The 57,671-nt window shown below is 45.7% G+C and carries 53 protein-coding genes and 1 tRNA gene (3 of these 54 running past the window's edge); 34 read left to right on the plus strand and 20 right to left on the minus strand.

Translation table 11 applies throughout. The annotated features are described in order from the left end of the window. Both L3Q72_RS15710 and L3Q72_RS15715 read left to right on the plus strand, forming a co-directional pair. Positions 1–600 carry the 3' portion of a LysR family transcriptional regulator gene (locus L3Q72_RS15710; protein WP_275133106.1) on the plus strand. It extends 348 nt beyond the left edge of the window, so only the last 600 of its 948 coding nucleotides appear in the window; the start codon falls outside the window, past its left edge; the stop codon is at positions 598–600. Between the two features lie 228 nt (positions 601–828). Next, the gene (locus tag L3Q72_RS15715; RefSeq protein ID WP_275133107.1) at positions 829–2,877 is read left to right on the plus strand and encodes an EAL domain-containing protein; all 2,049 of its coding nucleotides are present in this window, start codon (positions 829–831) and stop codon (positions 2,875–2,877) included. Positions 2,878–2,917: 40 nt separating this feature from the next. On the opposite strand, the gene pyrC is transcribed toward L3Q72_RS15715, so the two are convergent. Continuing rightward, positions 2,918–3,946, minus strand: coding sequence for a dihydroorotase (gene pyrC / locus L3Q72_RS15720; protein WP_275133108.1), 1,029 nt, complete (start codon positions 3,944–3,946; stop codon positions 2,918–2,920). A 335-nt stretch (positions 3,947–4,281) separates the two neighbouring features. On the opposite strand from pyrC, the gene L3Q72_RS15725 reads away from it, so the two are divergent. Beyond that, positions 4,282–6,099, plus strand: coding sequence for a hybrid-cluster NAD(P)-dependent oxidoreductase (locus L3Q72_RS15725; protein WP_275133109.1), 1,818 nt, complete (start codon positions 4,282–4,284; stop codon positions 6,097–6,099). A 7-nt stretch (positions 6,100–6,106) separates the two neighbouring features. Here the strand turns inward: L3Q72_RS15725 and L3Q72_RS15730 are convergent, their stop codons facing one another. Both L3Q72_RS15730 and nadE read right to left on the minus strand, forming a co-directional pair. Next, a complete protein-coding gene (locus L3Q72_RS15730; protein WP_275133110.1) occupies positions 6,107–6,445 on the minus strand; it encodes a hypothetical protein in 339 nt (112 codons plus the stop codon). 79 nt (positions 6,446–6,524) lie between these two features. Continuing rightward, positions 6,525–7,355 (minus strand): ammonia-dependent NAD(+) synthetase, encoded by an 831-nt coding sequence (gene nadE / locus L3Q72_RS15735; protein ID WP_275133111.1) that lies wholly within the window; start codon positions 7,353–7,355, stop codon positions 6,525–6,527. 86 nt (positions 7,356–7,441) lie between these two features. Between nadE and L3Q72_RS15740 the strand changes: the two genes are divergently transcribed. Both L3Q72_RS15740 and L3Q72_RS15745 read left to right on the plus strand, forming a co-directional pair. Next, on the plus strand, positions 7,442–7,978 hold the full coding sequence (locus tag L3Q72_RS15740) for a nicotinate-nicotinamide nucleotide adenylyltransferase (protein ID WP_275133112.1): 537 nt from the start codon (positions 7,442–7,444) through the stop codon (positions 7,976–7,978). A 23-nt stretch (positions 7,979–8,001) separates the two neighbouring features. Then, on the plus strand, positions 8,002–8,487 hold the full coding sequence (locus L3Q72_RS15745) for a hypothetical protein (RefSeq protein WP_275133113.1): 486 nt from the start codon (positions 8,002–8,004) through the stop codon (positions 8,485–8,487). Positions 8,488–8,489: 2 nt separating this feature from the next. On the opposite strand, the gene L3Q72_RS15750 is transcribed toward L3Q72_RS15745, so the two are convergent. Continuing rightward, positions 8,490–9,098: an AraC family transcriptional regulator gene (locus L3Q72_RS15750; protein ID WP_275133114.1), complete on the minus strand. Its 609-nt coding sequence runs from the start codon at positions 9,096–9,098 to the stop codon at positions 8,490–8,492. A gap of 164 nt (positions 9,099–9,262) precedes the next feature. On the opposite strand from L3Q72_RS15750, the gene L3Q72_RS15755 reads away from it, so the two are divergent. After that, entirely contained in the window at positions 9,263–10,381 is a 1,119-nt protein-coding gene (locus L3Q72_RS15755; RefSeq protein WP_275133115.1) for a 1-acyl-sn-glycerol-3-phosphate acyltransferase, read from the plus strand. Between the two features lie 120 nt (positions 10,382–10,501). Here the strand turns inward: L3Q72_RS15755 and L3Q72_RS15760 are convergent, their stop codons facing one another. The 3 genes from L3Q72_RS15760 to L3Q72_RS15770 all read right to left on the minus strand — a co-directional run bounded on the left by L3Q72_RS15760 (position 10,502) and on the right by L3Q72_RS15770 (position 12,243). Beyond that, complete coding sequence (locus L3Q72_RS15760; RefSeq protein WP_275133116.1) at positions 10,502–11,065, minus strand: peroxidase-related enzyme; 564 nt, start codon at positions 11,063–11,065, stop codon at positions 10,502–10,504. 160 nt (positions 11,066–11,225) lie between these two features. Continuing rightward, positions 11,226–11,825 carry a hypothetical protein gene (locus tag L3Q72_RS15765; protein WP_275133117.1) on the minus strand — a complete coding sequence of 200 codons (600 nt, stop codon included), beginning with the start codon at positions 11,823–11,825 and terminating at the stop codon, positions 11,226–11,228. Positions 11,826–11,931: 106 nt separating this feature from the next. Beyond that, positions 11,932–12,243 carry a DUF406 family protein gene (locus L3Q72_RS15770; RefSeq protein WP_275133118.1) on the minus strand — a complete coding sequence of 104 codons (312 nt, stop codon included), beginning with the start codon at positions 12,241–12,243 and terminating at the stop codon, positions 11,932–11,934. A 407-nt stretch (positions 12,244–12,650) separates the two neighbouring features. Here L3Q72_RS15770 and L3Q72_RS15775 point away from each other — a divergent pair, with 407 nt between their 5' ends. After that, positions 12,651–13,118, plus strand: coding sequence for a TetR family transcriptional regulator (locus L3Q72_RS15775; protein WP_275133119.1), 468 nt, complete (start codon positions 12,651–12,653; stop codon positions 13,116–13,118). Between the two features lie 165 nt (positions 13,119–13,283). On the opposite strand, the gene L3Q72_RS15780 is transcribed toward L3Q72_RS15775, so the two are convergent. The 4 genes from L3Q72_RS15780 to L3Q72_RS15795 all read right to left on the minus strand — a co-directional run bounded on the left by L3Q72_RS15780 (position 13,284) and on the right by L3Q72_RS15795 (position 18,044). Continuing rightward, complete coding sequence (locus L3Q72_RS15780) at positions 13,284–13,535, minus strand: YgjV family protein (RefSeq protein WP_275133120.1); 252 nt, start codon at positions 13,533–13,535, stop codon at positions 13,284–13,286. 321 nt (positions 13,536–13,856) lie between these two features. Further along, positions 13,857–14,018: a hypothetical protein gene (locus tag L3Q72_RS15785; RefSeq protein WP_275133785.1), complete on the minus strand. Its 162-nt coding sequence runs from the start codon at positions 14,016–14,018 to the stop codon at positions 13,857–13,859. A 108-nt stretch (positions 14,019–14,126) separates the two neighbouring features. Further along, positions 14,127–16,481 carry a fatty acid cis/trans isomerase gene (locus tag L3Q72_RS15790; protein WP_275133121.1) on the minus strand — a complete coding sequence of 785 codons (2,355 nt, stop codon included), beginning with the start codon at positions 16,479–16,481 and terminating at the stop codon, positions 14,127–14,129. Positions 16,482–16,601: 120 nt separating this feature from the next. Beyond that, positions 16,602–18,044: a methyl-accepting chemotaxis protein gene (locus L3Q72_RS15795; RefSeq protein ID WP_275133122.1), complete on the minus strand. Its 1,443-nt coding sequence runs from the start codon at positions 18,042–18,044 to the stop codon at positions 16,602–16,604. 559 nt (positions 18,045–18,603) lie between these two features. On the opposite strand from L3Q72_RS15795, the gene L3Q72_RS15800 reads away from it, so the two are divergent. Together L3Q72_RS15800 and L3Q72_RS15805 are read left to right on the plus strand one after the other, a co-directional pair. Then, a complete protein-coding gene (locus L3Q72_RS15800; protein ID WP_275133123.1) occupies positions 18,604–19,188 on the plus strand; it encodes an ACP phosphodiesterase in 585 nt (194 codons plus the stop codon). 57 nt (positions 19,189–19,245) lie between these two features. Beyond that, positions 19,246–20,514 (plus strand): DEAD/DEAH box helicase, encoded by a 1,269-nt coding sequence (locus L3Q72_RS15805; protein ID WP_275133124.1) that lies wholly within the window; start codon positions 19,246–19,248, stop codon positions 20,512–20,514. Here L3Q72_RS15805 and L3Q72_RS15810 read toward each other — a convergent pair. Continuing rightward, positions 20,511–21,251: a TetR/AcrR family transcriptional regulator gene (locus tag L3Q72_RS15810; protein WP_275133125.1), complete on the minus strand. Its 741-nt coding sequence runs from the start codon at positions 21,249–21,251 to the stop codon at positions 20,511–20,513. The two genes, L3Q72_RS15805 and L3Q72_RS15810, sit on opposite strands and share 4 nt — an antisense overlap. A gap of 171 nt (positions 21,252–21,422) precedes the next feature. On the opposite strand from L3Q72_RS15810, the gene L3Q72_RS15815 reads away from it, so the two are divergent. From L3Q72_RS15815 to L3Q72_RS15825, 3 genes are read left to right on the plus strand one after another with little or no spacing between them, the layout of a single operon-like run. Continuing rightward, on the plus strand, positions 21,423–22,490 hold the full coding sequence (locus L3Q72_RS15815) for an efflux RND transporter periplasmic adaptor subunit (RefSeq protein WP_275133126.1): 1,068 nt from the start codon (positions 21,423–21,425) through the stop codon (positions 22,488–22,490). After that, the gene (locus L3Q72_RS15820) at positions 22,490–23,557 is read left to right on the plus strand and encodes an efflux RND transporter periplasmic adaptor subunit (RefSeq protein WP_275133127.1); all 1,068 of its coding nucleotides are present in this window, start codon (positions 22,490–22,492) and stop codon (positions 23,555–23,557) included. Before L3Q72_RS15815 ends, L3Q72_RS15820 begins: the two co-directional genes overlap by 1 nt. A 2-nt stretch (positions 23,558–23,559) precedes the next feature. Continuing rightward, positions 23,560–26,622: an efflux RND transporter permease subunit gene (locus L3Q72_RS15825; RefSeq protein WP_275133128.1), complete on the plus strand. Its 3,063-nt coding sequence runs from the start codon at positions 23,560–23,562 to the stop codon at positions 26,620–26,622. A gap of 149 nt (positions 26,623–26,771) precedes the next feature. On the opposite strand, the gene L3Q72_RS15830 is transcribed toward L3Q72_RS15825, so the two are convergent. Then, positions 26,772–27,290 (minus strand): NUDIX hydrolase, encoded by a 519-nt coding sequence (locus tag L3Q72_RS15830; protein ID WP_275133745.1) that lies wholly within the window; start codon positions 27,288–27,290, stop codon positions 26,772–26,774. Positions 27,291–27,463: 173 nt separating this feature from the next. On the opposite strand from L3Q72_RS15830, the gene L3Q72_RS15835 reads away from it, so the two are divergent. The 4 genes from L3Q72_RS15835 to L3Q72_RS15850 all read left to right on the plus strand — a co-directional run bounded on the left by L3Q72_RS15835 (position 27,464) and on the right by L3Q72_RS15850 (position 31,902). Next, positions 27,464–29,128 (plus strand): ATPase RavA domain-containing protein, encoded by a 1,665-nt coding sequence (locus tag L3Q72_RS15835; RefSeq protein WP_275133129.1) that lies wholly within the window; start codon positions 27,464–27,466, stop codon positions 29,126–29,128. A 12-nt stretch (positions 29,129–29,140) separates the two neighbouring features. Beyond that, positions 29,141–30,589 (plus strand): ATPase RavA stimulator ViaA, encoded by a 1,449-nt coding sequence (gene viaA / locus L3Q72_RS15840; RefSeq protein WP_275133130.1) that lies wholly within the window; start codon positions 29,141–29,143, stop codon positions 30,587–30,589. Between the two features lie 185 nt (positions 30,590–30,774). Then, positions 30,775–30,848, plus strand: a tRNA-Cys gene (locus tag L3Q72_RS15845). Positions 30,849–31,218: 370 nt separating this feature from the next. Next, entirely contained in the window at positions 31,219–31,902 is a 684-nt protein-coding gene (locus tag L3Q72_RS15850; protein ID WP_275133131.1) for a MaoC family dehydratase, read from the plus strand. 193 nt (positions 31,903–32,095) lie between these two features. On the opposite strand, the gene L3Q72_RS15855 is transcribed toward L3Q72_RS15850, so the two are convergent. Further along, complete coding sequence (locus L3Q72_RS15855) at positions 32,096–32,911, minus strand: phosphate ABC transporter substrate-binding protein (RefSeq protein ID WP_275133132.1); 816 nt, start codon at positions 32,909–32,911, stop codon at positions 32,096–32,098. Positions 32,912–33,081: 170 nt separating this feature from the next. Here L3Q72_RS15855 and L3Q72_RS15860 point away from each other — a divergent pair, with 170 nt between their 5' ends. After that, the gene (locus tag L3Q72_RS15860; protein ID WP_275133133.1) at positions 33,082–33,432 is read left to right on the plus strand and encodes a DUF3024 domain-containing protein; all 351 of its coding nucleotides are present in this window, start codon (positions 33,082–33,084) and stop codon (positions 33,430–33,432) included. Between the two features lie 5 nt (positions 33,433–33,437). On the opposite strand, the gene L3Q72_RS15865 is transcribed toward L3Q72_RS15860, so the two are convergent. Both L3Q72_RS15865 and rnb read right to left on the minus strand, forming a co-directional pair. Next, positions 33,438–34,238 (minus strand): AraC family transcriptional regulator, encoded by an 801-nt coding sequence (locus L3Q72_RS15865; protein WP_275133134.1) that lies wholly within the window; start codon positions 34,236–34,238, stop codon positions 33,438–33,440. Between the two features lie 59 nt (positions 34,239–34,297). Beyond that, positions 34,298–36,301: an exoribonuclease II gene (rnb, locus tag L3Q72_RS15870; protein WP_275133135.1), complete on the minus strand. Its 2,004-nt coding sequence runs from the start codon at positions 36,299–36,301 to the stop codon at positions 34,298–34,300. A 1,016-nt stretch (positions 36,302–37,317) separates the two neighbouring features. On the opposite strand from rnb, the gene L3Q72_RS15875 reads away from it, so the two are divergent. The 11 genes from L3Q72_RS15875 to modC all read left to right on the plus strand — a co-directional run bounded on the left by L3Q72_RS15875 (position 37,318) and on the right by modC (position 49,268). Next, positions 37,318–39,198 carry a DEAD/DEAH box helicase gene (locus tag L3Q72_RS15875; protein WP_275133136.1) on the plus strand — a complete coding sequence of 627 codons (1,881 nt, stop codon included), beginning with the start codon at positions 37,318–37,320 and terminating at the stop codon, positions 39,196–39,198. 258 nt (positions 39,199–39,456) lie between these two features. Beyond that, complete coding sequence (locus tag L3Q72_RS15880) at positions 39,457–40,650, plus strand: acetate/propionate family kinase (RefSeq protein ID WP_275133137.1); 1,194 nt, start codon at positions 39,457–39,459, stop codon at positions 40,648–40,650. A 110-nt stretch (positions 40,651–40,760) separates the two neighbouring features. Further along, positions 40,761–41,723, plus strand: coding sequence for an AAA family ATPase (locus tag L3Q72_RS15885; RefSeq protein WP_275133138.1), 963 nt, complete (start codon positions 40,761–40,763; stop codon positions 41,721–41,723). Continuing rightward, the gene (locus L3Q72_RS15890; protein ID WP_275133139.1) at positions 41,707–42,345 is read left to right on the plus strand and encodes a TIGR02646 family protein; all 639 of its coding nucleotides are present in this window, start codon (positions 41,707–41,709) and stop codon (positions 42,343–42,345) included. The genes L3Q72_RS15885 and L3Q72_RS15890 overlap by 17 nt, the downstream gene beginning before the upstream one ends. 125 nt (positions 42,346–42,470) lie before the next feature. Continuing rightward, positions 42,471–43,643: a 4Fe-4S dicluster domain-containing protein gene (locus L3Q72_RS15895; protein ID WP_275133140.1), complete on the plus strand. Its 1,173-nt coding sequence runs from the start codon at positions 42,471–42,473 to the stop codon at positions 43,641–43,643. After that, on the plus strand, positions 43,640–44,458 hold the full coding sequence (locus L3Q72_RS15900; protein WP_275133141.1) for an FAD/NAD(P)-binding protein: 819 nt from the start codon (positions 43,640–43,642) through the stop codon (positions 44,456–44,458). Before L3Q72_RS15895 ends, L3Q72_RS15900 begins: the two co-directional genes overlap by 4 nt. Continuing rightward, positions 44,458–45,267, plus strand: a complete 810-nt coding sequence (locus L3Q72_RS15905; RefSeq protein ID WP_275133142.1) for a hypothetical protein — start codon at positions 44,458–44,460, stop codon at positions 45,265–45,267. The genes L3Q72_RS15900 and L3Q72_RS15905 overlap by 1 nt, the downstream gene beginning before the upstream one ends. After that, positions 45,248–46,549 (plus strand): nickel-dependent hydrogenase large subunit, encoded by a 1,302-nt coding sequence (locus L3Q72_RS15910; RefSeq protein WP_275133143.1) that lies wholly within the window; start codon positions 45,248–45,250, stop codon positions 46,547–46,549. The genes L3Q72_RS15905 and L3Q72_RS15910 overlap by 20 nt, the downstream gene beginning before the upstream one ends. A 149-nt stretch (positions 46,550–46,698) precedes the next feature. Beyond that, positions 46,699–47,457, plus strand: coding sequence for a molybdate ABC transporter substrate-binding protein (gene modA / locus L3Q72_RS15915; protein WP_275133144.1), 759 nt, complete (start codon positions 46,699–46,701; stop codon positions 47,455–47,457). A 3-nt stretch (positions 47,458–47,460) separates the two neighbouring features. Then, on the plus strand, positions 47,461–48,159 hold the full coding sequence (gene modB / locus L3Q72_RS15920; RefSeq protein ID WP_275133145.1) for a molybdate ABC transporter permease subunit: 699 nt from the start codon (positions 47,461–47,463) through the stop codon (positions 48,157–48,159). Beyond that, a complete protein-coding gene (gene modC, locus L3Q72_RS15925; protein WP_275133146.1) occupies positions 48,156–49,268 on the plus strand; it encodes a molybdenum ABC transporter ATP-binding protein ModC in 1,113 nt (370 codons plus the stop codon). Before modB ends, modC begins: the two co-directional genes overlap by 4 nt. 85 nt (positions 49,269–49,353) lie before the next feature. On the opposite strand, the gene L3Q72_RS15930 is transcribed toward modC, so the two are convergent. From L3Q72_RS15930 to L3Q72_RS15945, 4 genes are all read right to left on the minus strand, one after another. Beyond that, positions 49,354–49,521, minus strand: a complete 168-nt coding sequence (locus tag L3Q72_RS15930; RefSeq protein WP_275133147.1) for a hypothetical protein — start codon at positions 49,519–49,521, stop codon at positions 49,354–49,356. Between the two features lie 115 nt (positions 49,522–49,636). Then, entirely contained in the window at positions 49,637–50,074 is a 438-nt protein-coding gene (locus L3Q72_RS15935; protein ID WP_275133148.1) for a DUF3069 domain-containing protein, read from the minus strand. 122 nt (positions 50,075–50,196) lie between these two features. After that, positions 50,197–50,409, minus strand: a complete 213-nt coding sequence (locus L3Q72_RS15940) for a cold-shock protein (RefSeq protein ID WP_275133149.1) — start codon at positions 50,407–50,409, stop codon at positions 50,197–50,199. 150 nt (positions 50,410–50,559) lie between these two features. Continuing rightward, a complete protein-coding gene (locus L3Q72_RS15945) occupies positions 50,560–51,792 on the minus strand; it encodes a GGDEF domain-containing protein (protein ID WP_275133150.1) in 1,233 nt (410 codons plus the stop codon). A gap of 231 nt (positions 51,793–52,023) precedes the next feature. On the opposite strand from L3Q72_RS15945, the gene L3Q72_RS15950 reads away from it, so the two are divergent. Continuing rightward, a complete protein-coding gene (locus L3Q72_RS15950; RefSeq protein WP_275133151.1) occupies positions 52,024–52,395 on the plus strand; it encodes a late competence development ComFB family protein in 372 nt (123 codons plus the stop codon). Between the two features lie 29 nt (positions 52,396–52,424). After that, a complete protein-coding gene (locus L3Q72_RS15955; RefSeq protein ID WP_275133152.1) occupies positions 52,425–52,703 on the plus strand; it encodes an HlyU family transcriptional regulator in 279 nt (92 codons plus the stop codon). Positions 52,704–53,057: 354 nt separating this feature from the next. Next, positions 53,058–54,593: a Re/Si-specific NAD(P)(+) transhydrogenase subunit alpha gene (gene pntA, locus L3Q72_RS15960; protein ID WP_275133153.1), complete on the plus strand. Its 1,536-nt coding sequence runs from the start codon at positions 53,058–53,060 to the stop codon at positions 54,591–54,593. A 10-nt stretch (positions 54,594–54,603) separates the two neighbouring features. Beyond that, positions 54,604–55,998 carry a Re/Si-specific NAD(P)(+) transhydrogenase subunit beta gene (gene pntB, locus L3Q72_RS15965; protein ID WP_275133154.1) on the plus strand — a complete coding sequence of 465 codons (1,395 nt, stop codon included), beginning with the start codon at positions 54,604–54,606 and terminating at the stop codon, positions 55,996–55,998. Positions 55,999–56,270: 272 nt separating this feature from the next. Beyond that, positions 56,271–57,671, plus strand: the 5' portion of a protein-coding gene (gene vxrA / locus L3Q72_RS15970) for a sensor histidine kinase VxrA (RefSeq protein WP_275133155.1). Its footprint extends 6 nt past the window's final position; 1,401 of the gene's 1,407 nt are visible here — the first part of the coding sequence; it begins with the start codon at positions 56,271–56,273; its stop codon lies beyond the right edge, outside the window. Further along, a protein-coding gene (gene vxrB, locus L3Q72_RS15975) for a response regulator transcription factor VxrB (protein ID WP_275133156.1) crosses the window boundary here: on the plus strand, positions 57,652–57,671 show its start. It continues 643 nt past the right edge of the window; only the first 20 of its 663 coding nucleotides appear in the window; the start codon lies at positions 57,652–57,654; its stop codon lies beyond the right edge, outside the window. The genes vxrA and vxrB overlap by 26 nt, the downstream gene beginning before the upstream one ends.

Below are 57,671 nucleotides of genomic sequence, written 5' to 3' on the forward strand. Positions count from 1 at the left end.
AAGTATCCCAAGGTGCAGATCAGCTTATCTCTGGATGACAGAAGAACGGACATCATCACGGACCACTTCGATATCGCCTTTCGGATTGGTAAGCTGGAAGACTCCAACCTTATCGCAAGGAAGCTGGCAGACACCAACTTTGCTTTAGTGGCTTCGGAAGGGTTTGTTCAGGAGTACGGTATGCCACAGACACCGGAAGCGCTGATGGAACTGCCAAGTGTGATTTATAGCAACAGAGATTCAACTATTGATGTTGTTGAGCTTGGTGAAGAGCCGCACAGTAAAACACTAAAAAGCTATAAAATGAAAGGCAACTACAGGGCAAGTGATGTCAGGTCTATGCTTGAAGCTGTGAAAGACGGGCTTGGATATACGATCATTGATCTTTTTTGCCTTGAGCGCCCGATCGATGAACTTAAGCTGGTTCCTTTGCTCACCAACTATCACTTATCTACGATGGATACCGGAATTTACGCTGTATATCCACACCGGAAGCAGACTAAACTGGTTACAGAATTTATCAGCGCATTTCAGGAGCATATCGGCACTCCTCCTTTCTGGGAGCGCCATATTCCGGGTTACAAAGAGATGTATAAATAGCCGGCCCAATTTATCCGGCATAGAGATTAAATTGATCCCGTCGGCGTCCCGAATATCAGAATGAAACTCTCATACATTTAATTACCTGAATCTGTGACGTTTAAAACATTAATTACTTCATACTATTTACAAGCTAATAAGAACCAAGCAAGTTTCTGGGTGTATAGCAGATATTATTCTAGGCTTATGGAAGGAGCCTGAAGATGGTATAGCTGGCTGGGAGCAAAGATGTTCGATAATAATAAAATTTTACCACCTGAAATTGATGCATACAGGTGTTTGTTTAGTGAAACTAAAGTACCAATGCTGGTGATATCTGCAGGCACTGGTGAGATTGTTGATGCTAATCAGGCAGCTTGTGTATTTTATGGTTATGAAGAAGAGCATCTGAAAACTCTGAACATAAACCAGATAAACCAGTTAACACCTTCTCAGATAAGTACAGAGATCAACAAAGCCAGAACCTACAAGTGTAACCATTTCAAATTTCCTCATAAGCTGGCAAGCGGCGACATAAAGAGTGTGGAGGTTTATTCCCATCCTATTTCCCTGCGCGGTGAAACCTTTCTGTTTAGCATCATTCACGATATAACATCCAGAGTAAAAGCTGAGGAGCAGCTTAAACTGGCTGCGGCGGTTTATGATTCGACCTCTGAAGGGATCCTGATCTCAAATGAGAAGGGACAGATAATAGATGCAAACAGGGCATTTACCGAATTAACCGGCCACAATAAAGAAACCATATTGCATTGCCCCTGTGACTCTTTTTTGCTTGGCGACCAGGCTGAGAGTTACCGGAATCATGTGGAAACGGTGAATAACCTGGGGTACTGGCGGGGGGAAATGGAGCTTTTGTCAAAGGAGTCCAAGCTTGTTCCAACTGCGGTAACCATCAACCGGGTCTTCAATGAAAGAGAGCAGGTTCGTAAGTATGTCCATTTAATTACAGATATCAGCTCATACAAAGAGCTTTCGGAGGAACTTTCCTATCTGGCGCACCATGATCTGCTGACTCAGTTACCCAATCGCCTGATGTTATTTGAAAAACTGGATGAGTATATAAGCCGGGCAAGCCGCAATAGCGGTCTGGTCTATGTGATTTTTATCGATCTCGATGGTTTTAAGGCCATTAACGACACCCTTGGCCACCCGGTTGGGGATGCATTGCTGGTTGCTGTTGCTAAAAAACTCAAAGAGGTGATTCGCTCCACCGACACTGTTGCCCGTTTTAGCGGTGATGAATTTGTGGTTGTGATCGAAGCGAATGACCAGCCTCATGAAATATCACAAACTTTAGGGCGGTTAACCGAAGCATTTCAGCAGCCGTTTTGTGCCCTTGGCCATCTGGTGGATGTTACAGCAAGTATCGGGGTCAGCAAGTTCCCGGATGATTCCACAGACGCCAACCAACTGATTAGCTATGCCGATATGGCGATGTATGATGCAAAGAAGCGGGGCAGAAATCAGTATTGCCTGTTTAACGCCGACAGTGAAAGAGAAATTCAGCACAGAACCATGGTTGAATCTGCTCTGAAAGAGGCGCTGATCCGTGATGAGTTTTCTCTGCTTTTCCAGCCCCAGGTAGATATTCAGGCAGGGGAGTGTGTGGGCTTTGAAGTCCTGCTTCGGTGGCGAAATTCAGAGCTGGACGCCGTTCCTCCCAACATATTTATTTTAATGGCTGAGCAGTTGGGAATAATGGAAGATCTGGGGGAGTGGGTGATTGTTCAGGCGTGCCGCCAGGCGGCAAAATGGACAAGTGAAGGCCATGAGTTCCATAAGCTGGCCGTGAACCTGTCAGGCGCTCAGCTAAAGAGTCGCAGAGTTTGTGACAAAATCCGCCGTGCGCTGAAGGATAGCGGGCTGGATGCTGCAGCATTAGAGCTGGAAGTCACCGAAAGCTTTATTATGGGTTGCAGTGAGGAGACGCTGAATATATTGGATGACTTGCGGGCTATTGGTGTAAGCCTGGCCGTTGATGATTTCGGTACCAGTTTTTCGTCCCTGAGTCATTTGAAACGCTTGCCGGTGGATAAGATTAAAATAGACCGGGAGATAATTAACAATATCGACCGGGATGAGGATGGTAAGGTTATCGCGCAGTCGATTATTGCCATGGGGCAGGCAATGGGATTAACCGTTGTTGCTGAGGGTGTGGAAACAGAAACACAGGCCGCATTTCTTAGTGAGAATAATTGTCGTGTTGCTCAGGGTTATCTGTATAAGAAACCTATGGCACCAGAGCAGGTTGTGGACTGCCTTACACAGAATCAATAACCCTTACCCGCTCTGTTTACGGGTAAGGGAAACTTTCCGATTATTTAACTTTCCAAAGAACGGATTCACCACCACGGATAGGAACCACAGTTTCGTTACCAAAAGGCATTTCCTGCTCCACCTGCCACTCTTCTTTCACTAAGGTGACACTTTCAGAGTTACGTGGTAACCCATAAAAATCTGCGCCGTTAAAGCTGGCGAAGGCTTCAAGGTTTTCCAGCTTTCCTGCATTTTCAAAAACTTCGGCATAAAGCTCTAATGCTGCATGAGCGGTATAAGAACCGGCACATCCGCAAGATGTCTCTTTTTTACCTTTTGCATGTGGCGCTGAGTCTGTACCCAGGAAGAACTTTTTATCACCACTTGTCGCGGCTGCAACAAGCGCATCCTGGTGAATGTTTCTTTTCAGAATTGGCAGACAGTAAAAATGAGGCTTGATCCCGCCAACCAGCATATGGTTGCGGTTAAACAGCAGGTGGTGCGCGGTAATGGTTGCTGCCACATTATCACCGGCATTTTTTACAAACTCTACCGCGTCAGCAGTGGTGATATGCTCGGAGACAATTTTTAGTTTGCTGAATTTCTTTACGATAGGTGCAAGCACTTCTTCAAGGAACACTTTTTCACGGTCAAAGATGTCCACATCGTGTGTGGTCACTTCACCGTGGATCAGTAAAAGCATGCCCACTTCTTCCATGGCTTCGAAAACCGGGTACATATCAGGAATGGAAGTAACACCTGAGTCTGAGTTGGTTGTTGCACCGGCAGGATACAGCTTGGCTGCGAATACTTTGCCACTGGCTTTCGCTTTACGGATTTCATCTGGAGTGGTGTTGTCGGTGAGGTAAAGCGTCATTAGCGGCTGGAATTGCGCAGAAGGCTTTTCTGCCATAATCCGGTCGTAATATTCCAGTGCAAGTTCAGTGGTGGTAATTGGTGGGACAGTATTTGGCATCACGATCGCACGGCCATTGTATCTGCTGATATCGCGTACCGTATCTTTTAAAACTTCACCGTCACGCAGATGGACGTGCCAGTCATCAGGACGAGTAATCGTAAGTGTAGTCATTTTTTGCTCCCACATTGTAAAATCCATTGGAGCCTGCAAACTATTTTGCGGTTACGCAAACGTTTTCGCTTAGGCGACAGGATGATAGTAGAAAATCGGTGTTCTTGCATCTGATTTATGTGAGTATCTATCAATAAACTTAGTGGTAGATGATTTATGCTTGTAGAAAGTCTGATACCAAGTGGGCAGCAGCAGGCAGGTATCGCTAAACAGACACGCATAAATACATCCATGTAGCTCTACTTTGCCATCCATGGCAAAGAAGGTCTGTTTATCGATACCTACCTGCTGCTACCTTGATACTCCGGAAATTAATTAAAAAACAAGGAATTGCAATGTCAAAAGCAACCCTATCTCAGATAAATGTGTATCCGATAAAATCCGTTCAGGGTTTGTCGCTTTCCAGCAGTTGGGTGGAGAAGCAGGGGTTGTCCTTTGACCGCAGGTTTATGCTGGCAAAAGGCAACGGCGCTATGGTGACGGCCAGAACTCATCCACAATTGGTTAGGGTTAGCGCAAGCCTGCTGACCAATGCCATGGTGGTTTCTTTTCCGGGTAAAGAATCGCTGCGGATTAACTATAGCGAGTTTGAGCAGAAAGAGCAGAATGCCACTGTCTGGAAAGACAGCTTTACCGCTTACAGTACCACAGAAGAAGCAAATAACTGGTTCAGCGAGGTGCTTGGTGAGCCTGTTCAGCTTCTGTATAGCGGCGAGCAGTCAAACCGTCACAGGGAAAAGCTGGGCCATAGCGTCAGTTTCGCCGATGGTTATCCGCTGCTTATTGTCAGCAGACAGTCGCTTGAAGAGCTGAACAGGCGCTGTCCGGAAGAGCAGAGTATGTCTCAGTTCCGTCCCAATCTGGTGGTGGATGGCAGTGAACCTTTTGTGGAAGACAGGTGGAAGAGAATTAAAATTGGTGAAGTTGAGTTTGAAATACGTAAGCCATGTGAGCGTTGCGTATTAACCACTGTGGACCCTGAGACAGGCAAGTTCTGTGATTCAAAAGAGCCGTTGGCAACCCTGGCTACCTTCCGTGCAAATGAGGTGGGCGGGACTTTCTTTGGCCAGAATATCGTTGCATTAAATGAAGGCATGATCCGGGAGGGCGATACGGTTGAGGTTCTGGAAACCAAGCCGAAAGAGCAGTATCTGGATAAGTCTGACGACAAGCTAAAACTGACTTGTGTCTGCGTTGAAGAAGTGGCGCAGAACTTTGTTACTTACTGGCTGGAGCCGCTTCATGGTGAGCTTCCGCCATATCTGCCGGGGCAGCATCTGCCGATTTCTATTAAGGACGGCAATGAAACCTACACCAGAAAGTATACACTTTCCTCCAGCCCGTCCAGACCGGGGCGCTACGCTATTTCAGTGAAACGGATCAATGGCGGAAAGGTTTCCAACTGGATTGCTGATAACTTTAAAGTTGGCGGCGTTCTGACTGCCGACTCACCTCAGGGATCGTTTCACTTAGATACCAGCCCGGTGCACCCTTTGCTGCTTATTTCTGCTGGAAGCGGTGTGACTCCTATGATTTCTATGCTTCGCTATCTGGCGGATCAGGATTTAATGCAGGATGTGGTGTTTTACCATCAGTGCAGTACGGTTCAGGATATTCCCTTTAAAGAGGAACTGGATGAACTGAACCACAAATTTGAAGGGTTGAAGGTTATTGTGTCGCTTAGCCAGGCCGATGAGGACTGGGATGGCCTGAAGGGGCGCATTGAACTGACTCATCTGAAACCGATTCCTGAGCTGGGCAGACGTCAGGCGTTTGTTTGTGGCCCGGTTGGCTTTATGCAAAAAGCCAAGAAGCTGCTGTTAAATCTTGGCCTGGATGAGTCTCGCTATCATCAGGAGATGTTTGGCATTGAGCTGGAAACCGATGGTGAAGAGGTGGCTCTGTCACTGACAATTGACGGACAGCAGATCAGAGGTGAAAACAAGACGCCACTTCTTCTTCAGGCAGAAAGCGCCGGTCTGAATATCATAAACAGCTGCCGGGCAGGATTTTGTGGAGCCTGTAAAATGACCCTGAAGTCTGGGGAGGTTGTGCAGCCGGATGTTCCAGCGCTGACCGATGAAGAGCGGATAGCCGGTAAAGTTCTGGCTTGCTGTTGTATCCCGAAAACGGATATTGAGGTGAGCTCTTAAAATAGCGCTACTCTACCAGATAGTATTCTTCGTGATTGATGATATCGACACTTCGGGTTGCACTGATAATGTACTCCGAGGTGCTGGTAATCACATAAGAATGATGCTTGGTAATGATATCGCCCGGTTTCAGTTTGTTAAGAGGCAGATCGCTGGTGGAACAGATCCAGTCTTTATGGGCATGATCGTTTACCACGACCAGAACCAGGTTATCCACTGCCGTTGCTCTTTTACCGTTATTAGCCGTGACGATAAACTGCTGGCCTGAAAGAATGTGCTCTATTCTGGCTCCCATTTTCAGTTGAGCCAGGGAGTGAGCTCGGGTCATGCTATTGTTTTTTGTCATCATTAAATTTAATAAATAGCGGTAATTAAGTGATTAAGCAGCTGATACAAGCTGCTTAATCACGGCATATAAAGCGAATTTAATCGTAGATAGTCGGAATTGGCTGACGCTTATGCTGCGTGATCTGGTAAATCCTGATCAGTTTTTCAGAAACCTCTGCAGAAACCGGCTTACCTTCCAGAAAATCATCGATCTGATCATAGGTCAGATTTAGCGCATCTTCATCTGCCTTTTGCGGACTCAGTTCTTCCAGATCCGCGGTTGGTGTTTTAGTGACAAGCAGCTCAGGCGCACCAAGTGTTTTAGCCAGTTGACGAACCTGACGTTTGCTCAGACCGAACAGAGGTGCCAGATCACATGCCCCGTCACCAAATTTAGTGTAGAAACCTGTAATGTTTTCTGCTGAGTGGTCGGTACCAAGAACAAGGCCGCCAACGTAACCAGCGATTTCATATTGCGCAACCATGCGGGCACGGGCTTTTACATTACCTTTTACAAAGTCAGCTTTAGCAGGATCTGCTGGGATCAGGCCGGTTCCTTCCAATGCAGAGCCTGTCGCCGCGTGAATTCCGTCGACGCCCTGTTTGATATTGACTGAAACTGACTGGGAAGGCTTGATAAAGGAAAGCGCCAGTTGTGCTTCGTCTTCATCTTTCTGCTCGCCGTATGGCAGCCTTACTGCGATAAACTGGTAGTCAGAAGAGTTCATTTCCTGGTTAAGGCTTTCAACCGCAAGCTGAGCAAGGCGGCCGGTTGTTGTTGAATCAACGCCACCACTAATGCCAAGCACAAGAGACTTACAGCCAGACTCTTTTAGCTTTGTTTTAATAAACTCAACACGTCTTTCTATTTCAAAATTGACATCGATTGAGGGTAATACACGCATTTCTTCGCGAATTTGTTGTTCCATGCTGGTCCCTTTTTTCTACAGCAAAATTATCAATGATGCTATTCTACCCGTTTCCGCGTTACTTCATAGTGTTAAACATTGTCTGAATGAATACAAAACAAGCAACCAAGTCCAAAATCGCCGTTTTTGGCAGCGCTTTTAATCCGCCAAGCCTGGGACATAAAAGTGTCATTGATTCTTTAACCCATTTTGACAAGGTACTTCTGGTGCCAAGTATTTCGCATGCCTGGGGTAAGGAGATGCTGGATTATAGCGACAGATGCAAAATGGTCGATCTGTTTATCCATGATATGGCACAGGATAATGTAGAGCGTTCAACTGTGGAAGAGTTATTGCATGTACCTGGTCAGAGCGTGACAACTTATGCCGTGCTGGAAAAACTTCAGGAGTTGTACCCTGAAGCGGAACTGACTTTTGTTATTGGACCGGATAATTTATTTAAATTCTCCAGTTTCTTTAATGCTGAGCTCATAACGGAGCGCTGGTCGGTAATGGCTTTTCCTGAGAAAGTCAAAGTTCGAAGCACAGATATCAGAAATAATCTTAAAAAAATGAGATCTGTTACCAAGCTAACCACCAAAAGTGTGGCGGATTATCTAATTATAAATAAAATATATATCTAAGTTCTCACGTAGAGGCTCGGGTTATGAAATTTGCACACATTTTAACTTTACTGATTGGCTCATTGGGTGCTTCCTCAGTACTTGCATGCAATAGCGTCTCTGGCTCATCTGAGTTGGTGGCGAATAACGGAACTGCTTCTGTATGCGTTGATTTAACCGATCGTCTAGAATCACTGGTGGATCAGATTCGCGAAATCAGCATATTTGGTGAAAGGGAACAAAAGGAAAGAGAGAAGAACTACTGGACGGAGTGGAGCGTTAGCATGGCTGAAGATCCGGTGGCTTCTTTGCAGGTAGACCGTCAGCATCTTGGGTTAACGCTATGGTCACCGCAGGTGGAAGGCAGCAACGGAGAGGTTGAAGTCGGAGATCTGTTAGAGAACCCTGGATTCCAGCTTAGTATGGGCGTTGGCGACACACGCAATAATGCACCAAAAGTCAGAGTAGATTATCGCTGGCACAAGGAAACCAAAGCCGATCTGGTGCTTCAGGTAGAGCTTCCTTTCTAAGCTTATAAGCTTTTGCCCAGCACCAATTTGGTTAGCTGTTCAAATTCTTCAGTGTGGTCATCAAACAGGTTTTTGATGACCACATTTCTTTTTGTGCCCGATAAAATCTGTTTTCTTGCTTCCCGGATTTTCATTGCGATATGGATTTCCTGCTCAAGTTGCGCAGGCTTATCAAAAGACCAGTCGTTAAACTGTTTGCTCAGAGCAGAGAGTTCCAGAACCGGCTTTAGTTCAGTTGCTTCGTGTTTAACGACACTCAGAAGTGATGACGTGTGTTCCTGACAGTATTCTGCCTTTGCCAGCTTCTTTAACACAGCGCCGGTGACATCAGGCAGTTCGACAAATCCGGCATGTTTGGGAAAGTCATCTTTTAGTCTTACTGAGAAGTCGACGACAGATACTGCACTGCCTGGAAACGCAGTCATGGATGTCAGACAGTCGAAGGGAAGCCAGAACGCCTGATTTTTTTCTACCGCATACTCAAACTTTTTCAGCTTAAACAGAACTAAGCCTTCGTGTACAAGCAATAAACTGTTTTTCATCACGCGCTTACGGGGTGTTACGTTCAGTGTGCGATGCTGTTCATTGCGATATTCGATTGCGTAGTTCATGTCTGTTCCATTTTTTTCGCGGGCGCATAGGGTAACTATTCTGGCGATAATTGCAACTGAGAGATGTGACGCTGGTCTGACCTTAAGCTTATTAGTCACTCAATAGCTGCGAAGCACATCAAGAGCGCGTAGAATTAGCCCGGTTTATGATTACGAAGAAAAAAATGACTGAATTAAAAGATATTTACCAGGAAATCCGGCCTTATAACGATGACGAGATACGTCCTGCGATCGATAGACTGATTAACGACCCTGAATTTATCGGAGCAATACTTAACTTTAAGTTTAAGAATAAGCCTAAGTGGCTGCAGACATTGCTGACACCTTTCATCAAGGTTTACCTGAAGTCCAAATGGGGCAGGTTAACCAGCGTTTTTGACGTACAGGTGGAAATCGAAAAGTACCTGCGCAAATTCCTGGACTCCACCACAGACGGGCTCACCTTTTCCGGGTTAGATAAACTGGATACGCAAGTGCCTTATCTGTTTGTGTCTAATCACCGTGACATTGCGATGGACCCGGCTCTGGTGAACTTCGGCCTTCACCACAGTAAGCATAAAACGGTTCGTATCGCTATCGGGGATAACCTGCTGCGTAAACCCTGTGCCACTGAGCTGATGAAGCTGAATAAGAGTTTTATTGTTAAGCGCTCAGCTAAGGCACCGCGTGAGCTTATGAAGGCGCTTGGGCTGCTCTCTTCTTATATTAAGCATTCGCTGGATACCGGAAACTCTATCTGGATTGCGCACAAAGAAGGCCGCGCCAAAGATGGTAACGACATCACGGATCCTGCGATCCTTAAAATGTTCCATGTTGAAGGGCGTAAGCAGAAGATAAGCTTTGGTGACTATACAAAGTCTCTGAGAATTGTCCCTGTTGCGATCTCTTATGAGAATGACCCATGCGACAACGCAAAAGCTGTAGAGCTGTATGAAAAAGCGGAGCATGGTGCATACGAGAAATCTGAATTTGAAGATATCGACAGTATTGTTCAGGGTATCGTGGGCTATAAGGGCCGTGTACACGTTGCTTTTGGTGATGTTATCGATCATAGCTTTGACTCCCCGGAAGCCTTGGCTGAGGAGATAGATAAGCAGATCCACGCACTGTATAAGCTATTTCCGATCAACCTGCTTGCAGCAAACCAGCAAGATGACTCCGTATCTGAAGAAACTCGCATTGCGCTAAACAGCAAGCTGGACAGCCTGCCAGAGGGTGCGAAAAAATATCTTATTGATATGTATGCAAATCCTGTATACAGGAAATTAGAGTTGGATCGTTAAGGCCACTTTAAAATAATCATGGCCGGTGATAGTCGTTGTGACGATTAATATGATAGTTTCAAAGGGAGTTTAATACCTCCCTTTGGCCTTGATTTTTACCAAAGGGAAGTATCGGGTCTGCTAACGACCCATTTTGTAAAACTCATCATCCGGGCGAACAGCCAGAAAGCTCATCATGCGATTAGACATGTTGTAAAAGGCAGTCAGACCCGCAATATCCCAGATATCTTCGTTTGAAAAGCCGTGCTCGCGCAGGGCAGCAAAATCTTCTTCATTTATGGATCTTGAGTCGTCTGTCACCTTCATAGCGAAAGCAATCATCGCCTTTTGGCGGGGAGTGATATCTGCTTCCCGGTAATTTACGGCAACTTGCTCTGAAAGCTTAGGGTCACCAGAAGCCATACGCAGGGCGGCACCATGTGAAGCTACACAATACATGCAACCATTGTGGTTTGAGTGAGCTACGATGAGCATCTCTGTGTCTGCCGGAGTTAGACCGCTTTCCTTTTCGGTAAGAGCTGCGTCGTATGCCAAAAATGCACGTAGCTCTGCCGGGCGGTGTGAAAGAGCTTTTGCAACATTTGGTACAAATCCGAATCGTTCCTGAGCTCCCTCCCAGATTTGCTTTACATCTTCCGGAAGTTCGTTCATTTCTGGCACAGGGTAACGGCTAATTTTTTCCACGGTATAGTCCTCATCTTTATGTATAAAAGTAAAAAATAGAGCGCTAACCACAAAGGTAACGCTGCATAAACTACCCGGAATTCTGGACTAGATAGAGGTGATAAAAAAGTCACTGATTTTCCAATGACTTTGGAAGAATATATCAACAATAGTATGGGCTTTACCGTGCTACAGCACCTCCCAGTTTCAGATTGTCAGGCCACTTTGTAATCTGATTTCCGCCAAGAAAAATATGCCCGTTTACCGTCATAGTTTCCGGGAATGTGGTGATTTTTGAACCGCCGATATACAGGTTTCCCTCAACAATGATTTGATTAGGCAGAGTGGTTAAAGGCGTTCGGATTACGCTGAGATCGCCTTTTACATGCAGCCGTGGCGGAAGCTTTTTCAGAGGGGTATCGGTGAAGTTAAGGTAACCACCGACTTTGATGCCCGTTGGCCAGTCTTCGATTTGCGAGCCGAGAAAGTTAGCGTAGCCTTTAATATCTGTGCCTTTAAGCACTTTTTTGACGGAACTGTTAGAGGCATCCAGGCTTCCGTTAATAATCAACCCCTGTGGCAGCGTTTCTATATTGGTTTTTGCAATGTTCAGATTGCCTTTCACTTCAAGGTTGTCCGGAAGGGAAGTATAGAGCCGGTTTCTGAGGTAAAGATTGCCGTAATTATCTAAGTGGTCCAGGATATTATATTCATCCAGCGGTACACAAAGTACTGCGGTTGAAAAGAGCAGAGCTGTGGCTGTGAGCAATTTTGATTTCATTGGGACTGGATTCACCGCTTTTACCTGATAACAGCTTATCGGCATGGGGATGAAAAGTTTGAGTTTTCTCCCTCAGGTTAAGAGAGAAAACTCGTCACTGACAGAATTAGCGAGCCAGTGAGCGCGTTTTTAGCTCATAGATAAGCTTTTCTGCGCTTACGTCAAACTTAATGCGGGCATGAAGCTCTTTTGCGTCATCATCAAGTGCGCCGACTTCAATCTGAGCATCAGAGTTTACTTCTTTTGCCAGTGCTTCGTATTTGGCAAACTCTGCCAGCAGAGCTTCCTTAGATTCAGCAAATAGCGAAACTTCAGCAACATCGTCGCCTTCTTTAATAATAAAGCCCATTTCTGCAGAAACACCACAGGCTTCGCAGATCTCGTTTTCTGGTTCACAGAATATTTTTTCTTCTGACATAACACTTCCTCTTACCGAAGATTAAAAGGTCTATCGCCTCAAAGGCTTAAATAGTACCGCCTGACTAACCGATAAAGCTAGTTTTATTAGCTTTTACTGGTATATGGGGATTCATCAGCCCGGTTACAATACCTGAGCCGGGAACACGTTAAAATAATGCCTTAAACCGGATAGCAGTTGTATATCTGAGTAATTGGTTGTTTATTAGTGTTACATGCTATATGTGAGTTGTAACAAGGCATGTAGTACGTTTTTTCTAACTTTATTTGGTGTGATAAATATGTCTGTCCCTGCCCGGGAGCTCTGGTTTGAGCAGGGCAGGGAACAGACAATAGGGTGTGATGAACTTGATAAATGAACAGTTCAAAGCGCTCTGGAAATAAAACTCGAAATAGTAAGAGCGTGACATGCCAAAGCGTAGTAAAGAAGATACTGAAATTACCATTCAGACTATCATGGATGCAGTAGCAGACCAGTTGATCAGGCTAGGATATGACAAGATGTCGTATACAACGTTAAGTGAGCAGACAGGGATTTCTCGCACCGGGATCAGCCATCATTTTCCAAAGAAAACCGATTTTATCGGTGCTTTAGATGGCCGTATATTTGATAAGTTTGTAACACACCTCGAACTGGAGAGTGGTATTGAAGCGTTCTCAGACAGCTGGCTGAAGTCGCTGAGCAATGATGAGTTTATTGCGATTTTGCGCATTCTCTTTCATCATATTTCCTGTTCAGAAGGTTCAGACGCGTTTGCTAAAAAAGGAACAGAGCGTCTGTATGAGCTGGTAACGCAGCGCTATGGTGAAGATAAGCACAAAGAACTTGAATGGCTGATGGGCAAAGCAATTTGCAGCATGGGTCTGGCAAGCTGATTGGTATAACACCGGCAATCTTCTTTCTGGTTGATTGCCGGCGTTACATCAACAACGCCATTTGTTATCGGACCGGATTGGTATAAATAAGAAAAATAAAAGCTCTGGCAAAACCAGAGCTTTTATTTGGTGACTAAACCGGACAGCCCGGTTTCATGAGATGAGTTAAGCGGCTGTGGTAGCGACCTGCTCGTCTTTTTTCTTTTCGTTGTACATCTTAGTCAGGAAGTACACGTTAACAACTGCAATAAACGCGTTGGTTGCTACAACAGGGTAGGCGCCGATCATAAGACCGTAAATAACGAAAAACGTACAACCAACAAAGTTAAGAATACGCAGCTTAGCGATATCTTTCATTGTCAGCGAAATCGCCACCATGATTGATGCTGCGTAACCCATAATTTCGATAATATCCATTGAATGACCCTCTATTTTGAATGCCGAAAAATCTCGGTGCCAATTCTTCTCTTCTTGAGATAAGTGAGGAAGCTCCTTGCCTCGAACGGTCTGTACTTATACCAATCCAGCATTCACTGAACAGCTAATTACTGGTATTGGTATTAACTTAACGAGCGGCACTATATCAGCCCGATAAACTTGAGGAAAGTCACAATTTTATAGAAATAGAGGGTAAGCGATTACGCAAACGTTTAGCGGAAAATTGGATTAAAAAAAGTGAAAAAATGTTGAAAATCCGGCCGGTAAAAAGAAACCCCAACAAGGTGTCGGGGCTTGGTATTACTCATCATAATAGTCGTCCAAAGCATAAGGATCATCGTCAAGAACATGCTGCATCCGGCCCCGCAACTGTTCTAACTGATTTTCCAACATATTCATTTGTTCAATATCACCTTCAGAACACGCGATATAGATTTCGCGTTCAAGTTCTTCAATTTTCATTCTGATGTCCATAAGTGCCTCCGGGAAAGCGCATAGAAGACACTTATAGCGTAGACGAGATTTTAAAATATAAGCAAATTTACCTGATAGAAGTCATATTGGATTTCACTACCGGTTTTCCAGCCGGTTATAGTCCAGCAAACCGGACTCTATTGGCTGGTCCTGCTTGTACCAGTTATGTATTGAATCACTGAATGCCCAAAATTCAGGAGAGCTTCTCCGCACTGCAAACCTGTCCAGAAGCCGGGTGTAATCTTCGGCGGTCACTGTATTGCGCAGCATCTCAACAAGCTCAGGGATTTCCTCTTCCTGCAAAGACCAGAAAACCGCCGGGTAGCTTCCAAGCACGCCTTTAACCAGCGTCAGAGTATCCTGCTCGGGGATGCGGTTTCTCTCTTCGTTAAACAGGCTGGAGATATTTTTATGCGCATTATTTCTCAGCAGGGTGAAGAGTTGCTTGTTACCGGAATTACCTTCGATAAGCAGCATAGAAATCTGAGGAAAGGTCTCTTGCTTAAATCCTGAGATAGTATCGATCTGCTGTAATAACTGCTCGTTCGCTGTGCTGAATCCTGTACCGGATATCGCGTACCTGTCGGTCAGTACCGGTGAAAGCCTTGCTTTTAATCGGGTCAGCAACTCTGATTTTGGATTGTCAGACCGGTATTCCACCGCTGTGGGCTGACTGAAGGGTTTAACATTGCGCTGAAGAAACTCGGTAAAGTAGATGTCCTGATCCTGATACCAGGAACTGAGTACTTTATGGCGTATGCTATTGGGCAGCAAGGCAACAAAGTGAGATTCCCCCTCGATTCTGAGAAAGTCCATATACATGCGGGTGATCAGCTGATGACCAAAGTTACCGTACACATCAAAACCGGCCACCAGAAGGTAATGGATTCTCTCAAGCAGAGCGTAATCGATGATCCAGGCGGTTTTCGGCTCTTTGCCAACCAAGCCTTTAACCACGGTCGCACTGTCAAAATGGCGGAAAATAGTCAGCGCAGCGTTGCCGTTGACACCATCGCCATCCCAGACCAGATCTGTGGTTAAGCGCTCTCCGTTGTTAAACCATTTGTTGGTAAAGTCAGATTTCGCTTCCAGGTATTTAGCCTGCTGACTTGAATAGGCAATCCAGTTTAATACCGGTTCTGCATTGCTCTGTTGCTCGCCGGGCAGTTGAAGGTTTACTGACTGCGAGCGGTAAAACTCATTTAACTGCGGGATATCGGCCATATCCGGGTCAGCAAAAAAGACCCAGAATCTGTCGTTGATAACGTTCAGCGCCAGTTGGCCCCGGCACACCGGCCCCTTGATAAAGGCCATAATGGTGTTTTGTGCATTGTCGAGCAGAAAGCTAAAGCGCGACTTTACCGGGATTTGTGCAAAAGCGGTCATGGGATTTGCTGCGACTTCGGGTTCATAAGACGGCAGTTTTTCAACCTTATACTGAGTCTCAATAAACCACTGATGCCAGTTATTAAGGCGCTCTTCATTCAGGGCGTAGGGCATATGGGTTTTATCGACAATGGTGGCCGGTTCGGGGATCAGTCTGTAGAAGACTCGGCTGGTTTCAGGATCGTCGTAGGGGCGTCGGGTTGCAATTCGTTTTACCGGCTGGCCCGGAGGGGTCAATGAACGAACCAGGTTGAAAAACCGTGGCTGACCTTCCAGCTCACTAAAGTAGAGGTGAAAAAGGTAAAGGTGCTCATAAAGGTAGCGGGCTGCTAACTGAGTTTTGAAGTTGCTGCCGTTAAGTGCGGTTTCCCAGCGCGCTATCAGTTTTTGCTCTGCATGGGATACGGGCTTATCAGCCGCCATAATAGCGCCGTTTTCCAGCCAGTTTATTAGCGTGTTGTACTCATCAGAAGCAAGATTAGGCATCCCGTAGGGCATACCCCAGTCCGGGTAATCCTGTTCGTACTGAGCATGCTCTTCGACAGTGGGGCACTGTTCATCCCGGTAGAGAGAAAAGTCAAAACCCTCAAGCTGATCCTGCTGCGGAAGAGGGTGGTTCTCTTTCTGGATTAGCATCTTAGCCATTAAACCGGCTTCGATATTTGCCTCAGTAGTCTGGTCTCTTTCATTGAGTACCGGGTGGAAACTGAAATCACGCCATTGTTGGGTGGTTTCTGCATCTTCAAACAGGCGGGTAGGCGCTGTTGCGGTAAGGCGCGTTCCCTGATACACCTTGTTCTTGCTGCCGCCCCGGTCAATGCCCTGAGCAGATGACATCTTATACTGGCACGGTGCATCGTAGCAGGCGTGACACACGACGCAGCGGTTGTCGATAACAGGTTTTACTTCGCTTAGGTAATGATCAGCCGCTTCTGAATGGTAGGGAGCGCTTCTGGCCTGAACTTCCGGTTTACCAAAGAGTTCATTGTAGTTTAGGGTGGAATAAGCCGCACATCCGCTAAAAACAATCACACTAATTAATGCTATGAATTGTCTTCTGATCATTTATAGTCCTGATTTTTGTATTTTCTTAAATTAAAGCAGAAGGTTATCAAATCTGCCATGCCGCTGAAAAGGAAAAGAGCCACCTGAAAGGCAGCTCTTTATCTGAAGTGAAAACCTGAATTAATTGGTCTGATAGCCCTGAAGAACGCTGTTCAGGTTTCTTGAGGCACTGGTTAGTTCGCTTACGTCATGTCCCTGCTTTTGGGCGACTTCGCGAATGGTGTCCGATTGTGTGCGGATATCACTGAGTTCCCGGGCAATATCGTTCGCAACGGCACTTTGCTGCTCGGCTGAAGCAGAAATCTGGATACTCATATCCATAATCGCTTGCGACGATTCAGCAACGTTATTGATGTCACCGCCCAACTGAGATATCAGCTCGCTGCTGACTTTCGCCTGTTCCACCGTCTGACCGGTTTTACCCGCAATGCTTGAAGTCTCACTCTGAACCTTTTCGATCATTGACTGAATTTCAACGGTTGCTTCCTGAGTGCGGCTTGCAAGAGTGCGTACTTCGTCTGCTACCACGGCAAATCCGCGTCCCTGTTCACCCGCCCGTGCCGCTTCTATCGCTGCATTAAGTGCCAGCAGGTTAGTCTGCTCTGAGATACCGTTAATCGTGGTAATGACTTCGTTGATCTGCGTTGTGTTCTCGCTCAGTGTTGCAACAGAGTCGGAGGTCTGAGAGATGAGTCCGGAAAGCTGGTCAATTTCGGAAATCGCGTTCTGTACCAGGTTCTGACTCTCGGTTACGAAGGTTGAATCTTTCTCTGAACGCTCGGCAGCAGACTGGGCGATATTGGAAACTTCCTGCGCGGACGCTGTCATCTCTTCCATTGCGGTGGCCACTGAATCCAGTGACGAGTGCTGGTTATGGATCTGCACTTCGCTGTGTTTCATCTCAGTTCCAAAAGAGTCTGCGGTGTTTTCCAGAGTTGAAGAGCTGTCTTTTACCACCTGAACAAGCTCGGTGAGTGTGTCCATTGCTTTATCCAGAGCACAGCCGATAGTGCCGAATTCGTCACGGCCAGGATGAAAGCCTAGTCTTGAAGTCAGGTCGCGGTTAGCGATTTTTTCTGTGGTTTTCCAGAGTATCCAGAGTGCGCCGCCAATAAAAGTAGAAACCCAGTAGCTAAACAGGGCAAATGGTAAAACCCAGAGATAAGTCAGTAGCAGAGTAGTAAAAGCCTGATCTTTAGTCTGTCTGTCTTTTGCGCTCAGGGTTTCTGTTAACGATGCGTACTGACCGCTTTTCGTTCGCATTACAGCAGTGACTTTGTCGCCGGAAAGTGTGGTGGACTGAGAAGATGCCGACAATGTTACGCCTGACGATTTTAGCTGATCGGTTGTTCCTGAATTTTCCGCAGCGGTTACCAAACCTTCAAGCCTTGCTTCTGCAACCGCCTGCAATTTTGAATCAACGGCTTCAACGGTATCATAATATCTCCCAATCGCAGCGGTGGAGAGCGCCAGTATAAACAGGGCAAAGATAATCCACATTTTGTCGTTGATAGACATCTTGATAAATAGGCGGTCTATGGGCCTGAAGGCGACTTCTTTCATAGTTGCTCCGAAAAGAGTTGAGACTTTTATAAATTATAGGTTCCGAATTTTGCGCATTAGCAAAATAATTTGAAATATTTATTTGCTTATTAGCTCATGAGTGTGACATGGGTCTCAGTTAAAATATCATTTATTAACATTGAAAAAAAGATTAAGTGTGCACATGCTGCGTTGATGCATATGAAATATATGCCGTGCATCTATGATTGTGCTATTTAGAATAAGATAATGTTATGGTTAGGTTATGAATTCTAAAGCAAACGTTTACTTATGATTTAGCTCAAAGTTTTATCTGACGCTTAATAAAATTGTCTACTGGAAAACAAAAAACTGTCATATAACGAGGTTATAACAACTCATACCAAGTAAGGAGTACATGTAATGAGTGAATTATACGCTAACGAATCTCTGGAGCTAATGGATGCATTAGAGATCGGATTTGACCTGTCGGATTATGATTCTGAAACGGAACCGGCAGAAGAGAACTAAAGATGCAGAGCCAGCACTTTGATGCTGGTTTTTATTTGCCTGAACCTGAGTGAACGGTTAGGCTGTGTCCATGAATTTTTTAGCCCACCTTCATATCGCCGATACCCTTGATAGTGACCTTGCAGCTAATCTGCTTGGAGACTTTGTAAAAGGCGACCCCTATAAATCCTATCCTGCATATATCGCAGACGGCATAAAGCTGCACCGGTTTGTTGACAGCTATACCGATTCACACCAGGTGATGAAAACAGCGAAAGGATTTTTCCCTGCTGAAGTCCGGCGCTTTAGTCCGATAGCTCTGGATTTATACTGGGATCACTGCCTTGCCTCAGGCTGGGCTGAGTTTCATCAGCAGAGTCTGGCGGATTTTTGCTTGCAGGCAGAGGAAAGAGTCCGCTCAGTAAACAATATTCACCTTCCGGAACAATATCTCCGGGTAACAGAGCGAATGTGGAAGATGAAGTGGCTGGAATCCTATGCCGATTTTGCCACGCTTGAAATCGCGCTGGAAAGAATGTCCACAAGAAGCCCGAGAATGAAAAAGCTCGCTCACTGCTTTGAAACACTTGAGCAAAGTGATGATGAACTGTCACAGCTATTTCCTCTGCTTTATACCGATGTGCTGAAAGCCTGCCGTGAGTTTGTAAACCGCTAACTATTAATAGTACAATCGCAGCCCTTTTTTATTGCAACCTGTACGGGGCCTTAACTCATGTCTAAATCAGAGATTTCTTTTCAGCAACTGGAACTCAGTGCCTGGTTACAGGAAAGGGTGCATGCGTTAGGCTTTGAAACGCCGACCCCCGTTCAGATTCAGGCTATCCCGGAAATTATTGCTGGGCGGGATATACTGGCCGCGGCTCAGACAGGTACAGGCAAAACCGCTGCGTTTGGCTTACCTGTTATTCAGAAGTTGCTGGAAAACGAGCCGTTACCGCGTAACGATGATAATCCGGTAAGCGCATTAATCATAACTCCGACCCGTGAACTGACTCAGCAGATATTTGATAACCTGAGCCGCTATTCCGAAGGAACAGAGCTGAAAATTGTGGTTGCCTATGGTGGCACCAGCATTAAGGCGCAGCAGGATAAACTAAAGGGCGGAGCCGATATTCTTATTGCAACGCCGGGCAGATTGCTTGACCACTGCTTTACCAAATCCGTCAGCCTGAGAAAAACCACTTATTTTGTTATGGACGAAGCAGACCGGATGCTGGATATGGGCTTTATGCCGGATATCCAGCGAATATTGTGCAAGCTGCCTGAGCAAAGACAAACCATGATGTTTTCTGCCACCTTTGAAAACAGAATTAAGACGCTGGCTTACCGGATATTAAAAGATCCGGCAGAGATTCAGGTAACGCCGGAGAACAGCACGGCGGATACAGTAGAGCAGATTCTTTATCCGGTAGATAAAAAGCGGAAAAGAGAGTTACTGGCGTACCTCATCGGTTCACGTAACTGGCAACAGGTGCTTGTCTTTACCAAAACCAAACAGGGTTCAGACGCTTTGGTAAAAGAGCTGAAACTGGATGGCATCAAAGCGGCCTCAATTAACGGTGATAAAAGTCAGGGCGCAAGGCAAAAAGCGCTGGATGACTTTAAGAATGGAAAAATCCGCGCATTAATTGCCACTGATGTGGCCGCCAGAGGAATTGATATTCAGGAGCTGGAATGCGTGGTTAACTTCGATATGCCGTACAAAGCCGAAGATTATGTTCACCGCATTGGCAGAACCGGAAGAGCGGGCTATTCAGGGCTTGCGGTTTCGCTGATGAGCCGAGATGAAGAGTATTTGCTGAATGCGGTAGAAAACCTGCTGGATAAAAGGATTCCACAGGAGTGGCTGCAGGGATTTGAACCAAGTCTGATTGAGGATATTGAAGAAGATCAGCCGCGCAAAAAGCGCAGCCGATCATCAGAGAAGAGAAAGCTGAAGGCTAAGCTTAAAATCCATCAGAATCGTGGTAAGAAGCGTTAAACCTTAGTTGGGCAGATAACAGTGCCGTCTGCATGTTCCCAGCATTCGGCCATAGGCAGCAGAAGGGATCTTAGATTGTCTGTATTGATCACCTGATCTTCAGGGATCAGGAAGGTGTGCGCAATTTGCTTATTAAATATGCGCCAATGATTAAGTAGTTGCTGGTCAAGATCACAGCCTGGCCAGATCTCTTTCATAAAGGGTCTAAGGCTTATTGCTCCATGTGCACTGGTAATTAGCTGCCATTTTTGTTCCCACATGTTGACCTGGTCGTCAGGATGTTCCTGATTAAACTTATTTACAAGCCCATCAAAAATGTGTTCGATTTTTCCGTGCCCATCAACCATGTAGTCAAAAAATTTATCTTCTTGCCTTACTACATCAGCAGTGAACTGCATTGGTTTAGGTACCAACAGCATATGCGCGTGCAAATGAGCACTAAACTTATAGATCAATACATTTGCTGGTAAGTCGGAACCGAAATGTTCCAGCAGACCAAAAATGTACGCCTGCATATACTCATGTAACTTATCACTAATGGCGTACCAAATTTGCTCTTTGCTACCAAAATGGTGGCGGATCAGGCTGTGCGATACACCTGCAGCCTCACTAATATTTCTTAGCGAAACCTTCTCATAACCGGACTCACAGAACATGTTCGCAGCGGTTGTTAGTATCTGGATTTTGGTTTCTTCAGCGGCCTGTGCACTTCGGCGGCCTTGCTTTCTTTCGCTCATTGTTCTACTTCTCAATAAAGACGGCTCATTTCTATCAGATTTTCGTCCTGCCGTCATAAAAAATTTATTATCCACATGGAAAATATGTGTTGATATTACACCAAATAACCTTATACTGCACGCCTGTGTAATAAATAATTACTCACGATCTAATAAATGGGAGACAACAAGGTGCATAATAAAGCCCTCGTCACAATTTTAAAGCTTGCTTTTGTTAGTAGCGTCGCACTCTTTGTTAATGGTTGCGGCCAGGCTAACTCTGAACCCCAAAAAGAAGTGATAAAGCCGGTAAAGCTTTATCAGGTACCTGGTTTTGCAGCCGACAGCAATGATGCATTCCTTGCTGAAGTCGATGCCGGTGAACGTTCTCAGCTGTCGTTTCAGGTTCCGGGTGTGGTGGAAAACCTGGCGGTTAAAGAAGGGCAGAAAGTTGAAAAAGGACAACTGCTTGCTGTTCTTGATCCAAAAGACTACCAACTGGCTGTAGACGCAGCTCAGGCTCAGTTTGATCTGGCAGAAACCCGTTTTCTGCGTGATAAGAAACTTTTTGATAAAAGACTTATCAGTGCTGACAGCTTTGACCAGACTGAAACATCATATAAAGCGGCGATTGCTAATCTTGAAGAAGCAAAAACCGACTTTAGTTACACCGAAATCCAGGCGCCTTTCGATGGTGTTGTCTCCCTAAGTTTTGTTAAGGCGCATCAGTATGTTGCGGCAAAACAGCCTATTCTTAATATCATCAATAATGAAGAACTGGATATCAATATTTCGGTGCCGGTTCCATATATCGATCAGGTTGGCGTTGCTAAGTTCCAGGCAGGACAATTTATTGTTGTATTTGATGTTTTTCCGGGCGTGATTATTCCTGCACAGTTTAAAGAGATGTCTACTCAGGCAAATGATACGAACAGCTATAACGCCACTGTATCGATCCTTAAGCCTGATGATCTGACCATTCTCACCGGCATGACAGGTCAGGTGTTTGTTGCGGGTAATCAGCAAAAGAGTGCTGTGACGCTTCCGGAAAGCGCCTGGGTAAGCAAAACAGCAGACTCAGGTAAAGTCTGGCGCATGAACCAGAAAAATAATTCAGTAGAGCTAATTGAGCTTAAGTTAGATGGTTCTGGTGCTGTTACTGACGGTTTGAATGCCGGTGATCTGGTTGTTATTGCGGGTACAAAAGATTTAACAGAAGGCCAGGTAGTGAAAGCCTGGGAACGTGAGGGCGGTATTTAATGCGTAAGCACATTTTTAAACTCGCTGTACTGCCAATGGCGCTGGCGATGCTTCAGGGCTGCCAGGATGAAGCGGTTGTATTCGAAAAAGAACCATTGCAGGTTTCTGCCTATGAAGTGACTAAGCCGGTGGAAAACCAATACCGGAACTTTAAAGGTACCGTGAGTCCTGCTGATCTGACCCCAATGTCGTTCCGCATTGAGGGTGAGCTGGATGCGATTCTGGTAAAAACAGGCCAGAAAGTTAAGAAAGGCGAAATGCTGGCGAAACTGGATGACAGCAAGCTGCGTCAGCAGATGGCGGATGCGCAGGCTCAGTACGAACTGGCTGTAAGACAGCTGGGTCGTGGTATGGATCTGGTCAGAAAAAAAATGATCTCTCAGTCTGAGTTTGATGAGCTGACAGCAAACAAGCGTATTGCGGAAGTCAGCTATGAAACCGCAAAGAACAATCTTGAGTACACAAGACTGGTTGCGCCATTTGACGGCTATGTTGCTGAAGTTCCAAAAGAGTCATTCGAAAGTGTTACTCCGGGTGAGACCGTGGTGAATGTTTATCGTGATGATGTTGTCCGTGTAAGAATTGGCGTGTCCGATATCGTGCTGGCATCGCTGAATCCGGATATCGGCAGCCGTGATATTAAGATCCCGACAAAATTTTCAGGCGATGAGCGTCAGTTTACCCTGAAGTATTACGAGCACTCCACAGAGCCTTCATCCGGTGCCAACGCATTTGAGTTCTGGCTGGAGATGCCTCAGGTTGAGCCTGCAATTTTGCCCGGTGCAACAGCGAACCTTGATATCGACCTTCTTGAAGCGGGTCTGACCCTGACTCAGGGCTACGAAATCCCGGTCACTGCACTTGATGCAGGAAACCAGAAAGGTGAGTTTTTCATCTGGAAATACGTTGACGGAAACGTGCAGAAGCAAAATGTGGAAGTGATTCAGGTAAAAAGTAATGGCGTGATTGTGTCTAAAGGTGTCAGAAAAGGGGATCTATTAGTGAATTCCAGCCTGAAAAAACTGCGTGATAATGCGGCCGTTAAGCTTGTTGGTGGGGAAGAATAACAGTGAATATTGCAGATTACTCGATAAAACACCGCGTTATCAGCTGGATGTTTTTGGTCATCCTTTTGATTGGTGGTGCTCAGTCATTTATGGGGCTAAGCCGTCTTGAAGATCCTAAGTTTACCATCAAGCAGGCACTGGTTGTTTCAACCTATCCGGGTGCAACAACGGAAGAAGTTGAAGAAGAGCTGACTTATCCGCTGGAAAAACAGATTCGTCAGTTGCCGTATGTTGATAACATCACCTCTATCTCTTCACGTGGCATGTCTCAGATTACCGTAGAGATGAAATCTGTCTATGGTAAGCAGGAGCTTGCTCAGATTTGGGATGAGATGCGCCGTAAGATCAACGACCTTTCTCCGAGCTTGCCTTCCGGTGTTCAGTCAGTTCAGGTGATTGATGACTTTGGCGACGTATATGGCGTACTGGTGATGCTGACCGGTGACGGATACTCATACGTAGAGCTTGAGCGCTATGCCGATGCCCTGACACGTGAACTGGATCTGGTTCCGGGTGTGGGCAAAGTCTCTAAAGGTGGCGACCAGGAAGAACAGCTTTTTGTTGAAATTTCTATCGACCGTATGGCCGCCCTTGACCTGGATATGAACAACATCGTTAACCTGCTTAGTACGCAAAACAGCGTAGTATCCGCCGGTGAACTGATGATTAACGGCCAGAATATGGTGATTCGTCCAAATGGATCGCTAAACTCTGTTGAACAGCTTGAAAACCTGATTATTTATGGCCGTGACACGGGTAACCTGATCCGCCTTAAAGATGTGGCGACTATCTCCCGTGGTGTTGTAGAAAAGCCGAGCAAGGTTGTTACTTATAACGGTAAGCCAGCAATCAGCCTTGGTATTTCCTTCTCCGACGGTGTAAACGTTGTAGAAGTGGGCGAGCGCCTGCAGCAGCGTATTGATGAGCTGGAAAGCCTGAAACCTGCCGGTCTGGAAGTGAACTACTTCTATAATCAGTCTGCAGAAGTAGACAAGTCGGTCGTGGACTTTGTTATCAGCCTTGCTGAAGCGGTTGGTATCGTAATCGTTGTGCTTCTGTTTACCATGGGTATGCGAAGCGGCGTGATTATCGGGCTTATCCTTCTGCTGACCGTATTTGGTACCTTTATTCTGATGAAGGTAACCGATATCGAACTGCACCGTATTTCACTGGGTGCTCTGATTATCGCCCTTGGTATGCTGGTGGATAACGCCATCGTAGTGGTTGAAGGGATCCTGGTTGGCCTTCAGAGAGGTAAATCCAAACTTCAGGCGTCCATTGATATCACTAAACAGACCCAGTGGCCTCTGCTTGGCGCAACGGTTATAGCTATCACCGCCTTTGCACCGATTGGTCTTTCTGCGGATGCCACCGGTGAGTTTATGGGCTCGCTGTTCTGGGTACTGTGTTACTCGCTGTTCCTGAGCTGGATTACCGCACTGACACTAACACCCTTCCTTGCCGATCTGCTGCTTAAAGAGAGCACTGGAGAAGCGAGTGATGAAGACCCTTACAAAGGCGCACTGTTTGTTGTATTTGGTTCGCTGCTGAAAACCTGTATGCGTTTCCGCTGGGTAACCATTGTGGCTATGATTGCAATGCTGTTTGGCGCGGTTGTGGCCTTCGGTAATGTGAAGCAGCAGTTCTTCCCGGCTTCGAATACGCCACTGTTCTATGTTGACCTCTGGATGCCGGAAGGTACCGATATCCGTGAGACGGTTCGTCAGACAGAGCAGGTAGAGAAGTACATTCGCTCTCAGGAAGGCATTGATTATGTAACTACGACATCTGGTCAGGGCATGCAGCGCTTTATGCTGACTTACTCTCCGGAAAATGCCTATGAAGCTTATGCACAGGTTCAGATCCGGGTTAAAAACCGCGAACTGATTAACCCTATGATTGCGAAGCTGAGAACGGATCTGAAGGCCAAGTTCCCGACGCCTGATTACCGCTTCCGTCTGCTTGAGTTCGGTCCGTCACCGGCTTCTAAGATTGAGGCCCGTATCTCAGGTGCTGATCCACAGGTGCTTCGTGATATCGCTAAACAGATTGAAGATGCGATTGCAACGGATCCTCGTGCCCGTAATATCCGCCACAACTGGCGTGAGCGCACTAAGGAAATTGTCCCTCAGTTTAATGAATCTAAAGCACGTCGTCTTGGTATCACTAAAGAAGATGTTGCAAGTACGTTACAGCTGGCGTTTGGTGGTTCCACTATCGGTACTTTCCGTGACGGTACTCAGATGCTGCCTATCGTATTCCGTCTGCCGGAAAATGAGCGTGTTAGCTTTGATACGGTTCAGAACCTGGGTGTATGGAGCCCGAGCCTGCAGGCTTATGTTCCTCTTGAGCAGGTTGTTGATGACATTACCATTGACTGGGTAGAGCCGCTGATCCTGCGTCGTGACCGTAAGCGTACTCTGACGGTACTTGCCGACCATGATGTTATCGGTGATGAAACGCCGGCCGCTCTGTTTAGCCGAATCCGTCCAAAAGTTGAAGCTGTTGCACTGCCTGAAGGCTATACGCTGGAGTGGGGTGGTGAATACGAATCGTCGAGAGATGCACAGGGTATGCTGTTCAGCTCACTGCCGATGGGCTACCTGTTTATGTTTATGGTAACTGTATTCCTGTTTAACTCGATTAAGAAGCCTCTGGTTATCTGGTTTACTGTTCCGCTGGCGATTATCGGTGTTTCTGTTGGTCTGCTTGGTGCCAATATGCCATTTAGCTTTACCGCATTGCTTGGCCTGCTAAGCCTGAGCGGAATGGTACTGAAAAACGGTATCGTACTGATGGACCAGATCAACATTGAGCTGGAATCGGGTAAGGAGCCTTACGAGGCGGTATTTGATAGTGCGATTAGCCGTGTACGCCCTGTAAGTATGGCGGCACTGACAACGATTCTGGGTATGATCCCGCTGCTGTTTGATGCCTTCTTCGGCTCAATGGCGGTGACTATCATGGCCGGTCTTGGTTTCGCAACGGTACTGACTCTGGTTGTGGTACCGGTAATGTTTGCTCTGCTTCACGGTGTGAAAGCACCGAAGGCAGCAAAGTCTTAAGGATAGAGTCTTAATTTAGGTTCAGGATATTACCTAAAAACCCTGCCTGTCGCGCCAGGTGATTAAATTGCTAACCTGGCGCGTTTTACCACTGCCTTGGGCAGGGTTATTCTCTTATTCATTGCCGCTGCGTTTGCAGCGGTATTTTTTTATCTGAGGAAGCCAGCCAGTTTTGCGCGAAATAGTGCCGCAATGGTTTTTGAGTCGGTAATAATATTTTCCAGGATCAGGTTTTCCAGCTCTTGCAGAGAATAGACTTTGGTTTCGATAACTTCGTCAGGGTCACACTCAAGCCGTTGTGTTTTTTCCAGCCCAGTGGCGATATAGAGAAACTGTATTTCATCGCAAAAACCGGCCAGCGGAGTGAGTTCGCCAAGCGGTACAAAATTAGTGGCACTGTAGCCGGTTTCCTCTTCCAGTTCGCGCTGGGCACACAGAAGCGGCTCTTCGCCGTTTTCAACCGTTCCGGCAGGCAGTTCGATAATCCAGCGGTTTATTGACGGGCGGTATTGATGAGTCACTAAGATGCGCCCATCTTCCGTTATCGGAAGTATCACAGCAGCACCCGGATGAGTAATTGAGGTGTGAGTAATCTCCTTATCATTAGGAAGAGTGTGCTTTTCTTCAACTAGCTGAATGTTCTTCCACTGATGTATAACTTTCATAATTATTTTTATTCCTGTGTGACCTGAGACAATAAATCGGCTGATATGCTGAAAAATACCTCTTTATGGTGATATGTAAACGCAATTTGCTGATATTATTTGTTAATATCAGTGATGAAGTTCAAATATTTTGTCTTATATTTGAATAGTATTCTAATTAAAAAAGTGAAGTCTATATGATTCCAACCCCACGTGGCTCACACGCACAAAAAGCGCTGCTTTCAGAACGTATCAATAAGCTCGCTAAAGTTCTTTCTGACGGTGTCTATGAAAGAGAAGATACCATTAAGCTCTGCCTGCTGGCCGCGCTCTCCGGTGAAAGTGTCTTTCTTCTTGGTCCTCCCGGGATAGCAAAGAGTCTTATCGCGAAAAGATTGATTCAGGCGTTTGATAACAGTAGCTACTTTGAGTATCTGATGACCCGCTTTTCCACGCCTGAAGAGGTCTTCGGCCCGCTGAGTATTCAGGAGCTGAAGGATAACGGTAAATATATCCGTTTGACGGAAGGTTATCTGCCCACTTCTCAGGTGGTTTTTCTGGATGAAATCTGGAAGGCCGGTCCTGCAATTCTGAACACTCTGCTTACAGTGGTTAATGAGAAAACCTTTAAAAACGGCAGCGATATCGAACAGGTTCCGATGCGTTTGCTGGTAACGGCATCTAACGAACTGCCGGATGAAGATAGCGGCCTTGAGGCGCTGTATGACCGTATGCTGGTACGGGTTTATGTGAACCGCATTCAGAACAAGCAGAACTTTAAATCTATGCTGACGGTGGGAACTCCGGAAGAAGCAACGGTTCCGCCGGAGCTTGCGATTACCGATGAAGAGTATCATCAATGGCAGCAAGAGCTGGAAAAGGTTCAGCTTACCGACCTTGGTTTTGACAAACTGTATGAGTTAAAAACCATGCTGGAAAACCGGGTTGAAGAGATGGGCTCTGAACTGGCAGAGCATGATCTGTATGTGTCGGACCGCCGCTGGAAAAAGTCGGTAAAACTGCTGAAAGCCAGTGCTTATTTCAATGGGCGTGATGCGATAAACCCACTTGATCTTCTTTTGTTGAGAGACTGTCTGTGGCACAGCCCTGAGTCCCGGAATCTGGTTGAGGAAGTGATTCGCGATTTTGCCGTTCACCGCGCCTTTGATCAAAATGTTATTCATCATCAGGTAAAAACCTGCAAAGAAGATCTGGAGGAAATTAAAGCAGAGATAAAATCTCAGTTTGAGATGATCCTGAATATGGAATCGCAGGGCAAACTGCTGCGTAAAACCGAAGGCTATCATTTTGATCTTTCTCAGGCACGCCAGTACAGCGTTGGTTCGGCTCGCGGGCTGATTAAGCTGGTGATGCTGAAAGAGAACATGTCAGTCAACGAAGGCGAGAAGGGCGACAGCCGTTGGGTATTTATTGCTAAAGACGAGCTGGAGAAGGTTATCCGCGAAGGCGGTGGTGAAGGTTACGGATACGTAAACAAAAATTCCAGTTTATGCCGTTTACGATTTGAATTAAATGCTAATAATGCTTTAGTTATTAAAGATATTGCCAATCGTTCGGTGCTGGTGGGTCTGGTTACCCATCAGGGGTTGAATGGCGATAGGTATGAAGACTGGTGCGACAGAGCCGATCAGGCTATTGCGCAACTGAACCATGCTGAAAACCACCTTCGCAAAGTTCGTTCAGACTTCCATGGTGCTTTGCCACACAGTTTTGTTGACCCTCACCTCCCTCGTGAGATGGAAAGCGGTCTGCAGACTCTGGGCGAGGAGATCGAAGATATGCGTGAACAGAGCGAAAAGGCGGTACAGCGAATTAAGAACTATGATCAGTTCTTTGAGTAACAGGATAGATTAGTGCTTGGTGCAGACGGACTAAACCTGGCGATGATGGTCGCGGAGTCGGGAATTATAGATAATGCTGTGAATGACTTAATTGGTCGTTCGCAGCTTTTGATGCTGCCGGAAAACAGCGCCATTAAAGCTTCTGTAAAAACGCATATCACTAAATGGCGTGGCAGGGTGACTAAGCGAATCACTAAGGTGTGTGAGACCGAGCGCTTTCAGAATGAGCTGAACCTTTATCAGGAAGTGATTTACATGACGGAGGAGGAGTTCTGCCGCGAACTTCCGTCGATCATGCAGCGATTTGATAAACGCTTCTCTTTTTATAAAAAAGCAAACAAGCTGTTGGCCAGAAATAAGGGTGCTCACAATAACCCTATGTTCCCGCACTATTTTTGTGAACAGTGGTACGAAAGCTTATCTAAATCAATTAAACAGGCGGAGCTTGCTCAGCTTGAATCTGACAAGGAAGCCTTTCTTGCCGATCTCTATCAGCGGATAGAGACCATGAAAGATATTGATGATGTTACCGTTGCCGGTGAGGTAGGGGGAGTTGGTCGTCTCTGGGATATGGCCGGAGCAAAACTTACTAAGCGCGATGTGGCTTCGCTGAAAAAATTTGCGGCATTTCTGAAAAAGAATAAAGAGCTGCAGCAAATCGCGGAAAAACTGGGCCGTATGGCCAGCGAAGTGGACGATCCGAGCCTGTTTAAGACCCCGGCAGAAGAGCTGAAACTGGTTGAAGAGAAAAGCGATGAAGCGACGGATGACATTGTCGGCATTCACGAAGGCGATGATCTGAGTAAGATGCTGCCAAATGAGACTATGTTCCTGGCATACCCTGAGCTTGAAGTGGTGTTTTACAAGCACCTTGTCGACAAACGCCTGATGAACTACAAGGTGAAAGGTAAGGCGCGTACTCTGCGCAAGGTGAAGTCACAAAAGCCGGAATCAAAAGTGGTTGATATTGAGAAGGGGCCTTTTGTTATCTGTGTCGATGCATCCGGCTCCATGAGTGGCTTTCCTGAGCAGTGTGCAAAGGCGATGGCTTATGCGCTGATGCAAATAGCACTTGCTGAGGACCGTGAATGCTATGTGATTCTGTTTTCCACCGAACAGATTACCTATGAGCTGACAAAGCAGGACGGCTTAAGAGAGGCTAGTAACTTCCTCTCTTATCAGTTTCACGGCGGGACGGAATTTGAGCCTGTATTGCTTAAGTCGATAGAGCTGATGCACAGTGAAAAATACCGTAACGCGGATCTGGTGGTGCTGTCTGACTTTATCGCACCAAAGCAGCCGGAAGATATTATGCAGCAGGTGCAGGCGTTACAGGCGAAAAAGAACCGGTTTCATGCAATCAGTCTTTCCCGCTACGGTAATCCGCAACTGATGGAGATATTCGATCACTGCTGGGCATACCATCCGAATGTAGTTAACCGCCTGGTTAAGCGCTGGTAAGTGATTGCCGCTCTGAGCGTCTTTTCATCAATAAGGCTAACTCTTGGACACATTGTTTCTAAAGTATTCAAACAAACACTAATTTGAAAAAGTTTTATTGACTCACAGAAATAAAAGAGTAAAGTAACGCCCCGTAGCCGAGACGAGTTAACTCTTTGAAAGCTATCCAATAAAAATTAGATTATGGCGCGTTGGCAGAGTGGCTATGCAGCGGATTGCAAATCCGTGGACCTCGGTTCGACTCCGGGACGCGCCTCCATATTCCGAAAGCCCCGACAGAAATGTCGGGGCTTTTTCTATTCCTAACACTTGTGTCCGAGATAGCATACTTCTTGTTGTTAACAGTATAAGTAAGCGGCAACCGGAAGAATTGAGTATAAGCACTAATTATAAGGGGTGGGCGTGTTATTCCATTTGTGAATGCTGTGGTTGATTTTTGTCTCCATGCCGGGTAAGCGCTACTTTCTAATAAAATAGTGTTTTTTTATTTATCTTGTTGTATTTAAAGAATAAAATGCCTTTTGGCCTACACCTGTACGCTCGAAAATATTTGCAAATTAATGTGATCACATTCAAAATTATACGGTTGAGCCTCCTAAGAGGACTTACCAGTTTAACCGAGGTTTTTTATGAAAGTTGTTGATATTCTCAAACATAAAAGTGAGTCTTTTTCAAAGCATCACCCAGAACTAAGAGAATTAATGCCGCCTGTACTTAAAGAATATTGGGTCGATTTTGTTACCAGAGCACATTCCAGTGCTTTGGCGGAGTGGGTCAGGCAGCATGCACTGCCTGCTGTTAATGAAGAAATAAAGCCAACACAGGAAGAGAGCTTCCAGCTAAACGAAGCGGCAATGGCTGTTTATAATGAGTTGCATTCTAAACTTGATGAAGAAATTCATCTTGGTGACTGGGTTATGATTGACCAGGAACGTATCAATGCGTTTGGTGCTGTAACTGAAGATACCCAGTGGATCCACACCGATCCTGAGCGTGCTGAGCAGGAATCTCCGTTTAAGACAACCATTGCTCATGGTTTTTTAACGCTTTCTATGCTGTCTAAAATGACCGACAGCGTTGACCCTGAGAAACCTATGTTTCCGACCGCAAGAATGGTGGTCAATGTCGGACTGAACGAAGTCCGTTTTCCTTACCCGGTAAAGTCAGGTAACCGGATTCGTACCAGAAGTACCTTAAAGAAAGTTACTCCAATCAAGAAAGGTATTGAAGTGGAAAGGGAAATGAAAGTTGAGATAGACGGCGTAAGACGACCTGCTTGTGTGGCGGTTTCTGTTATCAGGCTGTATTTCTGATTTCCTCGTTCAATACTTAAAGCCTCAAAACTAAAATTTTTTTGTCATCCCGGAAATTGCGAAGCTTTTATCCGGGATCTACTGTCAACACGCTGTAGAGTCAGCAACAACCCTATGCTCTACAACGCGCTTTTAGCAGATTCCTGCCTTCGCAGGAATGACGGAAAATTAGCTTCATCAGCTAAATCCGAGATTACTTCGTAGGAATGTACCCATACTGGCTAATCAGCTTCTTAGCTCTTTCAGACTGCACGAACGAAACGAATGACTTACCGTTTTCTGAAATCTCTGACTTCTTGTAAAGCAGGATAAACGGGCGCGCCAGCTGGTATTCACCAGAAGCGATACTCTGCTGGTTCGCTTCAACACCGTCTATCTTCAGCTCTTTTACAGAGTGGTCCACCGAGCCTTCAGAAACAAAACCGATAGCGTGAACATTATTATTGACGATGGACTTAACCATACTGTTGCTGTTAACCACCAGATTGTTTGGGTTGATATCGGATACCTGCTTGTCTTTAATCACCCGGATCAGGCCGAGCTGAGTTTCAAAGCTGTAACGAGAGCCTGATGAGGCTTCACGAGTTACCACTGCAATCTTGCGGTCCGGTCCGCCAAGTTGCTTCCAGTTAGTCACTTTACCTTTATAGATATCGTAAAGCTCCTGACGGCTAAGGTTTTCGGTTGGGTTAGTATGGTTGACGATTACCGCAAGGCCGTCATACGCAAAATGGATAACTGCAAGGTCGTCACTCATTTCACCTTCGGTCAGGTAACGGGAGCTCATACCTATCTCAGCAACACCTTTATCGACCAGTGTAATACCAGCAGTTGACCCAACGCCTTGGACGGCTACAAACGATTCACCATGCGAATTATTATATTCTTCAGCCAGAATATCCATAATTCTGGCAACGGAAGTTGAACCAGAGATATTGACTTCTTTCCCGGCGGCAGAGAGAGAGAAGGAAAGAATGGCAAGAAGCGAAGTAATGACAACGCGTAGCATAAAGAAGCTCCTGAGAAGTGGATTAATTTAATTTCCCTATATGTTATGTAGTATTTATTACGCTTATGTGACAATAACTACATGTTTGATTAATAGTCAATTTTAACCAGTGATCTGTTTTATTATAAGAGTATGATTATTGAAACAGTGATGACGTCGGTGCATTCAGTATGGAACTATCTGAAATAGAACTCTATCGCCTGGAAAAAGCGATACGGCAGTTGTGTCAAAGCAGAAATCAAAATACGCCTGCCGAGCTTGGTAAGGTGCAGTATGAGATGCTGTCCGATGGTGTGTTTGTGTATAAGGAAGCGTTTTTGCTGGACTCATCCCATGTAAACTTCGAATATCCGGTAGCCAGGCTGATACTGGATGCGCAAGAGGGTTACTGGAAGCTGCAACTGACAGAAGAAAGCCCTGAAGATAAAGAGAAGGCAAGCTGGGTTGATAAAAAAAACTCACCAACCTTTGAGCCTTTGGTTGATGAGTTATTGCATGACCCTGACAATTTATTCTGGTAACGACTTTAGTTACCGGAGCAGATTTTCTGCCTGAATTCCTTTGGTGTAATTCCCTGAACACCCTTAAAGGCAGTACTGAAGTGTGCTGCACTTTTAAAGCCGGATTCAAAGGCAATATCGGCAATGGACTTGCTCGTCAGTCGTAATTTGTCAGCCGCGTAGTTTACGCGTTTAACTTTTAGTATCTGAGAAAAGCTTAAACCTTCCGCTGACAGCCTTCTTTTCAGTGTTGCTGTGGACATACCCAGGAATCGGGCGGTATTTTCCAGCGAAACCTCATTTTCGATATTCAGCTCAATAAAACGAATGACTTTCTGTGCAGAGCTCTGGTTACATGCACGCTGAAGAATCGGCAGATGGTTCGGCGAAACATTGATGATTTCTAGAAGCAATGCGGTGGCAAGTGCTTCAAGGGTGTCATCACTGCTATGATTCTTTGTTGCATCAGCAAGTAACTCAAGTATTTGAGTTGCGATCTTATAATCTGAATCCAGTGGGCGGAATGCCACTTCTTCAATTTCAGACATCTGCTGAATATGCAGATAAAACTGTTGCAGTAAATTTGGCTCGAACGTGATCATCTGCGCTGAGAAGTCGCCATTTTCGGGATGGGACTCAAGCAATTTAAATTCATCCGAGTGATAAATAGTGTATTCACCGCTCTTTAGTTCACGGTCTTCGTGTTTGTGCGTTTTGTAAGTAAGTCGTCCTTGTTCGATTAGAATTATGCCGCAAGTCGTCACAGGGTAACGATCTTTTTTACGCGGAGTAAAACTGCTTTGCTTGTAAATGGTAATTCTTGCCATAGTTACCTTTTCTTATTTTATAAAGGCGTTCATTTGAACGCCTGAATTGTCAGCAATGCTTAATCTTCAGATTTACTTATCGGGTCACTTTCAGGTGATTCCGAAAATACTTCTGTAGGCTTAGCAACGATACTGCGAGTTTCAACGTTTACTTCAGCTAAGGTTATTTCTAACACATCTCCTAATTTGTAAACGTGATCCTTGTCTATGGAAACTATTCCGCTTTCGCTATTGCACTCAATTCTTTCTTTATTGCCCATAATGAGCGAAGAAGGAATAAACGCAGTTGCACCGTTTTCCAGAATTCTTACCCGCATACCGGCGCGATTAATATCAAATATTTCACCCTGGAAGCGAGTTTCATTTTTAGGCTCATCCACTAACGTTCTTGCATATAGCCAGTCTGCTACGTTCCGCTCTGCAATTTTATGATGCTTTCTGTGAATAGCCAGTTCTTCGCCCAATGCTTCATCCGGGTTTTGAACAGACTCTTTACCAAGGATGTGCGCTTTTAACAGGCGATGGTTAATCATATCGCCATATTTACGAATCGGTGAAGTCCAGGTGGCGTAAAGCTCTAAGCCCATAGCAAAATGCGATTCCGGCGTGTTGCTGATTTCGCTGTAAGTCTGGAACTTACGCACTCTGTTGTCTAAATAGGAGGTTTCCTGCTGATTTAACCAGCGTCTCAGAGCGCTAAAGCCTTCAAGAGTAGCAATGCTCTCCTGAGTAAACGGCAGTTCGCCTTCTGGATTAATCAGTTCAACGATATCTTTGATTTTCTCGGACTTAAAGCCAGAGTGAGTGTTGAATACGCCTTTGCCCTGGCTCTGTGCAAGAACTTTACCTGCACAGATATTGGCGGTAATCATGGCTTCCTCTACCAGACGGTTAGAAGTTCTTCTCTGATCGGCGTGAATCGCGATTACGTCATTGTCTTCACTCAGTTCAAAGCGGTAGTCAGGACGATCCGGGAATACCACGGCATTCTCTTCACGCCATTTTGCACGAGCTGTGGCAAAAGCGTTCAGATCAGTCACCACTTTGGCGATAGTCTCGTCCGGTGACCAGTTTTCACTGCTGCCGTTTTCAAGCCAGTCTGATACATTGTCGTAAATCAGTCTCTGGTGAGATTTGATGTTTGCAGCGAAGAAGTGAATATCGTCACTGATGACACCGTCTGCACCGACAGTGACTTTACAACAAAGAGCCGGTCTTACTTCACCTTCAATAAGCGAGCAAAGCTCATCGGCCAGATCGCGAGGCAGCATAGGGATATTTCGGCCCGGCAGATAGATGGTAAAGCCGCGCTCACGGGCCACTTTGTCCATATTATCATCAGGCGAAATATAAGCTGTTGGATCCGCGATAGCTATGGTTAGCTCGAACTTTCCGTCATCCAGAGTTCTCGCGTACAGTGCATCATCCATATCTTTGGTTGATTCACCGTCAATAGTAACAAATGGTACGTCAGTCATATCGACGCGTTCCATGTCAGGGTCGTCATTCAGTTGCCAGTTATCTATGCCTTCCGGTTCACTGTTAGGCAGATCATTCTGTGCAAGTGTTACCCACCAAGGGGCAATCTTGTCATTTACATCCGTGATCTTTTCGCTGATTTCCGCAAAGAAGCCGTTATCGCCCTTAAGAGGGTGGCGAATCAGGTGAGCAACAACCCAGTCGCCTTCCTGCAGCGTTTCCGGGTTTAAACCTTTTTTGGCTTTGGCCTTAAAAGAAAGCCTTTTAAGCTGAGGCAGGTCAGGGGTCACATTGAGCTTGCCCTTAAACATCTTCACCCGGCCGATAAAGCGGGTCAGGCTCTGCTCGATAAGTTCATCGGGTTCCGCCACTTCTTTTTCTTTCTCTGTACGGATAAGTGCGACAACCTTGTCACCGTGAAGACATTTTTTCATATACGGTGGCGGGATAAAGAAGCTGGTTTTATTGTCCACTTCCAGAAAACCGAAGCCTTTATCCGTTGCCTTGATAGTGCCTTCTTTTTTCGGGATATTTTCTTTAATTTGCTGCTTAAGCTGAGCTAAGAGGGGATTGTCCTGGAACATCTAACTTGATTTAAACCTTTGTGACGACGATTCATAAGCGAATTTACTATGCGCTATGGTACTAGGTAATGAGCCAAATGTATAACTATAAAACGCAAAGTCAGGGGGGGATTTGAGCCAGAATCTTGACTGGGGTCACGGCAGGTCTTTGTCATAGAATAAAGGAGGCTATTCATAACAAAATCAAAGGCCCCAAGAAGATTATTCCATTTATTTTATGCTCAGAATACCAATAAAATAGGTAATTGCTATTGAGGCACTAATTAATTTTATCAATAGCCGGAAATATCTATTCATAATATCTTGTTCTTTTGCTGTCTTGATGATCATACTAACACCCTCTGATTCCATTAGGATGCATGGTTTTCTGATTAATAGTCGTTCCATGTACCTGCTACTAAGAAAATTTCATTATAACGTGCTGAAAAATAGCGCGAATTTTCAGCTAAATGTACTGCATATGAAATTAAGTTCTCTTACTAATCAGTTTAGGTCATAGATTATGAATGAGAAAACTGAACCAAGATCAAGAAATTTTCTTTTTTGCTTGTAACTACATGAAAAATATTTGGTTGTCTGATTGTTTGAAAGTTGAAACACTCTGATTAATACGGTGTTGTCTCAGTACTGATACACAATTTAGATAGGGCTATTGCTCTAAATAAATACTAACTTGCTGTATTTAAGTTAGGCAATAAATATATCTCTCAGTAATGATGTTGCATAATTTTGTTGAGTATTTGCACTACTGGTATGAGGTTTGGTGAAAATTTGCTCTTTCGGGAGTAAGATTTACTCAAAATGTGATGTATTTCAATTTTTTCTGGCTTTTTCATCCGATATAGGGCAGAATCAGCGCCCCTTAAGAGTTGTCCCAAACAGCTTTGTGCGTTTTTATACTGTACAAATATCTATTTGATATGTTCGCAAGAGAATGGATTCGGCACTGAACCTGACGGTATCGGAATTTGAAAAGCTAGTGGGACCCATGTTTACAACTACACAGTAGGATCCCAATGCAAGATTCTGATATTAAATTCAGTGACCTGTCACTGAATGACGCGCTTTTGTCTTCTCTAAACGACATGGGCTTTGTTTCTCCAACCCCAATCCAGGCAGCGGCTATTCCGCACCTTCTTGAAGGTAAAGATGCGCTGGGTAAAGCGCAGACTGGTACAGGTAAAACTGCAGCATTCTCCCTTCCTCTGCTAAATAATCTGAACCTAAAGCAGTACAAGCCACAGGCGATCATTATGGCGCCGACTCGTGAGCTTGCGATTCAGGTAGCCGCGGAAATCAAAAACCTTGGTAAGAACATTAAAGGTCTGAAAGTTCTTGAAATCTACGGTGGTGCATCAATTGTTGACCAGATGCGCGCACTTAAATCCGGTGCACACATTGTTGTTGGTACGCCTGGCCGTGTTCAGGATCTGATTAAGCGTGACCGTCTGCACCTGGATGAAGTGAACACCTTCGTACTGGATGAAGCCGATGAAATGCTTAACATGGGCTTTGTTGATGATGTTACCTGGATTATGGAACAGGCTCCGGAATCAGCGCAGCGCGTTCTGTTCTCTGCAACTATGCCTCCAATGCTTAAGACGATTGTTGACCGCTTCCTGCGCGATCCAATCCGCATTGATGTTGCCGGTGCTAACCACACAGTAGAAAAAGTAGAGCAGCAGTTCTGGGTTGTTAAAGGCGTAGAGAAAGACGAAGCAATGTCGCGTCTTCTTGAAACTGAAGAGACGGATGCTTCTATTGTATTCGTAAGAACCCGTCAGGACACTGAGCGTCTTGCTGACTGGCTGACGGCGCGTGGCTTTAAAGCGGCTGCACTTCACGGTGATATTCCGCAGTCACTGCGTGAAAGAACGGTTGATCACATCAAAAACGGTGTTATCGACATTCTTGTTGCAACAGACGTTGTTGCACGTGGCCTTGACGTGCCAAGAATTACACACGTATTTAACTACGACATCCCGTTCGATGTTGAGTCATACATCCACCGTATCGGCCGTACCGGTCGTGCTGGACGTAAAGGTAAGGCGATCCTTCTTGTTCGCACTAACCAGATCCGTATGCTTCGCACCATTGAGCGTGTAACAAAATCAAGCATGCAGGAAATCCAGCTTCCACACCGCGACAAAGTGGCAGAAGCACGTCTGGAAAAACTGGGTACTGAGCTTGAGCTTGAAAAAGAGCACTCAGCACTGGAAAACTTTGCTGAGCTAATTGAAAAGCTACAAGAACAACTTGAAATCGATGCGACAACTCTTGCAGCAATGCTTCTTAAGCGTGCTCAGGGTAAGCGTCCTCTGTTCTATAAAGGTCCGGACCCAATGGTTGCGGCTATCGAGCGTGAGAAACAACGTCGCAAAGAGCGTCGTGAAGGTAACCGCGATGGCAACCGCGAAGGTCGCCGTGGCGATCGTTCATTCGGTGGCAAGCAGGACTGGGATACTTACCAGCTTCAGGTTGGCCGTGAGCAGGGTGTTCAGGTTAAAGATATCGTTGGTGCACTTGCTAATGAGCTTGGTCTGTCTAAAGGTTCTATCGGTGCAATCAAGCTTGCACCCGAGCACACTTTTGTTCAGTTGCCAAAAGCAATGAACTCTGAAACAGCCGGTAAACTTCGCAAGCTGCGTATCCGTCAGAAAGAAGCCGGTGCTGTTGTTTGTGATTTCGATGATTTCCGCGAGCGTGGCGGTCGTCGTGATGGCGGCAGAAGAGACGGCAACCGTGATGGTGGTGGTTACCGTGGTAACCGTGAAGGCGGTCGTGGCAACCGTGGTGGCCGTGACGGCGAGCGTCGTTTTGACCGCAACCGCGGTGGCGATCACAGAGGCAGTCACAGAGGTGAACGTTCTGGCCGTGGTAAAAGACACGAAGGTTAATACCAGAACAAACACTCAAAAATTTTTGAAGCCGGGCTTATAGCCCGGTTTTTTTATGCCTTATTGATGATTTGTATTTAATTTGTTATTAAATTCATAAGTCAAATTAAATTGTAGTTTGATTTATATCAATAAAAATCGGTTGCCAAAGCAGTTTGATATCAATTAAAGTTGAATAATTCAAAAATTATTGAATAATGTGAAAACTCTACAACGCACAGTGCGTGTAAAAAACTGGACAACATAGGAAATGGTCTCATGGCAAACAGCTTTGTACTTGTGATTAACTCTGGCAGCTCATCACTAAAGTTCGCGGTAATCGATTCTGCAACCGGTGATGCAGTATTAAGTGGTTTAGGCGAATGTTTTGGTCTGCCTGAAGCGCGAATGAGCTGGAAATATCAAGGCGAAAAAACTGAAGTAGCAATCACGGATGAAGGTAATCACCATCAGGCAGCAATCTCAAGACTTGTTGATCTGGTAAATGAACTTGGACTGACAGAAGAAGTTGTGGCAGTGGGTCACCGCGTTGTACACGGTGGTGAAACATTTACGAAGTCAGTACTGATTGACGACCAAGTCATCGCTGATATTGAAGCTGTTAAAGATCTTGCTCCTCTGCATAACCCTGCAAATATCCTGGGTATCAAAGCTGCACTGGAAGCTTTCCCGTCACTGCCTCAGGTTGCTGTATTTGATACGGCATTCCATCAGACTATGCCTGCTAAAGCATTTACTGGTGGTATCTCTCACGAACTGTACGAGAAGTACGCAATCCGTCGCTACGGTTTCCACGGTACAAGCCACTTCTATGTTAGCCGTGAAGCAGCAAAAATGCTGGATAAGAAACCTGAAGAATCAAGCTTTATCTCGGTTCACCTTGGTAACGGAGCTTCTGTATGTGCAATCAACAAAGGTAAGAGTGTTGACACATCTATGGGCTTTACTCCGCTTGCGGGCCTTATGATGGGTACTCGTAGTGGTGACCTTGACCCAGGCGTAATTGAGTTCCTGATGAAGAAAGGCTGGACTCCGGAGCAGGTATTTGAAACTCTGAATAAGAAATCTGGCTTCCTTGGTGTTTCAGGTCTTACCAGCGACGCTCGTGGTATTCTTGAAGCGATGGAAGAAGGTCATGAAGGCGCACGCCTTGCGTTTGACGTGTTTACTTACCGTGTCGCTAAGTACATCGGTTCTTACATGATCCCTCTGGATGGCATTGACGGTATTATCTTTACCGGTGGTATCGGTGAAAACTCTCTGCCGATTCGTCGTGAGATCCTGCAAGATCTTAAGCTTCTTGGCTTCGTTGAAGATGAGAAGGGCAACGAAGAAGCTCGCTTCGGTAATTCAGGCATCATCGGTAAGTCTGAGCTGCTTGACGCTGTTGTTATGGTTATTCCAACCAATGAAGAGCTAGTTATAGCGCAGGATGCTGTTGCGTTAATCTAATATATTGAAAAATAAAGGTATTTTGTTTTTCGTTATCATCTTAACCATAAATTCCATGTTGAGTTGGTAATGACAATCTAAGATATAAAGCCCAGGATCGCCCCTGGGCTTTGTTGTATCTGCAAAAACTCGTGCAGGAAGGGGCAAACCCAGAACTTCCGTTAATCGCCAGTTATGGAACCGATAGGTTGTGGAATCAAAGTTACGATCCTTCAGTTGAATTGCCTGATTTAGCAAAAACAAGCAGGTTAGAGGGTTACAGAGACTGGAATAAGCCGCTGAGTGGATATAAAGTGTTTGCTAACTGGCTACATCAGGAAACTATGGCCAGTTATGAGCGAGCAATGCAGATACAAGAGCAAACCGTGAGGGGGAATCTTGTTAAAGGTAATATACATGCTGAACGTTTGTCAGCTTTGCAAGAAGCACTAGATATTGTTTTAAAACCATCTGGTTGGTCCAATGTTCATTACTCTGCTACTGCGAAGCAAGTTGTAGCTACTCATGAAACACAGGGTAATGTACCTATTGCGCTATTGAGTGATGGGGTACGTAACATGATCGGGATGGTTGCCGATATCGCTCGTCGGGCGATACAACTTAACCCGCATTTAGGGACAAATGCCGTTTCTGATGTGGAAGGGATTGTTCTGATTGATGAAGTCGACATGCACCTTCATCCACAATGGCAAAGAACGATTTTAGGTAGCCTGAGGACAGCTTTTCCTTTTATTCAGTTTATTGTTACCACTCATTCTCCACTAGTGATCAGTGACAGCAAAGATATTCATGTAAACCTGTTAGATAGTCCTGAGAAGGCGACTTCATTGCCTGAGTTATATGGTCAGGATGCGAACTCTATTCTCCTGGATGTTATGGATACCGATATTCGAGCGGCGGAGATCAATGTAAAGCTTAACGATCTGCTTGATGCTATTCATGAATCAGATATTCCAAAGGCCAGGGAGTTGATAGATGAGTTAGAAGCTGAATTGCCTGCGGCTAATATTGAGCTATCAAAAGCAAAACTTATGCTTCGTAAAAAGGAGCTGAAAATTGCGCAAAATAGTTAAGCGACAGGGTTTTGAACCACAAAGTTTGACGGATTGGAAAAGAGCCAATCCAAATAAGCGCTATTCTCAGTTAAAAGATGCAGAAGTCCGTCAGGCTATACGAGAAGAAGCAATAAAAGAGCAGTATTACTTGTGTGGTGGTCATTGTTGTCAGCCTATCTCTGGTAATGGGGATTGTCATAATGAACATGTTGAGGCTCAGGATCTAAACTCTAATAGAACGCTGGATTTTGGTAATATCATTGCAAGCTGTAATTCAAAAAAGCAATGCGGTGATGCTCACGGCTCTCAAGCTCTGCCTTTGACGCCTTTCATGGATGAGTGTGAAAGCGATTTGGTGTTTAAGATAAGTGGCCGTGTATCTGGAAAAACAGCAGATGCGATTGAGACGATTCGTGTTCTGAATCTGGGAGACTCCGAGCAGAACAATAAAAGCTTGATTGAAAAACGAAAGGCACTGGTTCATGCATTGCTCTGGAAAGAGGAAGTTAATCCTGAAGAAGGCTTAGAAGATGATGAACTTATTGATATGCTGATCGATGAGATATCCACTCCTAAGAATGGCAAGTTAGAGCCTTTTGTGCCAGTAGTCGTGAACATATTGCGACAATGGATTAAGTAATATCTAACCGGTAACGGTTTAAGTATATCAAAAGGCGAGCTATCAATTAGCTCGCCTTTTTGCATTTAAACAGTGGTCTGTGAACTATACTTTCTTGTAAGCGTCACTAATCCGGGATTCGACAAATGACTTCAAAGCTTGGCAGCAAGGGAGCGTCAGGCAAAGGGTGGTTGGAAAGGAGTAGTTTTAACTCTTTGTTTGAGGTGTTGGCTTCGCAAGGGTATAAGATCATGGGGCCGGTCGTCAGAGATGGTGCGATCGTTTTTAACGCAGTGACCTCCGCAAAAGCACTGGCTTTTTCTGTCCACGATGAGCAAAAAGCAGGCAGCTACCAGCTTGTCTCAGATAATTCATGCCGTTATTTCAACTGGCACCACGGGCCTCAGGCTTTAAAACCTTTTTTGTTTAAACCCGAACAGCTGCTTTGGGTATGCGACAGCGCAGATAATGATCTTAATTTCCGCTCCGGGTTATCCGAACCTGAAAATATTGCTGTTATAGGCGTCAGGGCCTGTGATTTGGCTGCGCTTGCCCTTCAGGATAAGCACTTTCTGCATGGAGAGCATCAGGATCCTTTTTATCAGAAGCAGCGTGAGAAGATGCTGATTATTGCTGTTAATTGCAGTGACAGCGGCGAGCACTGCTTTTGTGTTTCCACCCATTCAGGCCCAGAGGTCAGATTTTACTATGATTTACTGATTGATGAACTTGCTGACGGCTTTGTGCTTAAAGCCGGAAGCGAAAAAGGTCTGAAAATCCTCGATGAACTTAAGCTTCAGGACTGCACAGAGGTGCAACTTAAGCTGGCTGATGCGCAGAGAAAAACGGCAGCGATATCTCAGACCAGATCTTTACCTGCACCTGAAGAGCTTATGAAACTATCTCAGATTCTGCCCGAACGATACTGGCTGGAAGCCGCAGAGACCTGCCTTTCATGCGGTAACTGTACTCTGGTATGTCCGACCTGCTTTTGCAGCAAGCAGGTGGTAGTAAACCGGATCAATGAAAACGGTGAAGGGATTCAGTCTTCTCATATTCGCGTTTGGGATTCCTGCTTTAGCCTTGAACATGCACATATCTTCGGCAAAAACTTCCGCAGTGATACAGCTTCGCGCTACAGGCAGTGGATGATCCATAAACTGGTTAACTGGCAAACCCAATACGGCCGTCATGGCTGTGTCGGCTGCGGGCGCTGTATTGCCTGGTGTCCGGCGGGCATTGATTTTTTGCAGCAAGTCCATCTGCTAATGGAGCAGTTGCCGGAGAATGCACCGGAGACACAGAGGGGGGGCGTATGAATAACATGGTTCCTGTCTCTGCCAGAGTAGTGAGTAAAACCGAGGAATCTCCGGATATAGTGACATTGTCACTTAAACTGGATACAGACAGACCTTTCAGCTTTCATTTCGGCCAGTTCAATATGCTTTCGGTTCCGGGAGTGGGTGAGGTCGCCATTTCTATTATGGGTTACAAAGAGGGACAATTGCTGCATACCATTCGCTCGGTAGGACGGGTGACCCGTGTGCTGACGGCAATGGAGCCAGGTCAGCAGATCGGCGTGCGCGGGCCTTTTGGCAAAGGCTGGCCGTTAAACGAGGCCATAGGCAAGGATCTGATTTTTATCACCGCCGGGCTTGGTTGCGCACCAGCTGTTGCCGCCATAAATCACGCCATAGAGAACAGGCAGAATTACCGGCGTATCGTTATTCTTCAGGGAGTTAAGCATCATTACGATCTTTTATGGCAAGAGCAGTATGAAATCTGGCGGGTAAGGCATAAATGTCAGGTTCTGCTTGCTGCCAGTGAGGAAAATAAAGATAAGCGAAACTGGCGTTTAGGCGTGGTAACTGAGCTGATTAACCATGCTCAGTTTGATAAAGATTCCTGCGTTGTGATGATGTGCGGCCCGGAAATTATGATGAAAGCCGCAATCCGGGATCTGGCAAAGCTGGGTGTATCAGAGAGTGCTTATTATCTGAGTCTGGAGCGTAATTTTCAGTGCGGTCAGGGCTTTTGTGGGCATTGTCAGATTGGACCGTTTTTTGTCTGTAAAGATGGTCCGGTATTTCACTATCCGGAAATAAAGCCCTGGTTTGGCAGGGAGGGTTTCTGATGGCCAGACTGACAGTCGCAATCCATAAACTGACCTCCTGCTCAGGTTGTCAGCTCGCTTTTCTTAATCAGGGCGAAACTCTGTTGAGCCTGATGCGTTACTTAGATATCTGCCATTTTGTCGAGGGCGGTATTTTCAATCCGACGGTCAGAGCCGATCTGGCCTTTATCGAAGGCAGTATTACCACTCAGGATGAGTTAGATCTTGTTAAAGCTATCAGAGAGCAAAGTAAGGCAGTGGTCACCATGGGGGCCTGTGCCACTTCCGGAGGTATACAGGCGCTGCGCAATTTTGCTCAGATAACCGGTGGTACTGAAGCCATAAAGGGCCAGATATATGCCAGCCCGGACTTTATAGAGACGCTGGATGAAGCTATGGCTGTCTCTGAGGTGATTAAAGTGGATTATGAGCTCTGGGGCTGCCCGGTCTCGGCAGAGCAACTGATCGCTTTTGTCTCTCAACTGCTGCTTGGCGCGCAGCCTGCAGAGAGCCGTGAGAAGCTCTGTATGGAATGCAAAAGGCAGCAGAACATCTGTACTTTAGTCACTAAACAAGGGCTGTGCATGGGGCCGGTAACGAGAACCGGATGCGGAGCATTATGCCCCTCATACGGCAAAGCGTGCTACGGCTGTTATGGCCCGGCGGAACAGGCCAATAATCGGGCATTAGCAAACCGGTTTAGCGGACTGGGTCTGGTGGATGATCAAAGCCTTGTCAGGCGCTTTGCGCAGTTTCATAACTCGTCACCTGAACTTAAAAAAGAGATCGATTTTATGCTGGGGGAGCACGATGACAAACAGAAGGATTGACGTTAAGGTTCCCTTTATCACCCGCGTAGAAGGTGAAGCTTCACTGGAGCTGACAGCAAAAGGGGACAAAATAGAAAATATCAGGCTTAAGATTATTGAGCCCCCCCGTTTTTTCGAGCGTCTGGTTGTTGGCAGAAGTTTTCATGATGTACCCGAACTTAGTGCAAGGATCTGCGGTATCTGCCCTCTGGCCTACCAGTTAACATCGATTCTCGCCTTTGAACGGCTTTTTGGTATCGATCTTCCTCAGCCCCTTAAGCAGCTCAGGCGGGTGTTCAATCTGGCTGAATGGATACAGAGTCATGCGCTTCATATTCACTTCCTTGCTTTGCCCGACTTTCTGGGTTTTAACAATGCGCTTGATATGGCTAAAGCACACAAAGCCGAATTTGAGAGAGGAGTGCGGATACAGGGCTTTGGTAATCAGGTAATGGCGATGCTGGGAGGACGAAGCGTGCACCCTATTGGCCTGAAGGTCGGCGGCTTTGGTAAATTACCTGAGGCGGGTAAGCTAAAAGAACTTGGTGAAAAGGCGAAGGAGACCCGAATTCTTGCTGCTGAACTGGTCAGGTTTTGCGGTAAATTAAACAGGCCCGATTTTTCCCACAGCTTTAACTATGTCAGCCTGAAATCCGGGCTGGATTATCCGATAAACAGCGGCAATATTGTCGGTGCCTGCGATCTGGATATCAGTCAGAAAGCGTACCCGGATTACTTTAAAGAGCATCAGGAGCCCCATTCAACCGCATTGTATTATCTGTTAAAAGGGCAGGATTACCTTGTCGGGCCGCTGGCCAGGTATAACAATAACCGGGAGTATCTTGATGAAGGAACAAAAGCCCTGGCAAAAGATGCCGGGCTTGAGGGAGAGAGCCTGAATATGTTTGACAGCATTCTAATTCGGGCGCTTGAAATTCACTACGCTTGTGGCGAGATTGAGCGGCTCCTCAGAGAATATAGCCCCCCTGATTCAGCCAGTGTCGAGTTTACGGCAAAAGCCGGATGGACATGTGCCGTTACTGAGGCCCCGCGCGGGCTGATATACCACGCCTACAAAGTCAATGAGCGGGCAGAAATAGAAAGCTGTGCCATCATTCCTCCCACCAGCCAGAACCAGGCCCGGATAGAGGCCGACCTGAGAGCGTCAGTGGAGAGTTTTGGGCTGCACCACAGTGATGAAGCACTAAAACAGTTTTGCGAGCAGGTGATCCGCAATTACGATCCCTGCATCTCCTGCTCAACGCATTTTCTTAATCTGACTCTGAATAGAAAACCGCTCTGAATTTGTGTATCAGGCCAATTTTCAGCCAGTTAGTTGAATAAAGTTCGGTATTTACTGGCGTAAAGTGATAATTTTAACCCAGAGCACAACGCAGGCCCGGTAGTTGGGTTATCTTGGCGTTTTTGTAATATCTTCAACGGACAGTATCGATGTTAAAAAGAGTTTTTGCGTTTTTATTCAGTTTCTTGTTTTTCTTTCCCGCTTTATCTAATGCCTCCGATACATTAAAAGTTTACTCAGCGGCTTCCATGACCAATGCGATTAACGAAGTCAGTGCTGCTTTTAGCGCGAAAACGGGCATTAAAGTGACTCCGGTTTATGCCAGCTCTTCTTCACTGGCCCGTCAGATTGAGAAAGGGGCTCCGGCGGATATTTATATCTCTGCGAACAAAAAATGGGTGGACTATCTGATTAGCAAAGACCTTTTCTCTTCTACGGATACCAAAGTCATTGCCAGAAACCGCCTTGCTCTGATCACTTCAGTCAGAAGTCAGATTGAAAGTTTTGATATTGATAACTCTGATTTATGGGTTAAAAATCTGGAAAACAGCCGGCTGGCCATAGGGCAGACCAATTCAGTACCTGCGGGCATTTACGGTAAACAGTCTCTGAGCAATAGCGGCGTATGGCAGCAGGTGGAGCGTAAGCTTGCACCTGTGAATAATGTCAGGGTTGCGCTTGCGCTGGTTGAAAGAGAAGAGGCGAATCTGGGGATTGTCTATCAGACTGACGCAAAGATTAGTGACCGCGTAACGGTACTGGCACTGTTCCCTGAAGCGTCTCACGATCCTATCGTTTATCCGGCAGCACAGCTTAATCAGTCTGAAGCTGCCGGCGCGTTTTATCAGTTTTTAAGTAGCGATAAGGCGTCAGAAATCTTCGCTAAATTTGGTTTTCAAGGGTATTAAAGCGTGTTAACAGAGTTCGAAGTTCAGGCTCTGCTGTTAAGTCTGAAAGTGGCTTTTTTTGCAGTGATCTGGCTTCTTCCCGTCGGTGTCGGTCTGGCCTGGTTACTGGCTAAAAAAGAGTTCAGAGGAAAACAGCTGTTAGATAGTGTTATCCATCTTCCCCTTGTGCTTCCACCGGTTGTTATTGGCTACCTCTTGCTGGTTCTGATGGGTCGCCAGGGCGTAATAGGGCGATTTTTAAATGAGGCTTTAGGCATCAGCTTCAGCTTTAGCTGGAAAGGCGCGGCATTAGCTTCGGCTGTTGTTGCGCTGCCTTTGATGGTCCGGGCTATCAGGCTGAGCCTTGAAAGCGTCGATACAAGGCTGGAAGAAGCGGCCAGAACGCTGGGGGCAACGCCGCTCAAGGTCTTTTTTACCATAACATTGCCGCTAACACTGCCCGGCATTGTCACAGGCACCATGCTCTCTTTTGCCCGAAGTCTGGGAGAGTTTGGGGCAACCATCACTTTTGTGTCAAATATTCCCGGAGAAACGCAGACTATCCCGCTGGCAATGTTCACCTTTATTGAGACGCCCGGAGCTGAATTTGAGGCTGCAAGGCTCTGCGCTGTTTCCATCGCGGTTGCACTGACTTCTCTGTTTGTTTCTGAATGGCTGAACAGAAAATCACAAAGACAGCTGAAGGGGAGTGTGACTCAATGATTAAGATCAACATAGATCACCTGCTTGGCGAGATGAACCTGAAGCTGGATATTGAAATCCCTTCTAAGGGTATCACTGCCATCTTTGGCCGCTCCGGTTCGGGGAAAACATCCATTATCAATGCGGTAAGTGGTTTAATCCGCCCGGATAAAGGCCGCATTTCAATCGATGACAGAACGCTTTTTGACAGCGAGACCAAAACCAGTCTGCCAATTGAGCAGAGAAACATTGGCTATGTGTTTCAGGATGCCCGTCTGTTTCCCCATTACTCTGTAAAAGGCAACCTGCTTTACGGCGTGAAAGGGGAACTGGATAAAGCCTATTTCAGCCACATTCTTGAGCTGCTTCACCTGGAGCACCTTCTGGAGCGCTATCCGTCAGACCTGTCTGGTGGTGAGAAGCAGCGCGTTGCGATTGCCAGAGCCTTGTTGTCCAGTCCTCAGGTGCTGCTAATGGATGAACCGCTTGCTTCACTGGATCTGCCCCGGAAAAAAGAAGTGATGCCGTTTCTGGAAAAGTTATCTAAAGAGATCCAGATACCAATCCTCTATGTCACCCACAGCCTGAATGAGATATTAAGGCTGGCCGACCATCTGGTTCTTATTCAGCAGGGCAAGGTGGTGGACAGCGGAACACTGGAAGCTGTCTGGGGCTCTGAGGCCATGGCACCCTGGCAGTCATTTTCAGAGAAAAGCACGCTTTTAGAAGGCAAGATAGATAAGCAGCACGACAAATATGCATTAACACGAATTCTTCTTAACCGGGATACCGGTATCTGGGTACAGAAAATTGATGGTGAACCGGGTGAAAAGATCAGGCTACAGATCCGTTTAAATGATGTTTCCGTGACGCTGGATAAGCCGGAAAAAACCTCCATACGGAACATTATTCCCGCGGTCATTTCTAAAATTGATGTAAAAACAAATCACCATGGAAACCTGAGTATAACTCTGTCGTTGGATCTGGGTGATGGCTGTGTTCTTGAAGCCAGCGTAACTCAGTGGGCGCTCGATGAACTGGAGCTTAAAACAGGGCTGTCTGTTTATGCTCAAATCAAGGGGGTCAGTATTACCCAGAAGGATATGGCGATCCTGCCGGTACATGATTAATACCAATCCCAGCAATCACTGAACAGCTAATTACTGGTATTGGTATAAAAACCAGGATCACTCGAACCGGGTGATCCTGATGCTGTTACTGCCTGATTTCGACAGTGGAAGACTCTGGCGGGAGGGCTTCAGTGGAAAGCTCAGTATTTGCAATGATTGTCGTTTGCAAGTGTTGCTCTACCTCATTTATTGCCTTTTCCAGTTCCCTCGTAAATTCATCCGTCTCAAAATCTATATCAGTAATTTCAAACATAACCTAGCCTAATTCTGTATTGCATTATAAGAATAACCCAAAAAAATGGGTTATTTTGTCCCAATTTTGAGATGGATCGGGAGAGTCAGGCTAGGTTATTGAATATATACTCTATTTATTTTGCAAAAACTTCGATAAATTCTTTTTTAAGGATCGGATCGCGGCGGGCTTTCTTAACCTGCTTCACCATGTCCTTTACGCAATTGTACAAAACTTTATCTAAAAGCTCGGCACGATACTCTTCATGCTGCTCGTCAGTCATGTCTTTAGGCAGGTCCAGAGTCTGATACTCTTCCATAAAGTTTACACCTGCAAATGCCTGGCTTACTGAAATCAGTGCGTGGAATTGCTCAAAATTATCCAGGATGTTCTGAGCACTGGCCGGCATTTCATTCCAGGATTCGCGAACGGCTTCCTCTGAAACCTCGTGGATAGAAACAACCATGTTGAACATTTCCTGTGGCACTTCATCGTATTCGATTACTTTGCGAAGTTCCGCTGAAACTGTTGAAAGGTCCACAACCTGAGTTTGTTCTGTGTTTTCTTCAGACATCTATTTATTCTCTTGATTTATTAATTGCTGGAATTGGTACAATGCTATGCACATTAAGCGAAATGTCAACTGAGACTAAAAAGCCGCCCGTAGGCGGCTTTACGAATTCTGTACTGCAATAATCAGATGGCGTTTACGTCAGCGGCTTGCGGCCCCTTCTGTCCGTCTGTTACTGTGAACGATACCTGCTGACCATCTTGTAGGTTGCGGCGACCCGTTCCATTGATTGCTGAGAAGTGAACGAACACATCTTTGCCACCATTTTCAGGTGTGATGAAGCCGAATCCCTTGTCTTGGTTAAACCACTTTACAGTGCCATTGATTTTTTCACTCATAATTGTTCTCTATCTATCATAACTAGTTGATGCAAAAGCACATCAACAAAGTTACCGTACATCAATGGCAGGGCATCTGCCAGTTAAAATATTATGAATTATTTAAGGATGTGATCTAAGCCTTGCTTAAGCCGGAACGGGTGCTTGAGTTTAATCAGAAACCCGGTTTCTGCCTGCATGTTTAGCGCGATAAAGGGCTTCATCGGCCAGTTTAATTACCTCTTCAGGTTTGGAGGTTTCATAGCTGTCCGCCATACCGATACTGATGGTGACATTGACGGTATTTTTTGCGGCAGCGTCTTTGGATTTCCGGTTTTTAGAGCCGGTTTTGTTATTCGATGGTCTGGTGTCCATATTTCTCAGAGCCATCTCATAATTTGCGATGTCTTCCCTAAGCTCTTCAAGGAATTCGTGAGCATCGTCGGTATATTTGCCTTTAAACAAAACTGTGAACTCTTCGCCACCATAGCGGTAAACCCTGGCTTTGCCGCCCACATTCATCATTTTTGCTGCAACAAGCTTAAGGACATCATCACCCGTATCGTGGCCGTAGGTGTCGTTGAATTTTTTGAAGTGGTCAACGTCGAGCATTGCGATGGTAAAACGTCGCCCAAGGTGGCGCATCTCGGTTTCAAGAGCTCGCCTTCCCGGAATGCCGGTAAGCTGGTCCATATAGGCGAGTTCGTGGCTGGTGGTGATAATGGTCAGAATGAGCAGTATGCCACCAAGGGAGAAAAGCACCGATGAAATAAATTTGGTATCAAACAGGACAAATGTCAGAAGCGTCAGACACAGGCTGGTATAAATCGCAACATCGATGGATTTGCAATCTTTCAGCACTCTGATGGCGTACCACCCGGTAACAAAACTGCTGTAGAGAATAATCAGTATTGGCAGCTTTGAAATTTCAGGCACGGTGAAAAGCACATTCTGCCAGAAATCACTAAGACCGGACTCATTGACATGAACTACGGTCACAAGGGCCCATCCCAGCAGAAGTCCCAGTACGGCAATATAGCTAAACCCTTTTATGGTGAATAACTTACATTCGCTATAGAGGCTGGCAAGTATGCAGGCAACAGGAAAAATAAATGCCAGCAACAGGAACTCAAGTTTTGTGGTTCCGATGGAAAGGGGAGTCTGTAATCTGGTTTGTATAACGAAATAGGTAGCCGCCATGGCGATAGAGATCATACCGACACGGCCCTGGCTAAACATCTGGCACAGCAAAATGCAGACAGCAAAAAGAAAATAGGGGAGATTTACCGCAAACTGGAGGTTGCTCTGAACAACAAGTGTCACGTTGCCCATGCCCAATTGGAGCATACCTACCAGCAAAAGCGGGAAGATAAATCTGAAAAGACTTGAGTGCACAAATGACATTGATAATTTCTGGTTGTTGTTTACAGACGACTTAACTGCATTTTGAATAACAGAGCAGATAATGCCAATAAAATTGGAACAAAACAATTAATTCAGTAAAAGTGTGGCTAAACTATCAGATTTTGCATAAACCTTGAGCGACTGGAACCCATACAGATTTACCTTTGCCGGTAATAGTTTAAGCTAAGAAAGTAGCTTAAGTTTTTATCATGATGATAGTGGAGTAGAGACATGCAAATAAGTGTTGACGTTCATAACTACATGGAGACGCTTGTTGGAGCAGTGCTGGCAACGGACGAGTACATTGAGAAGTACGATAACGAGCAGTTAGCCGATTTGGCCTGCCTGGCACTTAACCAGATTAGACCTATATATATCCGCCATGATGTTGATTTTTTGGCAAGTACACAATCGGATAAACTTTATAAGCTTCGTCAACAAGCCTACGACGCGGTTGAAGCAGCTGAAACCATGATCAATGATGATCGTCGTAAAAATCGTGAGGATGATGAAGATATTCCGGTGATCTACAAAGATCTTAAAGAAGAAGATCAGGAACTGGAGTGGTATGAAAGCCCGATAATTCCTAATCATAAGAAATAACCAATTACGTAGTAGATAGGGAGTTTAGTGTGGGACTGTTTTCTAAGCTGTTTGGCGGTGGTAAGTCGGATGATAACGCGGCAACAGTAGAGCCGGTAGAATATAAAGGCTTTTTGATTTACCAGGAAGCAAAAGCAGAATCCGGGCAATACCGGATCGCAGGAAGAATAACAAAAGAAGTTGAAGGAGAACTGAAAGTTCATCAGTTTATCCGTTCTGACGTGGTGACGTCGGCAGCAGATGCGAATGAGCTGATGCTGAACAAGGCTAAGATGTTTATTGATCAGATGAACGGGAATATTTTCTGAGTCAGTTTTCCAGGCAAGCCGTATGATTTGGATCGACAGTTTGATACGAATCATGTCTACAGGAGTCAATAGCCGATATGCTGTTGACTCTTTTTGAATTAGAGCGCATTTTTTGACCAGTTAACCCTTGAAATACATGGGATTGGCGTGTTTTGCAGCGGAAATGTCACTCTCTGGTTTGACCTGATATAAATAAATACATAATGTTGTTTTTTTACATAAGATTTATGGGTATGCTTGCGCTCTTACTAATAAATCAATAAAGCTTTCGTACTTTTTTTACAGAGTATGTTTTGCTGACACCATCGTTTTAAATAAACATATAATTCATTGTGCCAATAGTAGGGAATAACTATGCAAATTGGTGTGCCTAAAGAGATACTTGCGGGTGAAACGCGAGTTGCTGCAACGCCGAAAACGGTAGAGCAGCTATTAAAAATGGGATTCGAGGTCTCAGTTGAGTCAGGAGCCGGCCTGCTTGCCAGCTTTGATGATGCGTCTTATGAGAATGCCGGAGCTAAAATTATTACAGCGGAAGAGGTTTGGAATACCGACCTGATCCTGAAAGTTAACGCTCCGACTGATGATGAGATCGAAGCAATTAAAGAAGGTGCAAGCCTGATCAGCTTTATCTGGCCTGCTCAGAATCCTGAATTAATGGAAAAACTTTCCAGCAAAAACATCAACGTGATGGCGATGGATGCCGTTCCTCGTATTTCACGTGCCCAGGCTCTTGATGCGCTTAGCTCAATGGCTAACATTGCTGGTTACCGCGCTGTGGTAGAAGCTGCGCATGAGTTTGGTCGCTTCTTTACCGGTCAGATTACCGCTGCGGGTAAAGTACCGCCAGCGAAAGTGCTTGTTGCAGGTGCTGGTGTTGCCGGTCTTGCTGCAATCGGTGCTGCGGGTAGCCTTGGTGCTATTGTTCGTGCGTTTGACGTTCGTCCTGAAGTAAAAGAGCAGGTTCAGTCAATGGGCGCTGAATTCCTTGAAGTTGATTTTGAGGAAAACTCCGGCTCAGGTGACGGCTACGCAAAAGAGATGTCTGATGAGTTCAACAAGAAAGCGGCTGAGCTGTATGCTGCTCAGGCTAAAGATGTTGATATCATCGTAACTACAGCGCTTATTCCGGGCCGTCCGGCTCCTAAGCTGATTACCAAAGAGATGGTAGACAGCATGAAAGCGGGTAGTGTGATTGTTGACCTTGCTGCTGCTAACGGCGGTAACTGTGAATACACAGTCGCTGATAAAGTGATCACCACTGAAAACGGCGTTAAGGTTGTGGGTTATACCGATATGGTTGGCCGTTTGCCGACTCAGTCTTCTCAGCTATACGGTACAAACCTGGTTAACCTGCTTAAACTTCTTTGCAAAGAAAAAGATGGCAACATCGATATCGACTTCGAAGACGTTGTACTTCGTGGTGTAACCGTTGTTAAAGAAGGTGAAGTAACCTGGCCGGCTCCGCCAATTCAGGTTTCAGCACAACCAGAAGTGAAAAAAGAGCCAGAGCAGCCAGTAGAAGTTAAAGAAGAAGAACCGCTTTCTCCTGTGAAAAAAGCAATTGGCGCTGCGGCGGCAATCGGTGCTTTTGCATGGGTTGCAAGTGTGGCACCTGCCGCATTCCTTGCACACTTTACGGTATTCGTTCTTGCTTGTGTGGTTGGTTACTACGTGGTCTGGAACGTAACACATGCACTTCACACTCCGCTAATGTCTGTAACGAACGCAATTTCGGGCATTATCGTTGTTGGTGCGCTACTTCAGATAGGTCAGGGCAATACTGCGGTTTCTGTTCTGTCCTTTATCGCCGTGTTAATTGCAAGCATAAACATCTTTGGTGGCTTTACCGTTACCAAACGTATGCTTGAAATGTTCCGTAAAGACTAAGGAGTAACGTATGTCTGCAGGATTAGTACAAGCCGCATACATTGTTGCTGCGGTTCTATTTATTATGAGTCTGGCGGGTCTTTCCAAGCAGGAATCCGCTCGCTCCGGTAACTACTACGGTATTGTCGGTATGGCGATCGCATTGATCGCAACGATCTTCTCTCCTGACTCTTCCGGTCTGGCGTGGATCATCGTCGCTATGGTGATCGGTGGTGGTATTGGTATCCACTACGCGAAGAAAGTTGAAATGACTGAAATGCCTGAGCTGGTTGCTATTCTTCACAGCTTTGTTGGTATGGCAGCGGTACTGGTTGGTTACAACAGTTTCCTTGCTCCGCCAGCACCTATTTCAGTAGACCCTGCCGGGATTCACGCTGAGCACATTATCCACCTGGTTGAAGTGTTCCTTGGTGTGTTCATCGGTGCGGTGACTTTCACAGGATCTATCGTTGCATTTGGTAAGCTTCGCGGTGTGATCTCTTCTTCACCACTTAACATTCCTCACAAACATAAATGGAATCTGGCGGCGATTGTTGTTTCAACGCTTCTGATGATTCACTTTGTTAATGTTGAAGGCAGCATGTTCGCGCTTATCGTGATGACTCTGATTGCCTTTGCATTCGGCTATCACCTGGTTGCCTCTATCGGTGGTGCAGATATGCCGGTGGTTGTTTCAATGCTTAACTCATACTCTGGTTGGGCAGCTGCGGCGGCAGGTTTCATGCTGGCGAACGACCTTCTGATTGTTACCGGTGCACTTGTTGGTTCTTCCGGTGCCATCCTTTCTTACATCATGTGTAAGGCGATGAACCGTTCATTTGTTTCGGTTATTGCTGGTGGCTTTGGTCAGGAAGTAGTTGTGAGCGGCGACACTGACTATGGTGAGCACCGTGAAACATCGGCTGAAGATGTGGCGGATATGCTGAAGAACTCTAAGTCTGTGATCATCACTCCGGGATACGGTATGGCGGTAGCTCAGGCTCAGTACCCTGTTTATGAAATCACTGAAAAACTGCGCGCAATGGGCATCGAAGTTCGCTTTGGTATCCACCCTGTAGCGGGCAGACTGCCGGGTCACATGAACGTACTTCTGGCTGAAGCAAAAGTACCATATGACATCGTACTGGAAATGGACGAGATCAACGACGACTTCTCTGAAACAGATACAGTTCTGGTTATCGGTGCAAACGATACGGTTAACCCGGCGGCGCTTGAAGATCCAAACAGCCCGATTGCAGGCATGCCTGTTCTTGAGGTTTGGAACGCGCAGAACGTTATCGTATTTAAGCGTTCAATGAACACAGGTTACGCAGGTGTGCAGAACCCGCTGTTCTTCAAAGAGAATACGCATATGCTGTTTGGTGATGCGAAAGATTCATGTCTGAATATTTCAGCTCACATCTGATAGATTATTCTTATCGTTTAAAAGCCCGCTTCCAGCGGGTTTTTTTATGCCTGAAATTAGTATGATTCTATATGCTAAATGTAACTTTGCAGCCCAATAAACAGAGCCAATACAAACCTTCATCTGTTTACAAAAATTTCACGACGGGTTCTATATCTTGTTGAAGAACATATGATTTTTATTAAATATAGGCTATATTTAACAGCATAACGTCGGGGTTGGAAGATAGTAATTTGAATATACTTAAGATTTTTTTGCTGGTGATTTGCCTGATGCCTGTAAAGGTATTGGCAGAGACATTGCCCGAAAGAATCACACGTTTTGTTGAATCATTTGATCCTGCGTCGGCCGAGCAGAAATATAATATACGTGTTATACAAACCGGCTTTCCTACTAAGTTAATATCTCCTGAATATCTGTTGCCTCAGACATCAAACTACCCCCTGAACGATATTCAACAGCTGTACCGTTTGTCTAAGACCTGTAGTGGTACTCTGCCTCTGAGTCCGCTTGTGACTGAGCCTCTGGTTTTTGTGCGGGCAATGTGTAAAAGCACACCGCTGCCTAAAACCTGGTTTTCCCGAACCGGGTTAATTCATCCAGGTGGTGGCTCTTACGCTGCAAGATATGCGAAGAAGCACCCTAAAAATTTCGAGTCACTTCAGAAATATATGCACATTCAGGAAAGGCCAAAGGCAAAAAGCTCCACTTTGCTGGGACAGCTGCAAAGAATGGAGTTTGGAGCCATTGCTGCACTTATCGCGGGTGAGCAGTTGATCCTGGATAAAAAAACACTATGGCTGCGGAAGGGGGATAACTACTACCTTTATCCGGCCAGGGTGTGGCAGTCAAATACCAAATCGGCAGAGATAAATCTTCAGCAAATCCAGGGAACAAATACTTGCCTGGTCCGAAGAGGTAATCTGTGCATTTCCGAGCAAGACAGATCAAATATGTTGATGAAAGGTCTGGTTGCTCTTGCGTTTATCAACGTAGCTCTGATTATTGGCTGGTCTGTCTACCGCTGGGATGCGAAGCGCAGAGAGATGAAGAACCGAATGCTGGTCCTGCAGATCTTAACCCACGAGTTGCGCACACCGATTGCAAGCCTGTCCGTTACCGTTGAGGGCTTTCGCAGAGAGTTTGAAAAGTTGCCGGAGTCAGTTTATGACCAGTTTCGCAGGTTGTGTGAAGATTCGCGAAGACTAAGGCAGCTAGCGGAAGCAAGTAAAGATTATCTGCAATCGGAACATCAGAATCTGGCAACGGAATGGATTCCGTCAGTAGAGTCCTGGCTTAAGTATCGGTATGAAGAAGACTCTGACAAGTTGAGTTTATCTATTTCTGAAGATATCGCGGTTAAAGTGAATATCTATTGGCTGGGGACCTGTCTGGATAACCTGGTAAACAATGCATTCAAATACGGTGTGAGCCCGGTGGAGCTTAAGGTGTCGGTGAAAGGAAATCTGGTTTCTTTTTCGGTTATCGATCAGGGCGCACTCACTCATAAAGATTGGAAACGCCTTAAAAAGCCATTTGCCAGTGATGCTGGATTAGGGCTCGGCCTGACAATTGTCGAATCTATGGTGAATCGCATGGGAGGCAAGATGAGCCTGAGCGGTCCGCCAACAACATTTACATTGGAGATTTCTTGTGAAACAGACACTGCTACT

The organism is Vibrio sp. JC009 (genome assembly GCF_029016485.1).
Taxonomy (GTDB): Bacteria; Pseudomonadota; Gammaproteobacteria; order Enterobacterales; family Vibrionaceae; genus Vibrio.

Excerpts from the sequence above, each read along its gene's own strand:
- L3Q72_RS15725 (WP_275133109.1), top strand. The coding sequence starts at position 4,282 with ATGTCAAAAGCAACCCTATCTCAGATAAATGTGTATCCGATAAAATCC.
- L3Q72_RS15810 (WP_275133125.1), bottom strand. The coding sequence starts at position 21,251 with ATGAGCGAAAGAAAGCAAGGCCGCCGAAGTGCACAGGCCGCTGAAGAA.
- L3Q72_RS15805 (WP_275133124.1), top strand. The coding sequence starts at position 19,246 with ATGTCTAAATCAGAGATTTCTTTTCAGCAACTGGAACTCAGTGCCTGG.
- L3Q72_RS15795 (WP_275133122.1), bottom strand. The coding sequence starts at position 18,044 with ATGAAAGAAGTCGCCTTCAGGCCCATAGACCGCCTATTTATCAAGATG.
- nadE (WP_275133111.1), bottom strand. The coding sequence starts at position 7,355 with ATGGAACAACAAATTCGCGAAGAAATGCGTGTATTACCCTCAATCGAT.
- L3Q72_RS15790 (WP_275133121.1), bottom strand. The coding sequence starts at position 16,481 with ATGATCAGAAGACAATTCATAGCATTAATTAGTGTGATTGTTTTTAGC.
- L3Q72_RS15835 (WP_275133129.1), top strand. The coding sequence starts at position 27,464 with ATGATTCCAACCCCACGTGGCTCACACGCACAAAAAGCGCTGCTTTCA.
- modC (WP_275133146.1), top strand. The coding sequence starts at position 48,156 with ATGATTAAGATCAACATAGATCACCTGCTTGGCGAGATGAACCTGAAG.
- L3Q72_RS15935 (WP_275133148.1), bottom strand. The coding sequence starts at position 50,074 with ATGTCTGAAGAAAACACAGAACAAACTCAGGTTGTGGACCTTTCAACA.
- L3Q72_RS15755 (WP_275133115.1), top strand. The coding sequence starts at position 9,263 with ATGACTGAATTAAAAGATATTTACCAGGAAATCCGGCCTTATAACGAT.
- L3Q72_RS15775 (WP_275133119.1), top strand. The coding sequence starts at position 12,651 with ATGCCAAAGCGTAGTAAAGAAGATACTGAAATTACCATTCAGACTATC.
- L3Q72_RS15865 (WP_275133134.1), bottom strand. The coding sequence starts at position 34,238 with ATGGCAAGAATTACCATTTACAAGCAAAGCAGTTTTACTCCGCGTAAA.
- rnb (WP_275133135.1), bottom strand. The coding sequence starts at position 36,301 with ATGTTCCAGGACAATCCCCTCTTAGCTCAGCTTAAGCAGCAAATTAAA.
- L3Q72_RS15860 (WP_275133133.1), top strand. The coding sequence starts at position 33,082 with ATGGAACTATCTGAAATAGAACTCTATCGCCTGGAAAAAGCGATACGG.
- L3Q72_RS15910 (WP_275133143.1), top strand. The coding sequence starts at position 45,248 with ATGACAAACAGAAGGATTGACGTTAAGGTTCCCTTTATCACCCGCGTA.
- L3Q72_RS15875 (WP_275133136.1), top strand. The coding sequence starts at position 37,318 with ATGCAAGATTCTGATATTAAATTCAGTGACCTGTCACTGAATGACGCG.
- L3Q72_RS15880 (WP_275133137.1), top strand. The coding sequence starts at position 39,457 with ATGGCAAACAGCTTTGTACTTGTGATTAACTCTGGCAGCTCATCACTA.
- L3Q72_RS15770 (WP_275133118.1), bottom strand. The coding sequence starts at position 12,243 with ATGTCAGAAGAAAAAATATTCTGTGAACCAGAAAACGAGATCTGCGAA.
- L3Q72_RS15740 (WP_275133112.1), top strand. The coding sequence starts at position 7,442 with ATGAATACAAAACAAGCAACCAAGTCCAAAATCGCCGTTTTTGGCAGC.
- L3Q72_RS15895 (WP_275133140.1), top strand. The coding sequence starts at position 42,471 with ATGACTTCAAAGCTTGGCAGCAAGGGAGCGTCAGGCAAAGGGTGGTTG.
- L3Q72_RS15765 (WP_275133117.1), bottom strand. The coding sequence starts at position 11,825 with ATGAAATCAAAATTGCTCACAGCCACAGCTCTGCTCTTTTCAACCGCA.
- pyrC (WP_275133108.1), bottom strand. The coding sequence starts at position 3,946 with ATGACTACACTTACGATTACTCGTCCTGATGACTGGCACGTCCATCTG.
- L3Q72_RS15905 (WP_275133142.1), top strand. The coding sequence starts at position 44,458 with ATGGCCAGACTGACAGTCGCAATCCATAAACTGACCTCCTGCTCAGGT.
- L3Q72_RS15730 (WP_275133110.1), bottom strand. The coding sequence starts at position 6,445 with ATGACAAAAAACAATAGCATGACCCGAGCTCACTCCCTGGCTCAACTG.
- L3Q72_RS15780 (WP_275133120.1), bottom strand. The coding sequence starts at position 13,535 with ATGGATATTATCGAAATTATGGGTTACGCAGCATCAATCATGGTGGCG.
- L3Q72_RS15785 (WP_275133785.1), bottom strand. The coding sequence starts at position 14,018 with ATGAAAATTGAAGAACTTGAACGCGAAATCTATATCGCGTGTTCTGAA.
- L3Q72_RS15750 (WP_275133114.1), bottom strand. The coding sequence starts at position 9,098 with ATGAACTACGCAATCGAATATCGCAATGAACAGCATCGCACACTGAAC.
- L3Q72_RS15945 (WP_275133150.1), bottom strand. The coding sequence starts at position 51,792 with ATGTCATTTGTGCACTCAAGTCTTTTCAGATTTATCTTCCCGCTTTTG.
- L3Q72_RS15715 (WP_275133107.1), top strand. The coding sequence starts at position 829 with ATGTTCGATAATAATAAAATTTTACCACCTGAAATTGATGCATACAGG.
- L3Q72_RS15850 (WP_275133131.1), top strand. The coding sequence starts at position 31,219 with ATGAAAGTTGTTGATATTCTCAAACATAAAAGTGAGTCTTTTTCAAAG.
- L3Q72_RS15800 (WP_275133123.1), top strand. The coding sequence starts at position 18,604 with ATGAATTTTTTAGCCCACCTTCATATCGCCGATACCCTTGATAGTGAC.
- L3Q72_RS15930 (WP_275133147.1), bottom strand. The coding sequence starts at position 49,521 with ATGTTTGAAATTACTGATATAGATTTTGAGACGGATGAATTTACGAGG.
- pntA (WP_275133153.1), top strand. The coding sequence starts at position 53,058 with ATGCAAATTGGTGTGCCTAAAGAGATACTTGCGGGTGAAACGCGAGTT.
- pntB (WP_275133154.1), top strand. The coding sequence starts at position 54,604 with ATGTCTGCAGGATTAGTACAAGCCGCATACATTGTTGCTGCGGTTCTA.
- L3Q72_RS15900 (WP_275133141.1), top strand. The coding sequence starts at position 43,640 with ATGAATAACATGGTTCCTGTCTCTGCCAGAGTAGTGAGTAAAACCGAG.
- L3Q72_RS15745 (WP_275133113.1), top strand. The coding sequence starts at position 8,002 with ATGAAATTTGCACACATTTTAACTTTACTGATTGGCTCATTGGGTGCT.
- L3Q72_RS15940 (WP_275133149.1), bottom strand. The coding sequence starts at position 50,409 with ATGAGTGAAAAAATCAATGGCACTGTAAAGTGGTTTAACCAAGACAAG.
- modA (WP_275133144.1), top strand. The coding sequence starts at position 46,699 with ATGTTAAAAAGAGTTTTTGCGTTTTTATTCAGTTTCTTGTTTTTCTTT.
- L3Q72_RS15855 (WP_275133132.1), bottom strand. The coding sequence starts at position 32,911 with ATGCTACGCGTTGTCATTACTTCGCTTCTTGCCATTCTTTCCTTCTCT.
- L3Q72_RS15820 (WP_275133127.1), top strand. The coding sequence starts at position 22,490 with ATGCGTAAGCACATTTTTAAACTCGCTGTACTGCCAATGGCGCTGGCG.
- L3Q72_RS15950 (WP_275133151.1), top strand. The coding sequence starts at position 52,024 with ATGCAAATAAGTGTTGACGTTCATAACTACATGGAGACGCTTGTTGGA.